47 protein-coding genes and 3 pseudogenes (1 of these 50 running past the window's edge) are annotated in these 57,671 nt (G+C 70.6%); 17 read left to right on the top strand and 33 right to left on the bottom strand.

Features of this window, described 5'->3' with window-relative positions; genetic code table 11:
- The 5 genes from AQI88_RS37625 to rpsO all read right to left on the bottom strand — a co-directional run.
- Positions 1-347, bottom strand: the 5' portion of a protein-coding gene (locus AQI88_RS37625; protein WP_067008902.1) for a tetratricopeptide repeat protein. The gene continues 106 nt to the left of window position 1, outside the view; 347 of the gene's 453 nt are visible here — the first part of the coding sequence; its start codon is at positions 345-347; its stop codon lies beyond the left edge, outside the window.
- A gap of 12 nt (positions 348-359) precedes the next feature.
- On the bottom strand, positions 360-1,112 hold the full coding sequence (gene dapB / locus AQI88_RS37620) for a 4-hydroxy-tetrahydrodipicolinate reductase (protein WP_067008899.1): 753 nt from the start codon (positions 1,110-1,112) through the stop codon (positions 360-362).
- A gap of 40 nt (positions 1,113-1,152) precedes the next feature.
- Positions 1,153-2,532 (bottom strand): M16 family metallopeptidase, encoded by a 1,380-nt coding sequence (locus tag AQI88_RS37615; protein WP_067008897.1) that lies wholly within the window; start codon positions 2,530-2,532, stop codon positions 1,153-1,155.
- A complete protein-coding gene (locus AQI88_RS37610; protein ID WP_067008894.1) occupies positions 2,529-4,751 on the bottom strand; it encodes a polyribonucleotide nucleotidyltransferase in 2,223 nt (740 codons plus the stop codon). Before AQI88_RS37610 ends, AQI88_RS37615 begins: the two co-directional genes overlap by 4 nt.
- 344 nt (positions 4,752-5,095) lie before the next feature.
- Complete coding sequence (gene rpsO, locus AQI88_RS37605; protein ID WP_030583699.1) at positions 5,096-5,383, bottom strand: 30S ribosomal protein S15; 288 nt, start codon at positions 5,381-5,383, stop codon at positions 5,096-5,098.
- Between the two features lie 280 nt (positions 5,384-5,663).
- Between rpsO and AQI88_RS37600 the strand changes: the two genes are divergently transcribed.
- On the top strand, positions 5,664-5,957 hold the full coding sequence (locus tag AQI88_RS37600; RefSeq protein WP_067008891.1) for a DUF397 domain-containing protein: 294 nt from the start codon (positions 5,664-5,666) through the stop codon (positions 5,955-5,957).
- Between the two features lie 57 nt (positions 5,958-6,014).
- Here AQI88_RS37600 and eccD read toward each other — a convergent pair whose 3' ends face one another.
- Complete coding sequence (gene eccD, locus AQI88_RS37595; RefSeq protein ID WP_067008932.1) at positions 6,015-7,514, bottom strand: type VII secretion integral membrane protein EccD; 1,500 nt, start codon at positions 7,512-7,514, stop codon at positions 6,015-6,017.
- 337 nt (positions 7,515-7,851) lie between these two features.
- On the opposite strand from eccD, the gene eccCa reads away from it, so the two are divergent.
- From eccCa to AQI88_RS48680, 4 genes and pseudogenes are all read left to right on the top strand, one after another.
- Positions 7,852-11,817: a type VII secretion protein EccCa gene (eccCa, locus tag AQI88_RS37590; protein ID WP_079058060.1), complete on the top strand. Its 3,966-nt coding sequence runs from the start codon at positions 7,852-7,854 to the stop codon at positions 11,815-11,817.
- A 71-nt stretch (positions 11,818-11,888) separates the two neighbouring features.
- Positions 11,889-12,161 (top strand): annotated as a pseudogene (locus tag AQI88_RS49285) (hypothetical protein); the annotation flags it as partial.
- Positions 12,141-12,542: pseudogene (locus AQI88_RS37585) on the top strand (hypothetical protein); the annotation flags it as partial. The pseudogenes AQI88_RS49285 and AQI88_RS37585, both read left to right, overlap by 21 nt.
- An 86-nt stretch (positions 12,543-12,628) precedes the next feature.
- Positions 12,629-12,751, top strand: a complete 123-nt coding sequence (locus AQI88_RS48680) for a hypothetical protein (RefSeq protein ID WP_279616594.1) — start codon at positions 12,629-12,631, stop codon at positions 12,749-12,751.
- A gap of 376 nt (positions 12,752-13,127) precedes the next feature.
- Here AQI88_RS48680 and AQI88_RS37580 read toward each other — a convergent pair whose 3' ends face one another.
- From AQI88_RS37580 to AQI88_RS37545, 8 genes are all read right to left on the bottom strand, one after another.
- Positions 13,128-15,218, bottom strand: a complete 2,091-nt coding sequence (locus AQI88_RS37580; protein WP_067008882.1) for a protein kinase domain-containing protein — start codon at positions 15,216-15,218, stop codon at positions 13,128-13,130.
- A gap of 34 nt (positions 15,219-15,252) precedes the next feature.
- Positions 15,253-17,493, bottom strand: a complete 2,241-nt coding sequence (locus tag AQI88_RS37575) for a protein kinase domain-containing protein (protein WP_079058059.1) — start codon at positions 17,491-17,493, stop codon at positions 15,253-15,255.
- An 8-nt stretch (positions 17,494-17,501) separates the two neighbouring features.
- Positions 17,502-18,467 carry a protein kinase family protein gene (locus AQI88_RS37570; protein ID WP_067008879.1) on the bottom strand — a complete coding sequence of 322 codons (966 nt, stop codon included), beginning with the start codon at positions 18,465-18,467 and terminating at the stop codon, positions 17,502-17,504.
- Between the two features lie 120 nt (positions 18,468-18,587).
- Positions 18,588-18,890, bottom strand: a complete 303-nt coding sequence (locus AQI88_RS37565; protein ID WP_067008876.1) for a WXG100 family type VII secretion target — start codon at positions 18,888-18,890, stop codon at positions 18,588-18,590.
- A 38-nt stretch (positions 18,891-18,928) separates the two neighbouring features.
- Positions 18,929-19,270 carry a WXG100 family type VII secretion target gene (locus AQI88_RS37560; RefSeq protein ID WP_067008873.1) on the bottom strand — a complete coding sequence of 114 codons (342 nt, stop codon included), beginning with the start codon at positions 19,268-19,270 and terminating at the stop codon, positions 18,929-18,931.
- Positions 19,271-19,383: 113 nt separating this feature from the next.
- Positions 19,384-20,586, bottom strand: coding sequence for a S8 family serine peptidase (locus AQI88_RS37555; protein ID WP_067008870.1), 1,203 nt, complete (start codon positions 20,584-20,586; stop codon positions 19,384-19,386).
- 99 nt (positions 20,587-20,685) lie between these two features.
- Positions 20,686-22,464, bottom strand: a complete 1,779-nt coding sequence (locus AQI88_RS37550; protein ID WP_067008867.1) for a WXG100 family type VII secretion target — start codon at positions 22,462-22,464, stop codon at positions 20,686-20,688.
- On the bottom strand, positions 22,461-22,913 hold the full coding sequence (locus AQI88_RS37545) for a hypothetical protein (RefSeq protein WP_107118779.1): 453 nt from the start codon (positions 22,911-22,913) through the stop codon (positions 22,461-22,463). The genes AQI88_RS37550 and AQI88_RS37545 overlap by 4 nt, the downstream gene beginning before the upstream one ends.
- Positions 22,914-23,464: 551 nt before the next feature.
- Between AQI88_RS37545 and AQI88_RS37540 the strand changes: the two genes are divergently transcribed.
- From AQI88_RS37540 to AQI88_RS46275, 3 genes are all read left to right on the top strand, one after another.
- Positions 23,465-23,938: a hypothetical protein gene (locus tag AQI88_RS37540; protein WP_067008864.1), complete on the top strand. Its 474-nt coding sequence runs from the start codon at positions 23,465-23,467 to the stop codon at positions 23,936-23,938.
- 11 nt (positions 23,939-23,949) lie between these two features.
- Positions 23,950-26,211: a DUF6571 family protein gene (locus tag AQI88_RS37535; protein WP_067008861.1), complete on the top strand. Its 2,262-nt coding sequence runs from the start codon at positions 23,950-23,952 to the stop codon at positions 26,209-26,211.
- A 63-nt stretch (positions 26,212-26,274) separates the two neighbouring features.
- A complete protein-coding gene (locus AQI88_RS46275; protein ID WP_159050491.1) occupies positions 26,275-26,847 on the top strand; it encodes a hypothetical protein in 573 nt (190 codons plus the stop codon).
- A 379-nt stretch (positions 26,848-27,226) separates the two neighbouring features.
- On the opposite strand, the gene mycP is transcribed toward AQI88_RS46275, so the two are convergent.
- Together mycP and eccB are read right to left on the bottom strand one after the other, a co-directional pair.
- Entirely contained in the window at positions 27,227-28,471 is a 1,245-nt protein-coding gene (gene mycP, locus AQI88_RS37525) for a type VII secretion-associated serine protease mycosin (protein ID WP_067008855.1), read from the bottom strand.
- An 11-nt stretch (positions 28,472-28,482) separates the two neighbouring features.
- Entirely contained in the window at positions 28,483-30,012 is a 1,530-nt protein-coding gene (gene eccB, locus AQI88_RS37520; protein WP_067008852.1) for a type VII secretion protein EccB, read from the bottom strand.
- Positions 30,013-30,208: 196 nt separating this feature from the next.
- On the opposite strand from eccB, the gene eccE reads away from it, so the two are divergent.
- The 3 genes from eccE to AQI88_RS37505 all read left to right on the top strand — a co-directional run bounded on the left by eccE (position 30,209) and on the right by AQI88_RS37505 (position 35,955).
- The gene (eccE, locus tag AQI88_RS37515; protein WP_079058058.1) at positions 30,209-31,546 is read left to right on the top strand and encodes a type VII secretion protein EccE; all 1,338 of its coding nucleotides are present in this window, start codon (positions 30,209-30,211) and stop codon (positions 31,544-31,546) included.
- 14 nt (positions 31,547-31,560) lie between these two features.
- On the top strand, positions 31,561-32,337 hold the full coding sequence (locus AQI88_RS37510; RefSeq protein ID WP_067008923.1) for a hypothetical protein: 777 nt from the start codon (positions 31,561-31,563) through the stop codon (positions 32,335-32,337).
- Between the two features lie 312 nt (positions 32,338-32,649).
- On the top strand, positions 32,650-35,955 hold the full coding sequence (locus AQI88_RS37505) for an SCO5717 family growth-regulating ATPase (protein ID WP_079058057.1): 3,306 nt from the start codon (positions 32,650-32,652) through the stop codon (positions 35,953-35,955).
- A 67-nt stretch (positions 35,956-36,022) separates the two neighbouring features.
- On the opposite strand, the gene AQI88_RS37500 is transcribed toward AQI88_RS37505, so the two are convergent.
- The 9 genes from AQI88_RS37500 to rimP all read right to left on the bottom strand — a co-directional run bounded on the left by AQI88_RS37500 (position 36,023) and on the right by rimP (position 48,185).
- Positions 36,023-36,970, bottom strand: a complete 948-nt coding sequence (locus tag AQI88_RS37500) for a bifunctional riboflavin kinase/FAD synthetase (protein WP_067008846.1) — start codon at positions 36,968-36,970, stop codon at positions 36,023-36,025.
- 130 nt (positions 36,971-37,100) lie between these two features.
- Positions 37,101-40,859, bottom strand: a complete 3,759-nt coding sequence (locus AQI88_RS37495; protein ID WP_244184510.1) for a trypsin-like peptidase domain-containing protein — start codon at positions 40,857-40,859, stop codon at positions 37,101-37,103.
- 268 nt (positions 40,860-41,127) lie between these two features.
- Positions 41,128-42,033 (bottom strand): tRNA pseudouridine(55) synthase TruB, encoded by a 906-nt coding sequence (gene truB, locus AQI88_RS37490; RefSeq protein ID WP_067008843.1) that lies wholly within the window; start codon positions 42,031-42,033, stop codon positions 41,128-41,130.
- Positions 42,030-42,500, bottom strand: a complete 471-nt coding sequence (gene rbfA / locus AQI88_RS37485) for a 30S ribosome-binding factor RbfA (RefSeq protein ID WP_067008840.1) — start codon at positions 42,498-42,500, stop codon at positions 42,030-42,032. Before rbfA ends, truB begins: the two co-directional genes overlap by 4 nt.
- 40 nt (positions 42,501-42,540) lie before the next feature.
- A complete protein-coding gene (locus AQI88_RS37480) occupies positions 42,541-42,834 on the bottom strand; it encodes a DUF503 domain-containing protein (RefSeq protein WP_067008837.1) in 294 nt (97 codons plus the stop codon).
- A 218-nt stretch (positions 42,835-43,052) separates the two neighbouring features.
- Positions 43,053-46,127: a translation initiation factor IF-2 gene (gene infB, locus AQI88_RS44125; RefSeq protein ID WP_079058056.1), complete on the bottom strand. Its 3,075-nt coding sequence runs from the start codon at positions 46,125-46,127 to the stop codon at positions 43,053-43,055.
- Positions 46,128-46,291: 164 nt separating this feature from the next.
- Positions 46,292-46,573 carry a YlxR family protein gene (locus AQI88_RS44120; protein ID WP_079058055.1) on the bottom strand — a complete coding sequence of 94 codons (282 nt, stop codon included), beginning with the start codon at positions 46,571-46,573 and terminating at the stop codon, positions 46,292-46,294.
- 101 nt (positions 46,574-46,674) lie between these two features.
- The gene (gene nusA, locus AQI88_RS37465) at positions 46,675-47,673 is read right to left on the bottom strand and encodes a transcription termination factor NusA (protein ID WP_067008828.1); all 999 of its coding nucleotides are present in this window, start codon (positions 47,671-47,673) and stop codon (positions 46,675-46,677) included.
- Between the two features lie 2 nt (positions 47,674-47,675).
- Positions 47,676-48,185: a ribosome maturation factor RimP gene (rimP, locus tag AQI88_RS37460; protein ID WP_067008825.1), complete on the bottom strand. Its 510-nt coding sequence runs from the start codon at positions 48,183-48,185 to the stop codon at positions 47,676-47,678.
- A 205-nt stretch (positions 48,186-48,390) separates the two neighbouring features.
- On the opposite strand from rimP, the gene AQI88_RS37455 reads away from it, so the two are divergent.
- From AQI88_RS37455 to AQI88_RS37445, 3 genes are read left to right on the top strand one after another with little or no spacing between them, the layout of a single operon-like run.
- The gene (locus tag AQI88_RS37455) at positions 48,391-48,912 is read left to right on the top strand and encodes a hypothetical protein (RefSeq protein ID WP_067008822.1); all 522 of its coding nucleotides are present in this window, start codon (positions 48,391-48,393) and stop codon (positions 48,910-48,912) included.
- Positions 48,909-49,394 carry a ferritin-like domain-containing protein gene (locus AQI88_RS37450; protein WP_067008819.1) on the top strand — a complete coding sequence of 162 codons (486 nt, stop codon included), beginning with the start codon at positions 48,909-48,911 and terminating at the stop codon, positions 49,392-49,394. Before AQI88_RS37455 ends, AQI88_RS37450 begins: the two co-directional genes overlap by 4 nt.
- A 49-nt stretch (positions 49,395-49,443) precedes the next feature.
- On the top strand, positions 49,444-50,361 hold the full coding sequence (locus AQI88_RS37445; protein ID WP_067008815.1) for an aminoglycoside phosphotransferase family protein: 918 nt from the start codon (positions 49,444-49,446) through the stop codon (positions 50,359-50,361).
- A gap of 132 nt (positions 50,362-50,493) precedes the next feature.
- Here the strand turns inward: AQI88_RS37445 and AQI88_RS48135 are convergent.
- From AQI88_RS48135 to AQI88_RS37425, 6 genes and pseudogenes are all read right to left on the bottom strand, one after another.
- Positions 50,494-50,559, bottom strand: a pseudogene (locus AQI88_RS48135) (ferredoxin); the annotation flags it as partial.
- A 1-nt stretch (position 50,560) separates the two neighbouring features.
- Positions 50,561-50,737, bottom strand: a complete 177-nt coding sequence (locus AQI88_RS48130; RefSeq protein WP_244184508.1) for a hypothetical protein — start codon at positions 50,735-50,737, stop codon at positions 50,561-50,563.
- A 180-nt stretch (positions 50,738-50,917) separates the two neighbouring features.
- Complete coding sequence (locus AQI88_RS48125; RefSeq protein ID WP_067008812.1) at positions 50,918-51,301, bottom strand: hypothetical protein; 384 nt, start codon at positions 51,299-51,301, stop codon at positions 50,918-50,920.
- Between the two features lie 274 nt (positions 51,302-51,575).
- Positions 51,576-51,761 carry a hypothetical protein gene (locus tag AQI88_RS46270; protein WP_067008809.1) on the bottom strand — a complete coding sequence of 62 codons (186 nt, stop codon included), beginning with the start codon at positions 51,759-51,761 and terminating at the stop codon, positions 51,576-51,578.
- 117 nt (positions 51,762-51,878) lie between these two features.
- On the bottom strand, positions 51,879-53,585 hold the full coding sequence (locus AQI88_RS37430) for a proline--tRNA ligase (protein WP_067008806.1): 1,707 nt from the start codon (positions 53,583-53,585) through the stop codon (positions 51,879-51,881).
- 73 nt (positions 53,586-53,658) lie between these two features.
- Positions 53,659-54,189 carry a GNAT family N-acetyltransferase gene (locus tag AQI88_RS37425; protein WP_067008803.1) on the bottom strand — a complete coding sequence of 177 codons (531 nt, stop codon included), beginning with the start codon at positions 54,187-54,189 and terminating at the stop codon, positions 53,659-53,661.
- 206 nt (positions 54,190-54,395) lie between these two features.
- On the opposite strand from AQI88_RS37425, the gene AQI88_RS37420 reads away from it, so the two are divergent.
- The 3 genes from AQI88_RS37420 to AQI88_RS37410 all read left to right on the top strand — a co-directional run bounded on the left by AQI88_RS37420 (position 54,396) and on the right by AQI88_RS37410 (position 56,159).
- Positions 54,396-54,743, top strand: a complete 348-nt coding sequence (locus AQI88_RS37420) for a hypothetical protein (protein ID WP_067008799.1) — start codon at positions 54,396-54,398, stop codon at positions 54,741-54,743.
- Between the two features lie 77 nt (positions 54,744-54,820).
- A complete protein-coding gene (locus tag AQI88_RS37415) occupies positions 54,821-55,609 on the top strand; it encodes an ArsR/SmtB family transcription factor (protein WP_067008796.1) in 789 nt (262 codons plus the stop codon).
- Positions 55,610-55,640: 31 nt separating this feature from the next.
- Positions 55,641-56,159 (top strand): hypothetical protein, encoded by a 519-nt coding sequence (locus AQI88_RS37410; RefSeq protein WP_067008792.1) that lies wholly within the window; start codon positions 55,641-55,643, stop codon positions 56,157-56,159.
- Here AQI88_RS37410 and AQI88_RS37405 read toward each other — a convergent pair.
- Complete coding sequence (locus AQI88_RS37405) at positions 56,156-57,004, bottom strand: GNAT family N-acetyltransferase (RefSeq protein WP_067008789.1); 849 nt, start codon at positions 57,002-57,004, stop codon at positions 56,156-56,158. The two genes, AQI88_RS37410 and AQI88_RS37405, sit on opposite strands and share 4 nt — an antisense overlap.
- A gap of 156 nt (positions 57,005-57,160) precedes the next feature.
- Positions 57,161-57,671, bottom strand: a 511-nt coding sequence (locus tag AQI88_RS37400; RefSeq protein ID WP_159050490.1) for a flavodoxin-dependent (E)-4-hydroxy-3-methylbut-2-enyl-diphosphate synthase, incomplete at its 5' end; no start/stop codon positions are given.

The raw sequence follows: 57,671 nt of genomic DNA, 5'->3' as shown, positions 1-57,671 counted from the left end.
CAGCTGCGCCAGTCGTCCGGAGCCGCCTCCGTCTCGGCCTTGCGCTGGGCGAACACCTCATCGGCCGAGTCGCGGTCGATACGGCCGCCCGCGGTGCGCTTCAGCTCGTCGACGGGCAGGCCGCCCTCGGCGTCGAGTTCGGCGGCGAGCTGGTTGGCCTTGCGGACGAACTGGGTGTTCTTCCACAGGAACCACAGGCCGATGACCGGCAGGATGAGCACCGCGATCCCGAAGGTGACGGTGAGGACCGTGCCGGACTGGATGAGCATGACGCCGCGGCTGCCGACCAGGACGAAGTAGAACAGCAGGACGGCGGCCGTGACTAGGTAGGTGATCTTCGCGCGCATGACGTCTTCGGCTCAGCTCAGGTCCAGGAAGTGCTCCAGGCCGAAGGTCAGGCCCGGAGTCGAGACCACGCGGCGGGCGCCGAGCAGGATGCCCGGCATGAAGCTGCTGTGGTGCAGGGAGTCGTGGCGGATGGTGAGGGTCTCGCCCTCGGCGCCGAGCAGCACCTCCTGGTGGGCCAGGAGGCCGCGCAGGCGTACGGCGTGCACGGGGACGCCGTCCACGTCCGCCCCGCGGGCGCCGTCCAGGGCGGTGACCGTGGCGTCCGGTGCCGGGGCCGTACCGGCCTGGCGGCGGGCCTCGGCGATGAGCTGGGCCGTGCGCGTGGCGGTCCCGGAGGGGGCGTCGACCTTGTTCGGGTGGTGCAGCTCGACCACCTCGACCGACTCGAAGTACGGCGCGGCGATCTGGGAGAACTTCATGGTCAGGACGGCGCCGATGGAGAAGTTCGGCGCGATGAGCACGCCCGTCTCCGGGGACTGGGCGAGCCAGCCCGTCAGCTGCGCGAGGCGCTCGTCGGTCCAGCCCGTCGTACCGACGACCGCGTGGATGCCGTGGCGCACGCAGAAGTCGAGGTTGCCCATCACGGAGGCGGGGGTGGTCAGCTCGACGGCGACCTGGGCGCCGGTCTCCGCCAGCGTCTCCAGCCTGTCGCCCCGGCCGAGGGCGGCCACCAGCTCCATGTCCTCGGCGGCCTCGACCGCCCGTACCGCCTCGGACCCGATCCGGCCCTTGGCACCGAGGACCGCCACGCGCAGCTTGCTCATCTGTTGCTTCCTTACCGGAGGGGTTTCTTACCGGAGGTGATCAGGCGACGGCGTCGTGCAGCCGTGCGGCCTGCTTGTCCTTCAGCGGGCCGATGACCGACAGCGACGGGCGCTGTCCCAGGATGTCGCGGGCGACCGAGCGGACCTCGTCCGGGGTGACCGCCGCTATCCGGGTCAGCATGTCGTCGACGGACATCTGCTCGCCCCAGCACAGCTCGCTCTTGCCGATACGGTTCATCAGCGCGCCGGTGTCCTCAAGACCGAGGACGGTGGAGCCCTGGAGCTGGCCTATGGCGCGGCCGATCTCGTCGTCGGTGAGGCCGTTCGCGGCGACGTGGTCGAGTTCGTCGCGGCAGATCTTCAGCACGTCGTGCACCTGGCTCGGGCGGCAGCCGGCGTACACGCCGAACAGGCCGCAGTCGGCGAAGCCGGAGGTGTACGAGTACACGCTGTAGGCCAGGCCGCGCTTCTCCCGGACCTCCTGGAAGAGGCGGGACGACATGCCGCCGCCGAGGGCGGTGTTGAGCACGCCCATGGCCCAGCGGCGCTCGTCGGTGCGGGCCAGGCCCGGCATACCGAGGACGACGTGCGCCTGCTCGGTCTTGCGGGCGAGCAGCTCCACCTTGCCGGTCGTGCGGATCGTGCGGCTGCCGTCGCGCGGGGCGATGGGCTGCGCTTCGAGGCTCTTGAAGGCGCCCGCCTTCTCGAAGGCCGCGCGGACCTGTCGTACGACCTTGTTGTGGTCGATGTTGCCGGCGCAGGCGACCACCAGGTGGGTGGGGTCGTAGTGCTTCTTGTAGAAGCGGCGGATGCGGTCGGCGGTGAGGGCGTTGACCGTGTCGACGGTGCCGAGGACGGGGCGGCCGAGGGCGTTGTCGCCGAACATCGTGTGCGCGAACAGGTCGTGCACACAGTCGCCCGGGTCGTCCTCGGTCATCGCGATCTCTTCGAGGATCGCGCCGCGCTCGACGTCGACGTCCTCTTCGAGGATGAGCGAGCCGGTCAGCATGTCGCAGACGACGTCGATGGCGAGCGGCAGGTCGGTGTCGAGCACGCGCGCGTAGTAGCACGTGTACTCCTTCGCCGTGAACGCGTTCATCTCGCCGCCGACCGCGTCGATGGCGGAGGAGATGTCCAGGGCGGACCTGCGGCCGGTGCCCTTGAAGAGCAGGTGCTCCAGGTAGTGCGTGGCGCCGTTCAGGGACGGCGTCTCGTCGCGGGAGCCGACGTGCGCCCAGATACCGAAGGTCGCCGAGCGCACGGAGGGCAGGGTCTCGGTGACGATGCGCAGGCCACCCGGGAGGGTGGTCTTGCGGACCGTACCGATGCCGTTCGTGCCCTTGATGAGGGTTTGGGTACGGGCGACGGCCCGCGCCTCCGAAGAGGTGCGGGCCGTCGCCTTGGAGCTACGGGACGTCACTGGTCGGCGTCGTCCTTCTTCGTCTCGTCGGAGCCTTCCTCGCCCTCGATCACGGGGATGAGGGAGAGCTTCCCGCGGGAGTCGATCTCGGCGATCTCGACCTGGACCTTCTGGCCCACGCCGACGACGTCCTCGACGTTCTCCACGCGCTTGCCGCCGGCGAGCTTGCGGATCTGCGAGATGTGCAGCAGACCGTCCTTGCCGGGCAGCAGGGAGACGAACGCACCGAAGGTGGTCGTCTTCACGACCGTACCGAGGTAGCGCTCGCCGACCTCGGGCATCGTCGGGTTGGCGATGCCGTTGATCGTGGCGCGGGCGGCCTCGGCGGACGGGCCGTCGGCGGCACCGATGTAGATCGTGCCGTCGTCCTCGATGGTGATCTCGGCGCCCGTGTCCTCCTGGATCTGGTTGATCATCTTGCCCTTGGGGCCGATGACCTCACCGATCTTGTCGACCGGGATCTTGACGGTGATGATCCGCGGAGCGTTCGGGGACATCTCGTCGGGCCGGTCGATGGCCTCCATCATCACGTCGAGGATGTGGAGACGCGCGTCGCGGGCCTGCTTGAGGGCCGCGGCCAGGACGGAGGCGGGGATGCCGTCCAGCTTGGTGTCGAGCTGGAGGGCGGTCACGAACTCCTTGGTGCCGGCGACCTTGAAGTCCATGTCGCCGAAGGCGTCCTCCGCACCGAGGATGTCGGTGAGGGTGACGTAGTGCGTCTCGCCGTCGATCTCCTGGGAGATCAGACCCATGGCGATACCGGCGACGGGGGCCTTCAGCGGCACACCGGCGTTCAGCAGCGACATGGTGGAGGCGCAGACCGAGCCCATGGACGTCGAGCCGTTGGAGCTCAGCGCCTCGGAGACCTGGCGGATCGCGTAGGGGAACTCCTCGCGCGCCGGCAGGACCGGCACGAGGGCGCGCTCGGCGAGGGCGCCGTGGCCGATCTCGCGGCGCTTCGGGGAGCCGACGCGGCCGGTCTCACCGGTGGAGTACGGCGGGAAGTTGTAGTTGTGCATGTAGCGCTTGCGGGTCACCGGGGAGAGGGTGTCCAACTGCTGCTCCATGCGGAGCATGTTGAGGGTGGTGACGCCCAGGATCTGGGTCTCGCCACGCTCGAACACCGCGGAACCGTGCACCCGCGGGATGGCCTCGACCTCGGCGGCCAGCGTGCGGATGTCGGTGACACCGCGGCCGTCGATGCGCTTCTTCTCCTTGATCACGCGCTCACGGACCAGCTGCTTGGTGAGCGAGCGGTACGCGGCGGAGATCTCCTTCTCGCGGCCTTCGAACTCCGGCAGGAGCTTCTCGGCGGCCAGGCCCTTGACCCGGTCCAGCTCGGCCTCGCGCTCCTGCTTGCCGGCGATGGTGAGCGCCTGCGCCAGCTCGGGGCGGACGGCGGCCGCGAGGGCCTCCAGGACGTCGTCCTGGTAGTCCAGGAAGATCGGGAACTCGCCGGTCGGCTTGGCGGCCTTGGAGGCGAGGTCGGCCTGGGCCCGGCAGAGGACCTTGATGAACGGCTTCGCGGCCTCAAGACCGGCGGCGACGACCTCCTCGGTCGGCGCCTCGGAGCCGCCCTCGACCAGCTTGATGGTCTTCTCGGTGGCCTCGGCCTCGACCATCATGATCGCGACGTCGCCGTCCTCCAGGGCGCGGCCGGCGACCACCATGTCGAAGACTGCGTCCTCGAGCTCGGTGTGCGTCGGGAACGCGACCCACTGGCCGCGGATCAGCGCGACGCGGACGCCGCCGATCGGGCCGGAGAAGGGCAGACCGGCCAGCTGCGTGGACGCGGACGCGGCGTTGATCGCGACGACGTCGTACAGGTGGTCGGGGTTGAGGGCCATGATCGTCGCGACGACCTGGATCTCGTTGCGCAGGCCCTTCTTGAAGGACGGGCGCAGCGGGCGGTCGATGAGACGGCAGGTGAGGATCGCGTCCTCGGAGGGCCGGCCCTCACGGCGGAAGAAGCTGCCGGGGATCTTGCCGGCGGCGTACATCCGCTCCTCGACGTCCACCGTCAGCGGGAAGAAGTCGAGCTGGTCCTTGGGGTTCTTGGAGGCGGTGGTGGCCGACAGCACCATGGTGTCGTCGTCCAGGTACGCCACGGCGGAACCGGCGGCCTGCTTGGCCAGGCGGCCCGTCTCGAAACGGATGGTACGGGTGCCGAAGGCGCCATTGTCGATGACGGCCTCGGCGTAGTGGGTCTCGTTCTCCACTAGCGTTTTCTCCTCGTCTTCGTCCCTCGGCTGCCCGTATGGCAGGGGGACGGTGGCGGAGAAGTGCGCCGGGCTGTGCGGGCCGGTCTTCGATCGAAGCACCCGGGGCTCGCTTTCCCCCGGGGGCCACTACCGAGGACCGGCGGCGGCGAGGTGCACTTCTCCTTATCTTTATCGTGCTGTGTCGTCCGTATTGCGTTGTGCTACCACACTACAAAGCGTGAGTGACACTCCGCACGTTTCCGCACGAACGACGGGGGCTTCCGTACGCAGGGCGACGCCCCGCATACGGCAAAGGGAGCGGCCCCCGAGTCCTTCCGGGAACCGCTCCCCTTCACGGCGTCCTACTTGGCGCCCGCCGCACCGCGGCGGATGCCCAGGCGGTCGACCAGCGTACGGAAGCGCTGGATGTCCTTCTTCGCCAGGTACTGCAGCAGGCGACGGCGCTGACCGACCAGGATCAGCAGACCACGGCGGGAGTGGTGGTCGTGCTTGTGGGTCTTGAGGTGCTCCGTCAGGTCGGAGATCCGACGGGAGAGCATGGCGACCTGGACCTCGGGGGAGCCGGTGTCACCCTCCTTGGTACCGAACTCGGCGATGATCTGCTTCTTCGTAGCGGCGTCGAGCGACACGCGTACTCCTCATAGTCTGTGAGTGCCATCGAGTGCCCCCGGTCTACTTCTCGAGGGAGCTTCCGTAACTCGGGAGGCTGGGATCCGCTGGGCGCGGCCTCCAGAACCTGCAGTGCTACCTGCGGGGGCTCCGGGGGTGCGTACACAAACGGCCGTCGACCAGCGTACCAGGCGGCGACGGGCGTCTTCTCCCGCGTTCCGGAACAGCCCGGGCGCGCAGGCGTCGGCCACTAGGGTGGGCGTGCTGATCGTACGTATGTCGGGAAGGGGTCGCTTCGGGATGGCGGAGACGGAAGCGGAGATCAAGGCGCGCAAGGAACGCGAGCGCGACGAGCTGTACGCGCTCGACATCTCGGGCGTCGAGTGGCACTGCGCGCCGGGCACGGAGGAGCACGAGGAGCGGGTCGAGATCGCGTACCTGCCCGAAGGGGCGGTCGCGATGCGGTCCTCCCTCGACCCGGACACCGTGCTGCGGTACACGGAGGCGGAGTGGCGGGCGTTCGTGCTGGGCGCCCGGGACGGGGAGTTCGATCTGAAGCCGATGCCGCACAACGGGGGGCTCGACGCGCAGTGATGGATCGACTGGGCCCCGGCTCCGTATGGAGCCGGGGCCCAGTGTCATACCTGAGAGCTATTTGCTGGTCATCGCGCGCGCGGTCGCGTAGACGTCGAACACGGCCAGGGTCAGCGGGATCAGCGTCAGCAGGACGAAGCCCTCGCAGATCTCCAGGAAGCGGCCCCAGAAGGGGGTCAGGCCGCCGCGCGGCAGGATCAGGCCGAGAGCGGTGACCAGGGCGGTGGCCGCGGCGATGACCGCGATCAGCCAGATGGTCCGGATGTCCAGATCGGTGCGGTTGCCGGTGAGCGCCGCGCGCATCACCGACTGCGGCGGGTTCAGGGCGAGGCCGAGGCCCAGCAGGACCAGGGAGCCGAGGCCCGCGGCCAGGACGGAGGCCACCTGGGCGGTGTAGCGGAAGAGGTGCGCGCGCATCAGCATCGCCACACCGGTCGCGAAGGCGAGCAGCTGGGCCCAGATGCCGTCGGAGAAGCCGAGCACCGCGGCGGCGCCGACGGCGACGAGGGCGCAGCCGCCGACGAGGCCGACGAGGAGTTCGTGGCCGCGCCGGGCCTGGGCCTCGATGCGCTCGGTGTCCACGGGCTCGTGCGCGGCGGCCTCGGTGCCGTAGGCGGGACGGGGCGCGCTGCTCGGGGCCTCGAAGCCGATCGGCAGCCGGGCGAAGCGCATCGACATCCCCGGCAGGAAGGCGAGAGCGCCCACGGCGACCGGGGCGCACAGGCCGGCCATCTCGGTCGGGGACCAATGGACCAGGGTCGCGACGAAGACGACGACCAGGGCGACGGCCGAGGCGAACACGAAGGCCACGAACGGGCCGTCGCCGTGCGGGGAGCTCAGGGTGAGGACCAGGGCGGCGACGAGGACGGCCGCGCACGCCAGCAGGAACTGCAGCCTGCCGATGCCCTGCCCGTCGGTCAGCGCCAGCAGCCCGCTGCCCGCGACGCCGACGTTGGGCAGGGCGCCGAGGCCGAGGGCGACGGCCGAGCCGCGGTCGTCGTAGACGCGCGCCCGTACCGCGGACAGCACGACCAGGAGGATGCCGGTGACGGCGGCGAGGATGCCGGCCAGGCCGTGCATGTCGTGGCGCGGGTCGGCGGTCCAGGCGACGAACGCGAGGAGCGCCGGCAGCACCCCGCCGCCGATGAGGCCCGCGGCCCGGGTCAGTTCGCCGCTCCACAGGGTGTGCTGCTTGGTGACGGCGGACGCGACGGCCTCGGCGACGTCGTCGAAGACGGCCGGCGGCAGGGATTCCGCGAAGGGGCGCAGGGTGAGGAGTTCGCCGTCGAGAATGCGCTGGGCGGCGAACGAGCGGGAACTGTCCAGCACGGTGCCGTCGGTGCGGACCAGGTGGTAGCCGACCGGGGCGCCCGCGTCGGAACTCTGCTGGGACAGCCGGAGGATCTCCGGGTAGAGGTCGGCGACCGGGACGTCGTCGGGCAGTGCCACGTCGATGCGGCTGTCCGGCGCGACGATGGTCACCCGGCAGAAGCCGAGTTCCGTGCCGGACCCGGAAGCCGCTCCCGTCCCGGGTCCGCCGGTGGCGGTGGCCGTCATGCTCACCTGCTGCTCCCCCTCAGTGGTGGTGTTTCTGCTGCGTACTCAGTGGTGGTGGTGCGTCTAGTCCGTGAAGGTCTCGTGCCGGTGCACTCCGCGCCCTCCACAACAGCGGCGACACCGGTGCCGTAGCGCCTGGTTCCGGGGCTGCTCCGCTCCGGCATCAGGTGGGTTGCCCCGTTATGTCCAGCCTGCTCGGCGTGTGCTCACGCGAACATCCGGCACCCTACCGCTCACCGGTGCGCCGTGGACTCAGTAGGATCACGCGGCGGCCTGCGCCCGCCGGACACGGGGCGGTGGGCGGAAAGCCTGGGTCGGGCAAGGGAATTGGTGAGCAGTGAGCCAGATTGTCGTCAAGCGCCCCCCTCGGGCGCTTCCGTCCGAAGTGCCCACGGATGCGGTCGCTGTCCAGCCGCCGCCCGAGCTGCCTCGGGGGCATCAGGAGAGCGTGCTCATGCAGTTGCTGCCCACGCTCGGCATGGGCGGTTCCGTGGTCTTCTTCTTCACGAACGGTCAGCCGTTCATGAAGATCATGGGCATGATCATGATCGCCTCGACGGTGGGGATGTCCATCGCGATGGTGGTCCGCTTCCGCCGCGGCTCCCAGGGGCAGTTGGCCGACCTGCGGCGCGACTACCTCAGCTATCTCTCGCAGGCGCGCAAGTCCGCCGTGGAGACGGCGAAGGCGCAGCGCGACGCCCAGTACTACCTGCACCCCTCCCCCGAGCAGTTGTGGGCGCTGGTCGCCGAGGGCAGCCGGGTGTGGGAACGGCGGCCCGGCGACGAGGACTTCGCACATGTGCGCATCGGCCTCGGCCCGCAGCCGCTCGCGACGTCGCTGGTGCCGCCGGAGACGGGCCCCGTCGAGCAACTGGAGCCGCTGACCGCGGGCGCCATGCAGCGTTTCCTCGCCGCGCACAGCACCCTCAGCGACCTGCCGATGGCGGTCTCGCTGCGCGCCTTCTACCACGTCACGGTCAGCGGTGAGCCGCAGTCGGTACGCGCCTCGGCCCGGGCGCTGGTCGGCTCGCTCGCCTCGCTGCACTCCCCCGAGGACCTGCTCATCGCGGTCGCCGCCGGACGGGAGGCGCTGCCGCACTGGGACTGGGCGAAGTGGCTGCCGCATGTGCAGGCCCCCGGTGTCCTGGACGGCGCGGGCACCCGCCGGCTCATCAGTGCCGACACCCGCGAGCTGGAGGACCTGCTGTCCACCCGGCTGACCGGCCGCCCGCGCTTCCACCCCGGCGCCGCGCCGCTGCTGGACGAACCGCACATCGTGCTCGTCCTGGACGACCTGTCGCTGCTGCCCGACTCCGTGCTCGCCAATCCGGAGGGCCTGCAGGGCGTCACCGTGGTCGAGGTGGTGCCGGGCGAGCTCACGACAGCGGGCGGCGACCTGTCCGTCGTCGTACAGCCGGGCCTGCTGCGCCTGGAGTCCGGGCACGGCGAGGTCTACGAAGGCAGTCCGGACGCCCTGTCGTACGAGTCCGCCGAGGCCCTTGCCCGGCAGCTGGCGCCGCTGCGCATGGCCTCGGGCGGCGACGACGACGAACCGCTGCTCGCCAACCTGGAGTTCACGGACCTGCTCGGCCTCGGGGACGCGGCGTCCGTCGACACCAAGCGGACCTGGCGGCCGCGCGCACTGGCGGAGCGCCTGCGCGTGCCCATCGGGCTCGGCGAGGACGGCCGCCCGGTCATGCTGGACCTGAAGGAGGCCGCCCAGGAGGGCATGGGCCCGCACGGCCTGTGCGTCGGCGCAACCGGTTCCGGCAAGTCGGAGCTGCTGCGCACCCTGGTGCTGGGCCTCGCCGTCACGCACTCCTCGGAGACCCTGAACTTCGTCCTCGCGGACTTCAAGGGCGGTGCCACCTTCGCCGGTATGGCGCAGATGCCGCACGTCGCGGCCGTGATCACCAACCTGGCCGACGACCTGACCCTGGTCGACCGCATGGGTGACTCGATCCGCGGCGAGCTCAACCGGCGCCAGGAGATGCTGCGCGACGCCGGCAACTACGCCAACATCCACGACTACGAGAAGGCGCGCGCGGCGGGTGCGCCCTTGCAGCCGATTCCCTCTTTGGTGTTGGTGATCGACGAGTTCAGCGAGCTGCTCACCGCCAAGCCGGACTTCATCGAGATGTTCGTGCAGATCGGCCGCATCGGCCGTTCGCTCGGCGTCCATCTGCTGCTGGCCTCGCAGCGCCTGGAGGAGGGCCGCCTGCGCGGCCTGGAGACGTACCTGTCGTACCGGATCGGTCTGCGCACCTTCTCCGCGGCCGAGTCGCGCGCCGCCCTGGGCGTCCCCGACGCCTACGAACTGCCCAACGTCCCCGGTTCCGGCTTCCTCAAGTTCGGCACGGACGAGATGGTCCGGTTCAAGGCGGCGTACGTCTCCGGCACGTACCGCACGGGTTCGCAGCGGGCGGCGCTCGGAGGCGGGCCGCTGCCGGTGGACCGGCGGCCCGTGCTGTTCACGGCGGCGGAGGTGCCCGTGCAGTACACCGCCGTGCCGCAGCAGCGCACGGAGTCCGCGCCGGCCGTGGACGACGCCCTGGCCGACACGGTCCTCGACGTGATCGTGCGCCGGCTGGAGGCCCAGGGTCCGGCGGCGCACCAGGTGTGGCTGCCGCCGCTGGAGAGCCCGCCGTCGCTGGACGCGCTGCTGCCCGGCCTCGCTGCGGTGCAGGGCCGCGGCCTGACCCAGCCGAACTACGAGGGCGCCGGCCGTCTGATCGTCCCGGTCGGCCTCGTCGACAAGCCGTACGAGCAGCGTCGCGACCGCCTGATGCTCGACTTCTCCGGCGCGGCGGGCCACATGCAGATCATCGGCGGCCCGCAGTCCGGCAAGTCGACGCTGTTGAGGTCGTTGATCTGTTCCTTCGCCCTCACGCACACGCCGTACGAGGTGCAGTTCTACGGGCTGGACTTCGGTGGCGGCGGTATGGCCGCGGTGCAGGACCTGCCGCACGTGGGCGGCGTCGCCTCCCGCCTGGACCCGGAGCGGGTACGCCGTACGGTCTCCGAGGTCTACGGCGTGATGACGCGCCGCGAGGAGTACTTCCGCTCGACCGGGATCGCGTCCATCGCCGACTTCCGGGCCCGCCGGGCGCGCGGCGACATCTCGGTCACCGACCAGCCCTGGGGTGACGTCTTCCTGGTCGTCGACGGCTGGGGCAACTTCCGCACGGACTACGAGGCGCTGGAGTCGGCCGTCCTGGACATCGCCGCCCGGGGTCTCGGCTACGGCATCCACGTGATCATCACGGCGTCGCGCTCGATGGAGGTCCGGGCGAACCTGAAGGACCACCTGATGAACCGCCTGGAGCTGCGCCTGGGTGACGTCATGGACTCGGAGATCGACCGCAAGGTGGCGGTGAACGTCCCCGCGGGCGTCCCCGGCCGCGGCCTGTCCCCCCAGAAGCTGCACTTCATGGCTGCAGTCCCGCGCATCGACGGCCTGACCTCCGACACCGACCTCGCCGAGGCCACGGCGGCACTGACCACCGAGGTCGGCCGGCACTGGCAGGCGCCAGGCGCGCCGAAGGTGCGGCTGCTGCCGCGCCAGCTGGAGGCCGTCGAACTCCCGCCAGGCGACCGCTTCCCGAAGCGGGGCATCGCCTTCGCGCTGGACGAGGAGAACCTGGAGCCGGTGTTCGTCGACTTTGACCAGGATCCGTTCTTCCTGATCTTCGGCGAGAGCGAGTCCGGCAAGTCCAACCTGCTGCGGCTGCTCATCAAGCAGCTGACGCTGCAGTACGGGGGCGACGAGGCCAAGTTCTTCGTGGTGGACAACCGCCGCTCCCTGCTGGACATCACCCCGGCCTCGCACCTGGCCGAGTACATCCCGATGTCGAGCCAGATGGACCACCACATGGCGGCCCTGGCCGACCTCATGCAGCGCCGCACCCCCACGGCCGACGTCACCGCACAGCAGCTGCGGGAACGCAGCTGGTGGCGGGGCCCGCAGGTCTTCGTGGTCATCGACGACTACGACCTCGTCTCGACGTCCAGCGGCAACCCGCTCAGCGGCCTGACGGAAATGCTGCCCTTCGCCCGTGACGTCGGCGTCCGCTTCATCATCGCCCGCTCGTCGGCGGGCGGCGGCCGGGCGTCGTACGAGCCGTTCATGCAGCGCATGAAGGAACTCGGCGCCCAGGGAATCGTCCTGGCGGGCGACCCGGCGGAGGGCGACATCCTCGGCGGGGTACGGCCGCGGCCGATGCCTGCGGGACGGGGTGTCTTCGTGTCCCGGAAGCGGGGGAAGCCGTTGGTTCAGACGGGGTTGGTGGATGTGGAGTACTGAGGTCGCATCAACAGCTGGTGGCTTGACGAGTGTCCCGCCTCTGGGCGGGACAACGGGGAGGAAGCACACGCATTGCATGGGACGAGTGGGAACAGCTGAAGGCAGAGGCCGCAAAGGGTCAGTCGACACACATGCAGTCGAATCAACTGCCTGCGGACAGCGGAGGTGGGGGAAACTCATGCGGTGACCTCACCGTCCACCAGAAAGACCTCGCGGCGATCGGAGGGCTGAAGAGCGAGCGCTTCGCCCTCGGGGCAGCCCTCGATCATGTCGCCGAGCACTGAGTCGACCAGGTGCAGACCCTGCTCGATGCCTGCGCGCACATCTCCAATCACCTGCGCCACGGCAATTTCTCGCAGCTTGGTGAGGCCATCACCGACTGGGAGGAGATGACCAAGAAGCTCGCGACCCTGAAAGAGGACGCCCAGAACCACCTCAAATCCCGGGCCGACAAGGCCAACTGGGCTGGCGTCAACGCTCAGGTGAGCCGCGAGTTCATCGACAAGACCGCCCGTGAGTTCGCGGACGCGCATACGCAGGCGGACTCCATCACGAAGATCCTCAAGGACACCCGCGGCGAACTCGTCGATTACCGGACCCAGCTGACCGAGGCCATCGCTCGAGCCGAGAACAAGAACCTCACCGTCGTCGACACCGGCCATGGCACCTTCACCGTCATGGGCAACACCCGTCCCGACTGGAACTCCGACCCCAGCGGCAAGACGCGCGCAGGCTCCCCGAGCACGACGCCTCCCAGCCCTACGCGGTCATCGGTGAGACCCGGGTCTATGGACGCGCCAAGGCCACGGGCGTGCCGTTGCGCCAGGCCCTGACCGACTTCGCCTATCAACTCACCCAGCACGCCTACAAACTGGCCGAGTGCAAGGATTCCCGCGGCTTTCCCAAGGAGCTTCCCCGCTACAAGGACGGCTGACGAAGTACCGGGAGATCGTCGCGCGTTTCGACGGTCGTGATCGTATCCACCTGCGGTTCGGCAACGTCGATACGGAGAAATCCCCCACCATTTTGTAGTCATCGACGACCGGGCCGTGCATGCAGCGCATGAAGGAACTCGGCGCCCAGGGGCTGATCCTTGCAGGCGATCCCGCGGAAGGGGATGTCATGCGTGGGGTACGGCTGCCTCCGATGCCAGCGGGGCAAGGGGTCTTCGTTTCCCGGAAGAGGCGAAAGCCGTCGGTTCAGACCGGGTTGGTGGATGTGGAGTACTGACGTTCTCACTCAGAGTCCGTGCATACGGCGAATCCGGTGGTCTGATCGACCGCCGGATTCGGTGCTTTGGATGGGCGTGGTCAGAAGACTGGGAACGCGATCAGGGAACCGTTGGCCGTGGCGAAGGCTCGATTGCCGCCGACCGCCAGGTTGACCGCGACCTTGAGACCCAAGAACGAGAGGAAGCTGTAGTTCCAGATCTCCGAGCCGTCCTTGATGCTGTAGGTGCGTACCGTGATGCCGTTGCCATCGTCGTTGAGCACCCATACACCGCTACCCTGAACCAGGACCGGACCGGGGCTGGCCTGGTAAGCCGTCCACCGCTCGGTGCCCTTGCGGATGTCGAACCGCTCGGCCATGCCGCCGATGGTCGAATAAACGGAGTCACCGAACGGTTGGGCAGGACCCCATTCCGGCGGGTCCGCGTATTTGTTCGTCACCTGCCAGAGTTCCTTGCCATCCGAGGTTCTCCGAGCAGTAAGTGCCTTTCCGTTGAGGTAGACCACACCGCTCCGAGCCGACGGCACGAGCTGCCTTTTCCTCGCCTGGTTGTACAACACCCACAAAGTGCTGCCAGTTTTCGTGCTGACCGCCACGGCGTGTCCACTGGTGGTCGTCACGACCAGTGTTCCGCTGTCCGCCGCGCCTTGGGGGTAGACGCTGGTCCTGAACTGCTCCGGTATCGACGCGGTCCAGCGAATCTTCGCATCGGATTGCCCCACCGAGCGGAGCCGGTGGTCCTTTGTCAGCACGTACACCGCCTCCTCGTCTGCGGCCAGCAGCGCCTTGGCGTCGGCCTTCGCCGTCCACTTGGGTTCACCTGTGGACGGGACGAAGGTGTGCAGCGTGCCTTCTTTGTCGGCTGCCACGAGCAGGCGGTCGGAGAGTGAGAGACAGCGGCTCGTCATCACCATGTCCGGGGCTTGCCAGCGGCGTTTGCCGTCGACGACGTTGAACGCCGCGATCCCGCCGGACATGGTTCCGGCGATGATGACGTCCCGGATCGACAGGGGAGCCGGCGAATCGGTTCCCACCGCCCCTTTTCTCTCCCAGAGCGGCTTCACCGCCTCACCGACGATGTAGTCGCCTTCGTCGGCGGAAAGGATGCGTGCGGCCGGTGTCTTCACCGCGGGCGGAATGGTGAACAGGTCCTTACGGCTCTGGCCACCGTCACGCAGCAGCCACCACCCCGTGCCACCGCCCGTCACGAGCAGCGCGCCGCTGGCCCCGATCCCGGTGAGCAGTCTTCGCCGACTCGGCTCCGTCCCGGTCTGCGTCGCCAGCAGCGGCGCGGTCAGTTCGCGTATCTCACGCTCCCGCTCCCTGATCGCATCCGCCACCGGCCCACGCTTCCACACTGTGCCGGACTTCTTGGGCAGCGCGAAGGCCCCGGCGATCTGATCGGGCGTGGGCCGCCCTGCCGCTTCCTTCGCGAGACACGGGGCGATCAGGGCATGCTGCTCGGGTGAGAGGCCGTGCCAACGCGGTTCACCATGGACGACCTCGTACTGGACGGCGGCAACGTGTGTGCCTTCGAACGCCCGGTGACCAGTGGCCGCGTACACAAGTACGGCGCCGAGGGAGAAGACGTCTGCAGCCGGGGTGACACGCTGGCCGAGCACCTGCTCGGGGGCGCCGTACCCCGGAGTGACCGGGATCTGCCCGGTGGTGGTGAGCGTCAGACCATGCTCGGGCCGTGCGATGCCGAAGTCGATGACCCTCGGCCCGTCTGAGGTGAGCACGATGTTCGACGGCTTGAGGTCGCGATGAACGAATCCGGCCGCGTGGATGTCGCGCAGGGTACGGGCGATGGAGACGGCCAGGGCGCGCAGTCTCGCGTCGTCCAGCGCGCCGAGCCGGTCCACGATCTGGTCCAGGGTCGGCCCGGCCAGGAACTCGGTGGCGATCCACGGCCGTCCACCCTCGGTCTGCGCACCCCGGACCGCCGCAACCCCGGGACTCCGCACGGCCTGTGCCGCCAGCGCCTCACGTAGGAACCGCTGGGAGAGGCCGGTGTCATGGGCGAGCTCCGGCCGGAGTACCTTCACGGCGGCGACGGTGCCCGTGTGGTCCTGTCCCACGTACACCTTGCCCATCCCGCCCTCGCCCAGCACACCGAGCAGCCGGTACGGGCCGAGCCGGATCGGATCACCGGTCCCCAGGGGTCTCATCGCTTGTCGCTTTCTCTTCTCTGCACCGGTCGGCTCAGCGCAGCGGGAAGGCCGCGAGGAAGTGGCCGCCCAGTGCGATGATCTCCCCCGCCTTCTCATGGATCATGAAGCAGTCGCCGGTGGTCCGGTAGGAGTGGGCCGGGGCATGGGAGGACAGATCGGTGGCCCACAGCCGTGACCCTCGCTTGCTGTACGCGTAGTCGGAGCCGACCACCGGCGCGGTCTTCAGGTCCGCTTTCGCTGCCTGGCCGCCCTTTTCCTGCCACTTGATGCGCCCGCTTGCCGGGTCGAACGCGACGAGTCCGAGCCCCTTTTCGACGGCGTACAGGGAGCCGTCCTTGAGCGCCGGAAGGCCGTAGGTACGGCCCGGCCGTTCGGACGTGGAGTCCCAGGCCACGCTGCCGTCACCGAGCCGCAGAGCCCGGAGCGGGCCGGCGCCCACGTACAGGTGCTGCGCGTCGGTGACCAGAGACTGCCGTACCTGGTCCGGAGCGACCCTGTCGAGCTTGCGGTCCCAGCGAACCGTGCCCGTACGGGTGTCGCGTACGACGGCATGCACGCTGCCGTCGTTCGCTTCCTGGAGCGCCACGAGACGGTTCCCCGCGACTCCGGCACCGAGAAAGTACAACTGCGAGGAGTCCTGGCGCCGTCTGGGCAGCGGTGCCGTCCACAGCCGCCTTCCCGTGCTGATGTCAACCGCGAGCACGTACCAGGACTGGGAAGCCAGGAAGCCCTGCGAGAACTTGCCGCGACCGGCAACCAGATAGAGCACCCCGTCCGCGATGCACAGCGCCTGATTCTCCGGGAGGGCATTGAGGTCGGCGAAGTACACGAAAGGCTTCCCCGTCTTGCCGGTCAGGATGTCAACCGAGGCCAGGGCCAGCGGGTTCGCATGGGATGCGTCGTCCTCGACGGAGCGTCCGATGTAGCCGTCGTCCACCTCGGTGACCAGGATGACGCGATCACCGTCGGAAGCGACCTGCCAGGTGTACACCGTGTCGTCCGACTTCCAGTCGACCTCGCCAGTCCGCGCGATGACACCGTTCAGGCTGTCCCCTGCCACCAGCACCACCAGGTTGGCAACAGCGTGCAACTGTGCCGGCAGGAATTCCAAGCCGTCCACGGTGAGGTACGTCTCCGGGTCGGCGACCTGGATCTGCCAGAGGGAGTCCAGTTGTTTCTTCGGCAGCAGACTGTTGCTGGGTGCAGGGGCAGGCTGTGTCTTCGAGCCTCCGCCCAACTCGCTCAAGGCCCATGCCCCCGCCGCCCCGGTGCCAGAGACGGCCAACACCGCGCCTGTGCCGGTGAGCAGGAGGCGACGACGGGACCACCGTACGGGGCCCGCGGTCGCAGCCGTGACCGGTTCATCGGCCGGAGCGGGCAGCCGCTGCGGCGTGATCTGCCACACTTCGGTGGCCCGCCGTGCGATGTCGGCCAGGAGCGCGTCCGGCAGATGATCGGCAAACTCGCCTCCTCCGTCGTGCAATTGGGAGGCGAGCCAACCGGTCGTCGGACGCCGGAACGGGTTCTTGTCCAGACACTGCGCGAGGACCGGCACCAGGTCGTCGGGCACACCACGCAAGTCAGCCTCGGTGTACTGCACCCGGTACAGCAGATCCGCCGCCTGACCGTGCCCGAAGGGCGGACGCCCGGTGGCGGCGAAGACGAGCAGCCCGGCGAGCGCGAAGACGTCACCCGCGGCCGTGTGTTCCTGCCCGCTCGCCTGTTCCGGCGACATGAAGGCGGGGGTGCCGACGGCGACCCCGACCCGGGTGAGGTGGTCGTCCCCGGCCGCGCGCGCGATACCGAAGTCGATCACCTTCGGCCCATACGCGGTGATCAGGATGTTGGACGGCTTGAGGTCGCGATGGACGACGTCGGACGCGTGCAGCTGCCCCAGCGCCCCGCACAGTGCCGCCCCCAGCGCCCGTACGGACGCCTCGGGCAGCGGACCGCACACCTCCACGGCCTCGTCGAGGGGCGGCCCGAGCACGTACTCGGTGGCGAACCACGGCGTCTCCGCCCGCGGATCCGCGTCCACGACCCCGGCGCCGAATCGCGCCCCCACCACCCGCGCCGCGTCCGTCTCAAGCCGGAACCGGGTACGGAAGGCCGGGTCGGAGGCGATGCGAGCGTGCATCGTCTTCAGTGCGACGGTACGGCCGCCGGCGGTACGTGCGAGGTAGACGGTGCCCATGCCGCCGCTGCCGAGGCGGGCGATCGGGTGGTACGGGCCGAGCGCTTGAGGGTCGTCGTGGGTGAGAGGGGAGGGCATGGCCGTCGTCAGTCCGGGTGAGGGAGGAGGCTGGTGGGCGGTGCGGGCGTCGCCTCGAAGGAGATCTCCGCGGTGAGGACGGCGGCTGACTGATGGGCGAGGGCGGCAATCACACGGCCGGGGAGCCAGCCGGGGGTGAGGAGAACGGCGGAACCGTCTCCGGCGCCGGTCTCGACACCCGTGTCGGCGGACAACGCATCGATCAACTCCGCCAGTTGTGGGCGGGCGCTCGGGTCGCGCGACAGGCAGCGGGCGATGACCGTGCGGAAGGCGGCGGGAAGTTCGTCCCGTTCGGGCGTCGTATGGCCGGTGGCTGCGTAGGCGAGCGTCGCGCCGAGGGCGTAGACGTCCCCGAGGGGACGCGGGCGTCCGCCGGACGCCTGTTCCGGCGGCAGACTGCCCGCCTCCAGCCCCGGCAACCCGGAGCGGGACGTACCGTCCGGGGCGGCCGCACGCACCGCGCCGAAACAGGAGAGACGGGGCCTGTCGGCGGCGAGGAGGACGGACGCCGGTGACACACCGGCAAAGGTCAGTCCCTGCCCGTGCAGGATGGCCAGCGTCTCGGCGAGAGCCACGCCGAGCGCGCGTACGGTCCGCTCGGGCAGCGGCCCGCCGTGGACGGCGAGGGCGGTCGGCAGCGGCAGGACGGGCAGGTACGGGCCGACGTACCAGGCGGGCTCGCCCGGACCGGCGAGCGCGGTAGCTGGGGCGGCGCAGGGGCCGAGGAGGTAGCGGGAGGCCTCGGCTTCGGCGAGGAAACGCTGGGGGTCCCCTCCGGGCTGTGGGAGGGAGAGCAGGACGGTGTGCTGTCCATCGGCGCTGCGGGCGATGTACCGCCGCTCGGGGACGGGGACCTTGGTACGTGGGTCGTCCAAGGCGGTGATGAGGGTGTACGGACCGACGTGCCGAGATCTACCGGCCCGGTCCTGCCCTCCTGTACCCACCACACCTGTGGCACCACCCGTGGCGTGCACGATTCCCTGTCCTGTTCCTCAGTTCTTCTGCATCGGTTCCGAGCATGGCAGGGGGGTGGGCACCTCCCGTGCGTGCCCACCCCGGTACTGCTTCCTGCCCGTCGGCTCTGCTTGCGAGCCTTACATGAAGTAGCTGGCGGCCTTCTTGTCGCCGCCCTGGTAGTCACCGCCGGCCGCGTGCACGACCTTGCCGATGGCCATCAGGGCCTCGTGGATGCCGTGGGCCTCACGGTCCCAGGCTGCCTGCTGCTCGGTGTACGCGGTGTGGGCCTCGCCCTCCCACATGCTGGCAACGCCGGCGACCTTCTGCTTGATGGCCTCGAGGCTCTCCTCGAGACGCTTGGCGTGGTTCGCGAGCTGCGTGGCGGTCTCGTCGAGACCGGAGTAAGTGACTTCGAGCTCGCCGCTGTTGTTGACGCCCATGATTGCTCCGTTGCTGAGAAGTTGTAGCCTGGCCGGGATCAGTAGCTGGACAGCGCGGAGTGCGAGCCGCCGAGGTTCACGTCGATGCCCTGGACCTGGGAGCGGACCTCGTCTTCGGTGCCGTCCTTGATCTTCCGGGTGCTGCTCATGGCCTCGATGAACTTGGCGAGGATGTTGCCGATCCGGACCATGCGCTCGTTGATCTCGGTCTGCTTGGTGTTGAACGCGCCGGCGCCGATGCCCTTCCAGTGCCCTTCGAGGCTGTCGATGATGGCCTGCAGTTCCTTCAGCTGGCCCTTGATGCCCTCGAAGCGGTGCAGAAGCTCCTTTTCAAGGACGATAATGTCCTTGTCACTTACCTTCTGACGCCCTGTCGCCATTTCGATGCCTTTCTTTGTGAACTGACCTTGCCGTGCGCTGATTTCTGGCGTCAGCACTGACGGCAAGCGGACTTCTGCTCACTCGGCGAGTGAGCAGGTGTGCGGGAGACCACTCAGGCGTTACGACGTGCCCGCAGCACGCCGAAACCGGCGCCTCCGATGACGAGTACGGCCGCAACGGCGCCGATGATCACCCAGGTTGTCGTGTTGCTCCCGGAGCCGGAGTCCTTCGCGGCGGCGGAGGTGGCACCGCTGGTGGAACCGGAGTCCTTGGCCGTCGCCCCGGAAGAGGGCGCGACCGACAGGCTCGGAGTGGCGGTGACGTCTTCGTTCGGGTCCGTTCCGTTCTCGGCGTAGAGGGGATCCCTGTTGGCCGGGCCCGGATCGATGTTCTTGTTGATGAGCACTCGACGCGGGCGGATGGCGCCATAGCCGAGGTACGTGCTGGGCTTGTCCTTCGGCCAGGAACGCCCCGCGGTGTCGAGGAGCGTCCGGAGGACCTGGTTGGCCGTCCAGTCGGGGTGAACCGACCAGACCAGGGCGGCGGAGGCGGAGGCGAGGGCGGTGGCGGGGCTGGTTCCGTCGGTGTCGCAGTACTCGGTGAACTTGCCATCACACCAGCCGGGGACACTGACCCCCGGGGCCGCGAAGTCCACATAGTTGCTCTTCGTGGAGAACTTGGCGACCGTCCCGGACTTGTCGATGGCGGAGACACCGACGACGTACGGGTAAACGGCCGGATATTCAGCCTTTCCCTTTTCTCCATCATTACCGATGGAAGCGAACATCAACTTACCCTTGGAGGCGGCATACTTGATGGCGTCTTCCTCGGTGGAATCGGGGTACGGCCCACCGAAAGACATATTGATGATCTTGACGTCGGTGTCAGCTGCAGCCCGGATCACGTCGGCAAGACTCGCAAACTTCCCATCGTCGTCTTTTCGATCCGTCGTCTGCTGGACATGGTAGGGAATGATTTTCGCTCCCGGTGCCAGGCCCTTGACACCGCCGCCCGCTCCCGTACCGGCGATAATCTCGGCCATTCCCGTGCCATGACCGTCATTATCCTCAGCCGCCTTGTACGCGACAGACTTCGGCACTTGATTGACCAGCACCTGACCCTTGAGCGTTGAGGTCGCTGGATTCACACCCGAGTCAATAACGGCGACCTTAACCCCCTTACCGGTGCTGTACTTCCATATCTCATCGGCACCCATGGAATTCAGATACCACTGCTTAGACTGAATATCCTCTGCCGCAGCTCCGGGAGCCAGCCCGGCCGACGCGATGAGCAATGTGCCCAGTGCCGAACACATTGCTGCCAGACGTCTCACATTGCGCCTCTTCGGGAGGGCAATACTTCTGCCACGTCGACCGGTCCCTGGCTTCATGCCTGTGTACGTCCTCGCTTGTGTTCAGTCACGCTTCTGGGGCGCATCACGCCGCTGCTTCTGCGACGGGCCGCGCTGTTGCTTCCCAGCAGGGCCGCCATCGCGATCGGTCTCACCATTCGCGCTCTGGCGGTTGCCGACCGCGCCTCGGCCGAGTCCTGCGCCACGGGCGCCGGCCTCGGATTCTTGGAGTTTTGAGCCGGCGGCGTTTCGGGGCGCACCGATCACGCCCTCGGGGTTGCTTGCCGAACGCAGCGCCGACTGGCCTGTGCCGGTGTCCGCCTTCGCTGCAGGCGCGCCGACGACTCCTCGCTGCCCGAGAGCACCCTTCGGCTGCGTCGAGGAGACCGGCTCCTCGGCGCCGACGACCATACCCCGCGGGACACGAGGATTGGACGCCGATCCCGGCGTACGACCCGTGACAGGCTTGCCACCCACGACACCATTGCGCGCTGCGCTGGTGGGCCCGGTGACTCCGGCACGCCCACCAGGTGTGTTGGCCGTCCTCGGTGTTCCACCGGTGATGCTTCGCCCCAGAGGGGAGCGTCCGGCCTGTTGAGTGGAGCCGCGCACAGCTGACTGGCCCGCCGGAGTCGACGTACGCCCCGTGGCGCGAGCAGCCTGCCCCATCGGCCCCTGCTGCACACGGCCGCCGGTAGCGGAGCGACCCGCTTGCCCTTCTGGCTCCTGCGGCACTCGCCCCCTTGCGGTGCCCGAAGGACCGGTGCGGCCCTGAGGCGAAATCGGGAGCCGACCGCCTGGGCCATAGCCCGGGGTGCGCCCGACGGTCGGCGCGATCGGAGGCGCCATCGGTCCGGTGGGCAGCGGAGGCGTGTGACCTGCACCGCCGGTGGTCGGAAGGGTAGGCGTGGAAGGTCCAGGCTGTGTGGTGTGTGCCGGAGGAGGCAGCGTGCCGACGGTGTTGATTTCCGTGCCGACATCGTGGCCCGGATGCCCGCTGGGCTCGTGAACTTCCTTGAGAGGCGGTACGCCCCCGCCCGTCTCAGTTCCATGGACCACAGGCGCCGTGCCATGGCCTTCCGCCACGCTTCGCCGGACCGCAGCTGTAGGCGTCGACGTCTCGGGGCTGTACGCGTGCCGCCGCTGTTCGTCGCGCACGGCATAATACCGAGGCACCCCGAGATCCGGCATCTCATGGATCTCCCCCACGGACGGCGCCTGCTGCGCCTTCAACACCCCTGAGGCCACGGAGTAGTAGGACCCCAACCGGTTCACCTGGTTGATGGCCTCTTGCCGGTTCTTCTCGACGTGCTGTGCGGCCACGTAGTCGGGGTTGCTCTCCACCTGCTTGGCCTTGGGCAAGTGCCAGGGCCGCGTCTGCTCACCCGCGGGCCGGGTGTCCCGCTCGCGCGGCATGGACTTGTGCACGGAGGCCAGGCCGGTGGCGGCGGTGGTGATCTCGGTACCGACACTATGAGCGAAGTCCTCGAACGCCTTGGCCCAGTCGAGGAGGGATTTGGCGTACTTGTGGAAGTACGTGGCGCCCTCACCCTCCCAGTCGACCTGATCGACGTACTTACGCAGGTCCTTGGCGGCGTCACTGATGGCGTCGCGGGCATCCCACATGGCCTTGCCGGCCATCTCTAGATGCTCAGGGTTGGCCTGCTCGACCAGGTCGATCATGTCGTTGAGATCGCGGTCGTCGAACTGGGTCCTGCCGCCGAACGGCATGCTCCTGAAGAAGTTCTCCACCACACTGAGCGTGTTGGCCGCACCGGACTGCTGGTGCACCTGCTCGAAGCCGCGCTTGTACTGGGGCTCCTCCTGCCAGTTGTCGCTCAACTGGAGCTCACCCCCGAGGCCTTGTCGTCGGTGTGCTGCCTCGTGTCCTTCCGCGGCTGCTCGTGCTCCTTCGGGTGCATCTTCTGGTACTCCTCGTCAATCTGGGTCTTGATCTCCCAGAACCGACGCCGCACCTCGTCCTCCGAGCCGTTGTACGTGGCATCGGCCGCCTGCGCCGCCAACTGCAGAGCCTCGATGTGCAGGCCCAAGGTCTGCGACATGTGCATGAGGCTGTCATGCACCCGCCCGTACTGCCCCTGCAGGTCGTCCGCTTCCGAGAACGGAATCCCCGTACCACTGAACGACGGACGACCAAGCGCGTGGCGCCCAAGACTGGACTCGCTCCCAGCGGATTCCTTGAACGACGTCAGCGCGCTGGTCAACCCATCGCTGAACTTCGACAGCGCTTCGGCGCCGCGCCTCAGACTCGAGCCGCCACCGTCACTCACCGCGACCCCTCCCCCGTTTCCCCGTTCGTACAGCTCTCAACAGACCGGGCAGCGGGCTACCCCACCCCCGGATCTATCCCTGACCACTGTAGTCACTGTGCAATTCCTGGCCAACTGAGCTCTGCGACGGTTCAGTTGCAAAGGTGTCCCGAAGTGACCGAGTCCGGAGCCACCCAAGACCGACAAGGCGGTCAATAACGGCGGAAGTGCACCCCGTATCTGCGCAGAAACTTCACGTGCGTCCAGCGACCCAAGCTTCGCGCACCACCGGGACGGGGTCTTTGCAACCACAAAACCAGCCCATGAAGGACCGGTCGCCGGGTTACCGAACAGTTCGATCGACGACGAGGGGCAGCAGCAGGGAAGGCGCGGATCGGAAGGGCGCGAGTTCCCGCCCGCAACGCGGCGCACCCGTCAACGTCCGTACGCCTACCGCGAATCTTCACAGCAGACAAACAACAGATAACGGACATGACTCAGTCTTTCCCTGGCCATGGTTGCTAACTTGACCCGGCACCGGAGTATCCACGCACGGGGGAAGGGGTCCTTCCATGGCATGGGACGAGTGGGAGCAACTCAAGGCCCGGGCGGTCGAGGGTAAATCGCCCAATATGCGCCTCAACCAGCTACCGGCGGACGGCGGAGGGGGCGGGACCGGAGACCTGGTGGTTCACCAGGACGACCTGGGTGCCGTCGGGCATGAGGCAAACATCCTTTACGACGACGTAAAGAGTCAGGCCGACATCGCTGCCGCCGGAGCCGGCAAGGGCTCGACCGGCTCGACGATGCAGGCCGCGGCGACTCTGAAGTCGCACGGGTTCCAGACGGGCAGCGCCCTGGAGACCACCGTCGAGATGTGGACCTCGCAGGTGAAGTCCGTACTCCAGGCATGCGCCCACATCTCCGACCACCTGGACTACACCCAGAAGTTGCACGCGGAGGACGACGCCAAGATCGGTGCCGTGCTGCGTGGCCGTGACGGCTCAGCCGTGTCCGTGTCGCAGCTCAACGAGTACTTCAAGTAGGAGCACCTCCGATGGCTCTCACATTCACGGATCTCGTTGAGGTCGACCTCGGCAAGCTCGCCACCGCCGTGTCGGACTGGCAGAAGGCCGTCGACGGCCTGAAGAAGTCGGCAGAGAGCGCCCGTACGGCGATGCAGGCCAAGTCGGACTCGGCGAAGTGGGCCGGTGTGAACGCGACGGTGACGCGTGAGTTCGTCGCCAAGACCGCCAAGGAGGTCTCGGATCTCCACACCGAGGCCAACAGCATCTACCAGGTGCTCGAGGACGGGCACACCGAGCTCGAGTCGCTGCAGAAGCAGATGAAGACCGCCGTCCAGGTGGACGCCCCGCAACTCGGTGTCCGTGTCGAGGACATCGGCGACGGAAAGGTCCGCTCCTACTTCCCTCACATTCGCGGCGACAGCGACGAGCGCACCCAGGAACAGCTCGACCAGAAACAGGCGTTGGAGGACCGGATCAACCGGATCCTCGCCCACGCCGGGGAGATCGACGCCTCGGTCGCCCGGGCGCTGGCGAGGAGCCATGGGAACGATCCCTGCAACGCGGGCCACAGCAAGTACGAGTCCCTGAACGACGCCGAGGTCGAACGGGCCGTGGAGCTGGCGCGCAAGGGCGACAAGATGTCCGACGCCGAGCTGGGCGAGCTCAACGAGCTGTTGCGTTTCAACTCCGGTGAGAAGGATGGCGAGTTCGCCACCGAGTTCTATCAGGGACTCGGAGGGCCGGAGAAGGCGCTGCAGTTCTACGCCGAGGTGTCGATCGACGGCACCAGCGGCGACGCGACCAAGACCCGGCTCAACGAAGTGCAGGACCTGCAGAAGGTCATGGGATACACCCTCGCCAACGCCACGGACCCGGACCACAAGCACCATCTCTCCGACAACTGGGGCGCGGAGTTCCGCCGCCTCGGCACCCAACAGATCGGCTGGGAGAGGGGGCAGTGGAACAAGCCGTACGGCTACCAGGTGCTCGGTGGTCTGCTGCGTTACGGCAACTACGACTCGCGGTTCCTCAACCCCATCGCGGAGCACATCACCCAGCTCCACAAGAAGGACCCGTACTTCTTCCTGTCGAACAAGCCGACAGGCAATCCGGACACCTACGGCTTCAACCCCTCCGGCGAGCTCGGCACCGGCAACGAACCACTCAACAGTGTCCTGGAGGCACTGGGACACAGCCCCGAGGCCTCGGAGAAGTTCTTCAGTCAGCCGCCAACCGCGTACAACGAGGACGGCACGGTCAAGAAGGACGGCAAGCTGGGCTTCGACTCGTATCTCGACCTGCTCACCGACAAGGACTTCGAGTGGACGGCGGATACGAACAGCGCGAATGTTCTCGCCGACGAGGACAAGGCCAAGACGGTCATGGGCTACGGCCCTGACGCCCTCGGCCACGCCTTGGAGGCGGCGACCACCGGCCAGCCCTATGGAAGTGACGCCGTGTCGCCGCCGCACTCCAAGGAGGCAGCCGACATCTTCCACAAACTCGTCGAGCGTTACGGCACCAACGCCGAAGACCTGGATGACTCACCCTTGCGTGACAGCCTTGGAAACATCACCGCCGACTACATGCGGGATGTGCAGGGGGCGTTCATGGGGGACGGGGGCACCGTGGTGGGAACCCATGGGGCCGACGCTCACCTCGGGAACTTCGACGTGAAGACCAACCCCGAGGGTCTTTCGCCCGGTGTGCTCAAGAACTTCCTGGGAGCGGTCGGAAAGGATCCCGATGCCTACGGGGCCATCGTCACTTCTCAGGAGTCGGTGACCACGGACCTCGTCAACGACGCATTCCACAATGCCGATAAATACAAGGAGCTGGCTCCGGAAATCGCCAACCGGGTCAGCCCCGGGGGTGAGATCGCCGGCATCATGGCGGAATCCCGCACGCAGGCAGTCGTTGACGAGAAAATCGCCAAGGACGCGGAATTCAATGAAGGCGTTGCCACGGCCGACAAGTGGGCTGGGCGCATCATCGGGATGGGCATCGGCAAGATTCCGGTGGGCGGTGAGGTGGCCGGTTGGGTGGTGGAGGACATCCAGGAATCGGTCGTAGAAAACTTCACCAAGGATTCCAGTCCTGAAGCCCTGAAGGATCGGGATGTATTCCTGGAACAACAGCGGGCGAGTTCAGCACAGTCGATCTACGACGCCACGTACACGGCCGCCAAGGAAGCTGGCTACAACGAGACCAATGCGAATAGTCAGGCCCTGGCCGCCAAGCGAGAGATCGAAGATTCCTACGGTCTGGGGCGCCAGAGAACAGGGAAGTAGTAGCTCGTGAATGCGACTGAAAAGCGGAGCCCACGATTCACGTTGTGGATCACTCTGGCCGTCATGGGGGTCCTCGCTGGGGCCGGAGTGACGGCCTGGCAGATGTGGCCGTCCGAAGAGGCCACCGTCGCCGTACCGGCGCATGTGTGCGAAAGCGCTCTTCCGGGAGCGGATGTGAAAGCACTCTTGCCAGCGAAGGGAAAGCAGTTCGCGGAATGGCATACCGGCACCTTCAACCCAGAAGGGGGGAGCGCCTCAAAGGTACCCGGAACATGCAAGGTGTACGGCGGGGGGAAGTCGGTAACGATCAAGCACAGCCTCTATGCCGGATCGGACTACACCATGAAGGACGTGGCTCGCGACGCGAGTTCCAAAGGCGCCACTCGGATCGCTCTCGGTGAGGCCAAGGGGTTCCACGAGGGGGACACCACTTACCTCTTTGTCGACTGCTCTTCCGTGCAAGACGAAACAAAGGCGCTGGTAGAAGTCGATATCACCTACCAGAAGACGACAGACCGGGCCGTAATCCAGAAGATGGCTTCGCTCGCAGCCGATACCCTTCGGCTTGAGGCTCAGAAACTGTGGACTTGTGACGGCGCGGACGGCCTACCGAAGGGCAGTCCTCAGGTCGGCTGACCCGCCTCAGACCGCTGTGTCTGTCGAAGCAGACCAAAGCGGGTCCCCAAGTTCAGACCCGTGTACATCATGGGCCTCGGTGAGCAGAGCGATGCTCAGGTTCCGTCACCGTGTCGCTGGCGACTCCTGATGCCTCCCAGGCGCTTCAACGTCGCCGGGCCGGTGAGCGTGGCATCCACGCCCGAGTCAGGGGTGTGGGTGCCCCCGTTTCGGGTGACCTCATCCTCGATCTTCAGGGCGTAATCGCCGTCGAAGTCGGCCGGATCCTCGGGGGCCGAGGGATTGAGGGATTCGCGTCAGGCTCGTACGCGGTCCGCCTTTGCACAGGCCATCAGTATCAGGGCGGCGGACAGGGCGAAGAGCAGGACGGTCATCGACGTCATGTCCGGGCTTCCAGGGCTCGGCGCCTGCGGCGCGCGTCCCGCGCCGCCACCGCTCCCCCGCTCAGTCCCGCCACCAGCACCCCCACGCCCACGGCCACGTACGTGGCGATGCGGGCGGTGCGTTGCTGGGGGGTCTCGCCCAGAGTGAGTTTCGCCGGGGTCGGAGCCTCCGCATGGGTGAGGCCTGCGTCTGAGCGGGGGGACTCGATCGGGTGATCGTCCTCCGTGAGGGCGCGGACCGGGTCCACCACGCCCCAGCCGACCAGGCGGTCGTGGCCGGCGATGGAGCGTTCCGCTGTCTGCTCGATCTGGGCGACGACCTCGCGGGGCGTCCACTTGGGGTGCTTGGCCTTGATGAGTGCGGCCACGCCGGCCACGTACGGCGCGGAGAAGCTGGTGCCGTTGTCGGAGCAGTGGCCGCCCTTGGGGACCGTGGAGATCATGTCGACGCCAGGGGCGGCTACGCCGACGAAATCGCCTGACTGGGAGAAGGCCGCGCGTTCGTTGTTGCGGTCGGAGGCGGCGACGGCGAGGACTCCGTCCCAGGAGGCGGGGTACGTCTTCTTGACGTTGCCGCCCAGGCCGTCGTTGCCGGCCGAGGCGACCACGACGATGCCTGCGTTGAGGGCCTCGTTGACCGCATTGTGCAGGTCGTCGCCCGGTGTCACGGCGTTCGCCGTGTCCTGGGAGATGTTGATGACCTGGGCCTTGACCTTGATCGCGTGCTGGATCGCGTTGGCGAGGGTGGTGGCCGTTCCGTGGCCCTCCGCGTCGTTCTGCTTGATCGGGATGATGGTGGCCTCGGGGGCCAGGCCGACGAAGCCCGTGCCCTTCATGGGGCGGGCGGCGATGATGCCGGCCACGCGGGTGCCGTGGCCGACCGTGTCCGTGGTGGGCTTGGACTTGGCGCCCTCGACCGGCTGGTGCTTGCTGTCCTTCGGGGGCAGGAGGTTCACGCCCAGGGACCCGTTCACCGCGTGGGTGAGCTGTGGGTTGGTCGTGTCGACGCCCGTGTCGATCACGGCCACCTTGACGTTCTTGCCCTTCGACTGGCTCCACAACTCGTCGAGGTTGACGCGCTGGAGAGCCCAGGGCGTGCCCGCGTACTTGTGGTTGGTCTTGGAGAACGTGCACTGGTCGGAGCCGGAGTCCGCGGTGGCCGCCGGCGCCGACAGCACGGTGGCCAGCAGGGTGGCGGCGGTCGTCGCCAGGATGGTGCGGGTGCGGAATGTCGTGGCCATCGGCGCAGCCCTCACGAACCCTGCGGCTGGCGTGCCGCCGCCGTCGACAGGCGGGGGCCCGTCGGCAGGAACTCGGACCAGGCCGCGGGGACGGGGGCGGGGGCCACGTCGGCGTAGCCGAGGCGGGTCTGCGCCAGCTTGGCCTCCTGCTGGAGCTCCTTGCGCTGCTTGGCGGTGAGGCCGATGCCCTTGTCGTCGGTGGCGCTGTCGTCGTTGGACTGCAGGGCGTAGCGCAGGCCGGTGTCGGTGACCAGGAAGAGCGGTCCGTCCTTGGTCGCCGAGCCCTGGAACTGGCGGTAGAGCTGGCCGGAGCCCGCGGTGACGTACGCGCTGGTGGAGCCGGTGGGCAGGACCGCCGGGAAGTCCTTGCCCGCCCAGGTGCTCAGGGTCGTCCGGCCGCTGCCGGAGTCGACGTGTTCCAGGACGTTGCAGACGGTGTTGCGGCTGCCGGTGGTGGTGGAGGCGTCGTTGACCGCGCTGGGCTTCTCGGTGGGCCACTTGTGCGCGGAGGCGAACGGCTGTCCCCGCTCGATGGCGCCTGCGCTGACCTCCTGCGGGTGTCCGGCCTGGCCGAGCTTCACGAGGTCCTTGCTGACGAGGAGCAGCTGGGCGACGAAGTCGGAGACGGGGGCGACCCGCCCGGGCAGTACGACGAAGTACTGCTCTTGGCCGTTGACCGGTGCCTGGAGGACCATGCCGACGCGGTTGGCCTGCCCGTCCAGCTGACCGGGGGCGTTGGCCGGGGCACTCGGGGTGCCGGTGATCGGCGGGAAGTCGATCGGGTCGCCCTGGTGCAGGGTCGCGATCCACTCGTCGGTGACCTGCTGCGGCTTGCGGTCGGCGCCGACGAGGGTCTGCAGCAGCAGGGGGTCGGTGGCCTTCACCTGGTAGGCCCAGCCCTGCGCGTCGACGACGTACTGCTTCTTGTCCGGCGTGGCGACGTAGAGGAGTTCACCGCCGCGCAGCTTCGCGTCGGGACCTTCGGTCTTCTGCTGGTCGCGCTTGGCCAGGACGAAGGCGGCCTTCTGGATGGAGCTGCCGCTGCCGCTCGGGCGTTCACAGACGGCCCACCGCTTGGCCGCGCCGGCCTCCTGGCCGGAGGGCAGCCGGTCGGGGGCGTAGGGGATGCCGATGGTGACGCCGTGCGGGATCTTGCCGTTGTCGAGGATCGACTCGTCCACGGTGACGACGTCGACATCGCTCTGAGTGTTCAGGACGAGCTTGGCCGACGCCATGTTGAGGACCGGGTGGAGCTGGGTCTTGTGGTCCGTCGTCAGCACCACGTACCGGGTGGTGGACTTGCTGGCGATGATCACCTTCTGTCCTGGAGTGTCCCAGCCCTGCGGGGCCGTCGGCTTGAACATGCCCCAGGCCCCGAACGCCGCCAGGACGACCACGCCGACGATCGCGCCGGGCAGGACGGCGCGCAGCGGCCGCGGCGCCCCTTCGTCCGAGGCATCCGGTGACGACTGCACGAACGACGCGAGCATGCGGCGCTTCGCGAAGGTGTAGGCGTTGAGTTGGTCCCGCCGAGATGCCATCTGTGCCCGTTTCTCCCCGTGTCTCACGCGGAGTGCGCCCGGGGAACCGCTCCCCCGCCCTCCGTTGTCGGACCCGGCCCCTACTATGCCTGGTACGGGGCGAGTCCTGTGGAGCGGGTAGGGTACCTGGGCCCTCAAGGGTCGTGTGCAGGCGCCTGGTTCCAGCGAGTTGTGAGCAAAACGGGGGGATGGAGTGATGGCTTCCGGAACGCGGACGCGATCGCGCGGCCGTTCGGCGGCACGAGGCCGGGCGGATGCGTCCGCGTCGGCACCGCGCGGGGCGTCCGCTCAGCGCGGCGCGGCGCAGCAGCCGGTCACGCTCGGTCTCAGGCCCCGACCGGGTCAGGCGGGTTCGTTCCGTTTGCAACGGATCGTGCTGGTGGAAATCGCGGCCGCCGTCCTGCTCGTCGGCTGGGCCGTGGGCACGCTCGCGCTGGTGCCTGCCGCGGTCGTCGCCGTAGCCCTGGTCCTGCTGGCCTTCGTCCGGCGCCGGGGCCGTTCGCTCCCGGAGTGGTTCGGCACCGCACGGGAGTTGAAGGCACGCCGGCGCCGGGCCGCGAACACCCCGATACCGCCGGGTACGGAACCGGCCCTGGTACCCGCCCTGGAGTGCGAGCCCGCGCTGCGGACCTACTCCTACGGGGCGCGTGACCGGCGGCCGGCCGGGATCGTCGGGGACGGGACCTTCGTCACCGTCCTGCTCCAGGTGGAGGCCGACGCGACCGCGCTGCGCGCCGAGCGGAGCCGGCAGCCGTTGCCGCTGACGCTGGTGCGGGACGCGCTCGAGGTGGACGGGATCCGGCTGGAGTCCGCACAGATCGTGCTGCACACGCAGCCGGCGCCGGCGCTGCATCTGCCTCAGCAGTCCGTGGCCGTCGCCAACTATGTGCCGCTCCAGGAGCAGACGGGCGCCCCGGCGGTACGCATCACCTGGATAGCGCTGAAGCTCGACCCGGAGCTGTGCGCCGAGGCCGTGGCCGCGCGCGGGGGCGGGCTGCTCGGGGCACAGAAGTGTGTCGTGCGGGCTGCCGACCATCTCGCGAGCCGGCTGACCGGGGCGGGGTTCCGGGCCCGGGTGCTCGACGAGGAGGAGCTGATCGCCGCGCTCGCCACCTCGGCCTGCGCCAACCCGCTGGTCACCGCCGAGGCGGGGCGCAGCGAGGCGCGGGAGCGGCGGACCGAGGAGTCCGGACGCAGCTGGCGGTGCGACAACCGGCGGCATACGACGTACTGGGTCAGGCGGTGGCCCCAACTGGGCGGCGGCCGCGGTGAGTCGCTGCCGCAGTTCGTCGCCCGGGTGACGGCCATACCGGCGCTGGCCACCACCTTCAGCCTCACCCTCGCGCGCGGTGAGCGTCAGGAGGTGTCGCTGTGCGGGCACCTGCGGGTGACCGGGCGCAGTGACGACGAACTCGTGGCCGCGCGCCGCGCCTTGGAGGGCGCGGCGCGGCAGGCCGGGGCCGGGCTCGCCCGGCTCGACCGTGAGCAGCTGCCCGGCATGCTGGCCACGCTGCCGCTTGGAGGTGTGCGGTGACGACGATCCCGACGATGGCGACGGCTCCTTCCGGGGCTCCGGGCACGGCAGAGGTCTCGTCGGCCTCCGGGCTGCGAGGGGTGGGTGAGCGACTGCGGCACGGGCTCGGGCTGATCGGGCCCCGCCACGGACGGCACTCGCTGCCGGTGCAGCAACTGGAGGCGCTCGCCCTGCCCATCGGGGACGACGGGGTGGTGGCCGGTGTCGATGCCGAGGGGCAGCCGGCCGTGCTGGGGATCAACCGCCCCACGCCCTACGACGTCGTGCTGATCGGCGGTCTGTGGACGGCGCAGGTGCTGGCGCTGCGTACGGCGGCGACGGGTGCCCGGGTTGCCGTGGAGACCGGTCGGCCGCAGGCCTGGATACAGATGGTGCACGCCATGGGCGGCGGGCAGAACGGGCTCGCCGTGTACGACGTGGGGCGGGTGCCGCCGCAGGGCGCGTCGGCCGGGACGCCGGTGCTGGTGGTGCGGGACTGCGGTATGCGGCCGCCGCGCGGGCGCACGGTGTCGGGGCCCTGGCAGTCCGTGCTGACCCTGCTGCCGTATCTCAGCCCGGTCGCCCCCCGGCTGCTGCGGCAGGCGCGGCTCGCCGGTATCCAGCGGGTCTCGCCTGACGAGGCAGCGGAACTGGGGCGCACCATGGGGCTGTCCCGGACCGAGGTGGAGTCGCTGCCCGCGCTGCCCGACGGCGTGACGCTGTGGTGCACCGACCGCGACCGGCAGTATGTGATGACCCAACCCACCGATGCCGAGATCGGATTGTTGGGCACACCGCGCCGGATGGACTGAACTGACCTTTATCGTCCCATTTGTTCAACGCTTGCTCGTTGCTCGTGCGTGGTTTCTTCGTGGTTTCTTCGTGGTTTGTACGCGGCTTGTGCCGATGCGCGTGTGCTGAGAGGTGGGCGGGCCTGCCGAGGTGTGCCTCGTGGTGATTAGGCTGGGAGCGGGCGCGATGCCAGAAGCCCGTGGACCAGGCGTCGTCGGCCCAGGGGGAGGGCCGGTGGATCGGACTGCCTCGAACGACCACGGACGACGTGAACGACACGACATGGTCGCCCCGGCACGGCATGAGGGTGCTCGACCACACCAGGAGGAACTGTGAGCAGCGATCGGGACGGGATCCGCGGGGGCTGGGCCACACCCGGCGATGACCAGCCCGACGCGGAGTCGGCCTTCGAGACCACCGGCGAGTTCACCATCGACTACGCCCCGCCCGCCTGGTACACGCAGAACGCGTCCGGGACCTCGGGAGGCGCCGGCATCGCGGGCGGTTCGGCTGCGGGCGGCTCCGCCGGTCCGGGCGAAGCGGGTGGTGCCGACGGTTCGATCGGTTCCGGCACCTCGGGTGCTCCGGGTACTCCGGGTACTCCGGGTACTCCAGGTGCTCTGGGTGGTGCGGGTGGTCCGGGTGGTTCCGGGGCTTCGCAGCCTCCGCCGTTCCCTCCGGCAGCGCCCCTTCCGGGGCTGACTCCGCCGCCGCAGGCGACTCCGTCGGCCGGGACGGCGGCACCCGGGGCGCCGTTCGCCTCGCCGGCCCCGCCGGCTCCCCCCGCACCCGCGCCGGGTGCGCCCTACGCTCCGCCCGCTCCCCCTGCACCCGCGCCGGGTGCGCCCTACCCGCCGCCGGCTCCGGTCGCGGGTCCCGGGGCGCCGTATGCTCCGCCCGCGCCGCCGGCCGGGGATCCGGTTCCGGTGCCGAAGCTGCCCGCCGGGTTCGAGCTGCAGCAGCCGCAGCCGCAGGCCGAGCCGTCCCAGCCGGCGGCTCCGGCTCCGTTCACCGCGGTCGTTCCGGAACCGGAGCCGGACAACGGGGACCTGGAAAGCGGGGCGACCATGCGGTTCTCCGCCGTCGCCCTGAAGCGTGAGATGGCCGAGATCGCGGAACGTGCGGCTGCCGAGGCCCAGACCGCCGGGTCCGGGAACGAGGCTCCCGCGGAGGGTGCCGAACCGGTCACCGCGGACGCCACGGGCGTCGACGGTGCCGAGGCTGAGGCAGCGGAGGCAGGGACCGAGCCGGAGGCGTCCGCGACGGGCGACTCCGCTGCGGCAGCCTCCGAGCACGGTGCCGAGAAGGACAGCGCGGAGGGTGCGGCCACCGCGGCTCCGGATGCCGGGGGGGCGGACGCCGATACGGCGGTGCCCTCCGAGTCCGCCGAGGAGTCCGTGCCCGAGACCGAGACCGGGGCCCAGCCCACGGCCGAGGGCGAGGACGCCCCCGAGGCTGCCGAGGCTGCGGCTGCCGCGCCGTCCCAGGGCAGCACGGCCGCAGACGCCGAGCCCGAGACGCCGGAGCCCACGGACGCCGTGGCGCAGAACGTCGCGCCTCAGGACAGCGCACCCCAGAACGCGGCTCCGGCGGCCCCCGCCGTCCCCCAGGACACACCGCCCGCCTGGGCTCCCCCGCCGGCGCCGCAGAGCGGCATGCCCCCGCTGCCGCCGTCGTACCAGCCCGCCGCCCCCGCCCCGGCGGCCCAGTGGCCCGCGCAGGCCGCGCCGCAGCAGCCGGGCCCGATGCCCGGTCAGCCGCAGTCGGCTGCCGCCCAGGGTCCCGCGGGCGTGCCCGGACAGCAGCCGCCGTTCCAGCCGCAGGCACCGCAGCCCGCGCCCGCCGCCTGGAACCAGCCCGGTGCCCCCACCCCGCCGTCTCCCGCGCAGCCGGTGCCGCAGCACGGCCAGCCCTATGCCCCGGGGGCCCCCGGCGTCCCCGGCCCCACGGCCGACCAGCCCCCGGCACCGGCACCTCAGCCGACCCCGCCGAGCGGTTACGGCTTCCCGCAGCCCCCGGCGCCCCAGCCGACCCCCAACGGGCCCACCCCGCCGTCCGGCTACGGCTTCCCGCAGCCCGGCACCCCCAACCCCCAGGCCCAGCCCGGCGGTTACGGCTTCCCCCAGCCGGGACCGCAGCCGACCCCCAACGGGCCCACTCCGCAGTCCGGCTACGGCTTCCCCCAGCCGGGACAGCAGACCCAGCCCCCGCAGAACCCCGAGTCCGCCCAGGCCGCCCAGGCCCCGCTGCCGCCCGCCGACCCCCGTACCGGTGCCGCCTGGCCGCAGCCGATTCAGCACGACCAGCGGCAGCCGACCAACCCGGGTGCCGCGCCGCTGGGTTACACCGCGGCCGTGGAGCTGTCCTCGGACCGGCTGCTCAACAACAAGAAGCAGAAGGCGAAGAGCGGCCGGCCCGCTGCCGCCGCGTCCCGCTTCAAGCTGGGTGCGAAGAAGGAGGAGGCCGAGCGGCAGCGGAAGCTCGAACTGATCCGCACGCCGGTGCTGTCCTGCTACCGCATAGCGGTCATCAGCCTCAAGGGCGGCGTCGGCAAGACGACCACGACCACCGCCCTCGGCTCCACGCTCGCCTCCGAGCGCCAGGACAAGATCCTCGCCATCGACGCCAACCCGGACGCCGGTACGCTCGGGCGGCGCGTGCGCCGGGAGACGGGGGCCACCATCCGTGACCTCGTCCAGGCGATCCCGTACCTCAACTCGTACATGGACATCCGGCGGTTCACCTCGCAGGCGGCCTCCGGCCTGGAGATCATCGCCAACGACGTGGACCCGGCGGTGTCCACCACGTTCAACGACGAGGACTACCGGCGCGCCATCGACGTGCTCGGCAAGCAGTACCCGGTCATCCTCACCGACTCGGGCACGGGCCTGCTCTACAGCGCCATGCGCGGGGTGCTCGACCTCGCCGACCAGCTCATCATCGTCTCGACGCCGTCCGTGGACGGGGCGAGCAGCGCGAGTACGACCCTGGACTGGCTGTCCGCGCACGGGTACGCCGACCTGGTGTCGCGGTCGCTCACCGTCATCTCCGGGGTCCGCGAGACCGGCAAGATGATCAAGGTCGAGGACATCGTGTCGCACTTCGAGACCCGCTGCCGCGGTGTGGTCGTGGTGCCCTTCGACGAGCATCTGGCCGCCGGTGCCGAGGTCGACCTCGACATGATGCGGCCGAAGGTGCGCGAGGCGTACTTCCACCTCGCCGCCATGGTCGCCGAGGACTTCGTACGGCACCAGCAGATGCACGGGCTGTGGACCAGCGACGGCAACCCGCCGCCGGTGGCAGCCCCGCCGATGCCCGGACAAGCGATGCCCGGACAGCCGATGCCGGGCCAGCCCTATCCGCAGGGGCAGCCGTACCCGCAAGGGCAGCAGCCGTACCCGCAGGGGCAGCAGCCGTATCCGCCTCAGCAGGGCCAGCCGTACCCGCAGGCCCCCGGCCAGGAGCTGTACACCGGTCCGCCGCAGCCCTATCCGGCGCAGCCGGCCCAGCCGCAGCAGCAGCCGCACCCGCAGGCGGCCCCGGGCCAGCCCTACCCGCCGCAGGCCCCCGGTCAGCCCTACCCGCCGCAGCAGGGCCACCCGCAGCCTCCGCAGGAGCAGCAGCCGCCCCAGCAGTAGGACGGCATGACGAAGGGCGGCCGGTGCGTGTTCCGCACCGGCCGCCCTTTCGCTGTGCGAAGAGGACTTACTCCTCCGCCGCCACGATCTCGCGGCACCGCTTCACGTCCTCGGCCATCTGCTCCAGCAGGGCCTCCAGCGACTCGAACTTCGCCTGGCCGCGTACGTACGCGAGGAAGTCGACGGCGACGTGCAGCCCGTACAGGTCGAGGCCGACGCGGTCGATGGCGTACGCCTCCACCGTGCGCTCGGTGCCGTCGAACTGCGGGTTGGTGCCGACGGAGATCGCGGCCGGCATGACCTCGCCCTGCGCGTGCAGGTAGCCGGCGTACACGCCGTCGGCGGGGATCGCGGTGTGCGGGAGCGTCTCGACGTTGGCCGTGGGGAAGCCCAGCTCGCGGCCGCGCTGGGCGCCGCGCACGACCACGCCCTCCACCCGGTGCGGGCGGCCCAGGATCTCGCGGGCGCCGGCCACGTCGCCCTCGGCGACCAGGCGCCGGGTCAGGGTCGAGGAGAACGGCTCGCCGTTGCCCGCCTCACCGGTGACGTACAGGTCCACGATCTCCACCTCGAAGTCGTAGATCTTGCCCTGCCCGACGAGGAACTCCACGTTGCCGGCGGCCTTGTGGCCGAAGCGGAAGTTCGGGCCCTCGACGACCGCCTTGGCGTGCAGCTTGTCGACCAGGACCTTGACGACGAAGTCGGCGGGCGACAGCTTCGAGAACTCGGTGGTGAAGGGGAGGATGAGCACCGCGTCGACGCCCAGCTCCGCCATCAGCTCAGCGCGGCGGTGGTGCGGGGCGAGCAGGGGCGGGTGGCTGCCGGGGCGGACGACCTCGCTGGGGTGCGGGTCGAAGGTGACGACGACGGCCGGGACGCCCAGCTCACGGGCGCGGTCGACGGCGTGCTTGATGATCAGCTGGTGGCCGCGGTGGACGCCGTCGTAGGAACCGATGGTGACGACGCTGCGCCCCCAGTCCTGGGGGATGTCCTCCAAGCCACGCCAGCGCTGCACTGTGACCGCTCCTCGAACCCGTGTCCGTGTCTACCGTTGACCTCTTGTGCAGGTCTAAGGGTGCCATGCCGGGTGCCCGGGGCCCGCATCGGCATGGGGGCTGTGACCGGGCGCACGTTCGCGGCCCGGCTCAGGCCGGTACCTGCACCCCCGCCAGGTTCTCGATCATGCGGCGAGCGCTGGGGCCCACCACCACGGCCCAGTCGTCCGGGGTCTCGCCCAGCCAACGGGCCATCCGCGCGGCGAAGCCGGGCACCCGCCGGGCCAGGACGACCAGGCCCCAGTCGAAGCGGGTCGCGCCGTCCGGGGTGCGGACGAGGAGCAGGCCGGTGCGGTGGACCAGTGCACGCAGCTCCGCGTCCCGGCCGTCGCCGTGCGGGGCCGCCGCGTGCAGGAGGGCGTCCAGGACGACCGGGTGCCGCTCATGGGCGAGGAGGAAGTCCAGCAGCTCACGGCGCAGGGGGCGGGAGGCGGGGGCGCCGGGGGCGGCGAGCACGGTGGCGAGGGCCGCCCGGACCTGTTCGGGCCCGCCGTCGAGGAGACCGGTGACCAGGGGCAGCAGGACGGAGCGGGCGGCGGGTCCCTGGTCCAGGCAGCGGTCCACGTACGTGGCCACATGCTCGGCGGTCCCCGGCCGCACCCCCACCGCCTCCCGGACGAGGGCGGCGACCCGGCGGGCGAGGGCCGGGGTGGTGACGTCGGCGAGTGTGCGGAGCGCCTCCCCGGCGTCCGGGCCGCGGCGCAGGCGGGCGCGGAAGGCCTCCAGGACGGGTTCGGTGTGGGTGGTCAGGGCCGGGACCAGGGCGCCGGGCGGGAGCTGCGGGTCGCCGTCGGCGAAGTGGCGCAGGGCCTCGGTGAGATGGCGGTCGCGGGTGTGCGGGTCGCGGACCAGGAGGGCGAGGGCACCGCCGTGCAGCGTGCAGTCGGCGGGGCGGGCGAGCAGGGCGAGGGCGGCGTAGCGCAGCAGTTCGCGGTCGGCCGCCGAGTGGACGTGGGGGACGGCACGCAGCGCGAACGCCACTGCCGCCACCCGGCGGGCGGGACGTTCGTCGTGCGCCCAGCGGTCGACGGCCCGGCAGACCGCCGAGGGCTCGTCCTCGGCGAGGACGGTGAGCAACTCGTCGGCCCTGCGGTGCGCGCTCTGGACGAGCACCTCGGTGAGGTCGTCCAGGGCGCCGTGCCGGTGCGTGTGCAGCAGGGCCTGCGCGGCCGTCGCCACGGTGGCGTGCGGGGTCGCGGGCAGCGGCCGCTCGTCGTCGAACCAGCCGACGAGGTGCGGCTGTACGGCGGCGGGGTCGGCGGCGAGCAGCCGCGCCACGGCGTCCAGGTACCGCTCCGCCACAGCCACGCCCTCGGACACGCCTACAGGCGCACCTGCGGCGCCGGGCTCCTCCGCGCCCACGCGCTCACCGACGCCGACTGACTCACCGGCGTCGGCGAACGCACCCATGCCCCCACGCTCGCCCAAGCCCACGCCATCGCCATCGCCATCGCCCTTGCCCATGGCCATGCCCTCCCCCTCGCCGCCCCCCTGCTCCGACGGTGCCCCGTCCGCCAGGACCAGCTGCCGCAGCAGTGCGAAGCGTTCGGTGTCGGGGAGAGGCAGGGCGAGCCAGAAGGCGGGGCCGAACTCGGCCGGTACGGGCCGCCGGCCGCGGCGCCAGGCGACGATGCGGTCGGCGAGGAGGCGCAGCGCCTCGGTGTACGGCGTCGCGTCCGGGACCTGGAGCAGGGTCCGGGTGAGCAGCCGGGCCGCCCACCAGGAGGTGGGTTCCAGGTCCAGCGCGTCCGTCAACTCCCGCAGCCGGAAGGAGAGTTGGCGGGGCCCGTACTGACGGCCGAGCAGGAGTATGGCCTGGACGACCGGGCCGACGCGGTGGTGCGGGACGGGAAGCGGGTGGGCTCCGCGGGGGGTGCGGGGGCGGTGCACCAGGGCGTGCAGAGCCTCGTCCAGGTCGAGGTGCATGCCCTGGATCCAGTCGGCCAGCTCCTCGTGCGCGAAGCGGTAGCCGGCCCCGGCCGGGACCAGAAGGCCTTCGGTGAGGACGGCGGAGGCCCAGCCGGCGCCGCCGCCGAGCCGGGCCGGGGCGGGCCCCCAGGGGAACACCGCCTCGAAGGAGGCGCGGTCCAGCTCGCCTTGGCCCGGGCCGAGGCTGCGCCGGGCGGCCTCATGCACCTGCCCGGCCACCCTGGCGGCGAGCCGCCGTACGGCCGTACCCCGCAGCCCGTTCTCGGCGGCGAGGCGGACCGCGATGCGCAGGCACATCAGGTCGAGGTGGGCGGCGAAGACGTCGTGCCGGTCGACGGGCCGGGCGGGCGGGGTGTCCGGGAGGGCGGTGCGGACCTCGGAGAAGAGGCGCAGTGTGAGCGGGTGCCGGGCGTCGCGGCCGGTGAGGGCGTCGTCGGGGATGCCGTAGCGGGAGCGGGCCCGGCGGGCCTCGTCCTCGGTGAGGTCCGCGAGCCGCACGCACGGCGGAAGGCCGGTTTCAGCGCCCGTCGGCAGGTGGCGCAGGTCCGCCGGGAACTCCGCCCCGGCACGCTCCCAGTACTCCTCCCGGCAGGCCACCACCAGCCGGGCCCCGGTCTCCCGCAGCCACTCGGCCGTCCCCTCGGTCCACTCGGACAGCCGGTGGGCGAGGACGGGCGGCATCTCCTCGGGGCCGTCGAGGAGGAGCAGCAGGGGGCGGCCGGCCCGCCCGGCGAAGCGGGCCAGGCGCTCGGGGGTGAGGTCGCCGAGGTCGGCGGGGCGCACGGAGCGGGAGGCGGCGACGATCCGGACGGCGCGCTCCAGGGTGCGACGGGCCGCGTCCGCCACCGAGCCGTCGGCGTCCTTCAGGTCGGCGCCGCGCAGCCACAGGGTGGGAGCGGGCCGCTCGCTCCGGCTGCGCCGGGCGGCGAGGGCCGCGAGTTCGGTCGTACGACCGCTGCCCGGGGCGCCGACGAGGCCGAGTACGGCACGGTCGCCGTCGGTGAAGGCGGCCAACTCCCTTACCACGTTGGCGCGTTGGACCGGCTGCACCGCACCGGGACCGGCGGCCGCGCCGACCTGCCCGGCCAGGGCGTCCGGCGGGCCGTCCTGGCCCACCGAGGTGGCGGTCAGCTCCAGGACGCCGGCCAGGTTGAGGTCGGCGCCGTACGCGGGCACGGTGACGGCGTTGCAGGCCAGCAGCTCGGCCAGCGGGCCGTCGGCCGGCCGCAGGGGCACCGCGAAGCCGGTGTCGCGCTGGGCGGAGTGCAGGGCGGTGCCGAGGATGCCGAGCACCGCGCCGGTGGCCGCGTCGAGCACCGGGCCCCCGGCCGCGCCGCCGCCGAGCCGCAGCGCGTCCCGGCCGGCCGTGCCGATGGCCAGCTCCAGGGCGTCTTCGAGGATGTGGAAGCGGTCCGTGGCGGTGTACGTCACCTGGGTGGCGGCCAGCACCCGTGCCTCGCGCCAGCAGCCCGCTGCGATCCGGACGTAGGTGCCGGCCTCGATGCGTTCCCGGACGGTCAGCGCAAGGGGATCCACCCCGAGGCCCTCGGTGCGGACCAGGGCCAGATCGAGTGCGGGCAGCGGGATGACGGCGTCGGCGTCGACCACGCAGGTGCGGTTCCCCGCGGCCCGCAGCACCAGCCGGGGCAGGCCGTCGACGGCCTCGTGGCTGGTGAGGAGGGTGCCGTGATGGTCGGCGAGGAACCCGACGCCGCGGGTACGGCCGGCCAGGTCGCGGATCTGGACGAGGACGTCTGCGCCGGTCGGCCCGCCGGTCCGGCCCGTGCCGTCCGCACGGATGTCGGCCCGGTGCTCTTCCCGGTGCTCGGCCCGGTGCTCTTCTCTGTGCTCGGCCCGGTGCTCTTCCCGGGCCCGGTCGAAGACGCCGGTACGGTTCGCATCTCCGCCCCGACCCGCCATGGCCGTACCTCCCCGCCCGTACACACGTGCCCTCGCCTTCGACGGTAGGCGTGTGGTGATCAGCGGGACAGCTCGCGGGGCGAAAGCGCCCCCTTCCGCTCCCCCGCTTCACTCCGAGCGCCTGCCCGGTCGGGTGAATAGGCGGGTACGGCTGGATACACCCTAGGGGTGGGGGAACCGAGGGGGGACCGTGGAGCGGCGGCAGTGGCAGGACCCCGTGGCCGCCGCTCCACGGGCAGACACCCGTGCGGACCGGTGCGGATTCCGGTCAGCCGAAGACGGCCAGGCTCTTCGCCTTGCCCTTGTGCTGCTCGACCAGCGCGAGGAAGCTGCCCTCGGGGTCGAACACGGCGACGGGCCCGGCGCCCGCGTACTCGTCGGGCATCTCCAGCCGGACGCCGTTCAGGAGCAGCTTCCCGCGCTTGGCGTCCACGTCCCAGCGCGGGAACGCGGCAGCCGCGGCCTCGGCGATCGGCATGACGGTCAGCTCCGCCTGGAGCTGGTCCAGCGTCTTCGCGGAGTCGATCTTGTACGGCCCGACGCGGGTGCGGCGCAGCGCGGTGAGGTGGCCGCCGACGCCCAGGTCGGCGCCCAGGTCGCGGGCGAGGGCACGGATGTAGGTGCCGGAGGAGCAGACCACCGAGACCACCAGGTCGAGCACGGCGGTGCCGTCCTCGGCCACGGCGTCCCGGACGTCGTACACGGTGAAGGAGGAGACCGTCACCGGCCGGGCGGGGATCTCGAACTCCTCGCCCTCACGGGCCCGCTTGTACGACCGTACGCCGTCGATCTTGATGGCGCTGACCTTGGACGGCACCTGCATGATGTCGCCGGTGAGCTTGGCGATGCCGGCGTCGATGGCGTCCCGGGTCACCTTGGACGCGTCGGTGGAGGAGGTGATGTCCCCCTCGGCGTCGTCGGTGACGGTGTTCTGCCCGAGCCGGATGGTGCCCAGGTATTCCTTCTCGGTGAGGGCGAGGTGCCCGAGGAGCTTGGTGGCGCGCTCCACACCGAGGACGAGGACGCCGGTCGCCATCGGGTCGAGGGTGCCGGCGTGGCCGACGCGGCGCGTGCGCGCGATGCCGCGCATCTTGGCGACCACGTCGTGCGAAGTGAAGCCCGACGGCTTGTCGACGATGACAAGGCCGTCGGGCGTGGTGTGCTTCTGGGTCATTCCGCGGTGTCGCCGCCCGTCTCGGTCGTGTCTGCCGCCTCTTCGTCGGACGGCTTGCGGTACGGGTCGGCGCCGGCCGCGTACGACGCGCCCGCGGAAGCCTCGCGGACCTTCGCGTCGGACTGCCGTGCCTTGTCGAGGAGGTCGTCGATGGTCCGGGCGGTGTCCGGGAGGGCGTCGGCGACGAAGGTGAGGGTCGGTGTGAACTTCACGCCGGCCGCGCGGCCGACCTCGGAGCGCAGGATGCCCTTGGCGCTCTCCAGGCCGGCGGCCACGGCCTGCCGCTCCTCGTCGTCCCCGTAGACCGTGTAGAAGACGGTCGCCTCCCGCAGGTCACCCGTGACCCGGGTGTCCGTGATGGTGACGTGCGTGCCGAGCCGCGGGTCCTTGATCCCGCGCTGCAGCTTCTGGGCCACCACCTCCCGGATGAGGTCCGCCAGCCTTTTCGCCCGCGCGTTGTCGGCCACTGGTCCGTCTCCCGTTCTTTCTTCTTCTTGCGTTCTGTGGTCAGTCGTCGTCGCCGTGGAAGCGCCGTCGTACGGACAGCAGCTCCACTTCGGGGCGGCCGGCGACCAGCCGTTCGCACCGGTCCAGTACGTCGGTGAGGTGCGCCGCGTCGCCGGAGACCATGGCCAGGCCGATGATCGCTCGCCGGTGGAGGTCCATGTGGTCCACCTCGGCCGCGCTCACGGCGTACTTCCGCTGGAGTTCGGCGACGATCGGGCGGACGACGGAGCGCTTCTCCTTCAGCGAGTGGACGTCGCCGAGGAGGAGGTCGAAGGACAGAGTCCCCACGTACATGTGTGTAGCCGGTTCACCCGCCGGTACGGGATCGATGGCCCCGGGTCCGTATGGCCGGGGACATCAAGAACGGTACCCCGTTCCTGCCGGAGGCTCGACGGGGTTTTACCGCACCCTGGGGTGCAGCGCACATCCGGGGGTCTGGGGGCGGAGCCCCCAGGAACGGCGCGCTGGCCGACGGGACCGAAGTCCCGTCGGCCAGCAGCGAACCGTAGGCATTACGCCCGCGGCTTCTCCCGCATCTCGTACGTCGCGATGACGTCGTCGACCTTGATGTCGTTGAAGTTTCCGAGGTTGATACCACCCTCGTAGCCTTCGCGGATCTCGGTGACGTCGTCCTTGAAGCGACGCAGACCCTCGATGTTGAGGTTCTCCGCGACCACCTTGCCGTCGCGGATGAGGCGCGCCTTGGTGTTGCGCTTGACCTCGCCCGAGCGGATGAGGACACCGGCGATGTTGCCCAGCTTGGACGACTTGAAGACCTCGCGGATCTCCGCCGTACCGAGCTCGACCTCTTCGTACTCCGGCTTGAGCATGCCCTTGAGGGCCGCCTCGATCTCCTCGATCGCCTGGTAGATGACCGAGTAGTACCGGACGTCCACACCCTCGCGCTCGGCCATCTGCGCCGCGCGGCCGGCCGCACGGACGTTGAAGCCGATCACGATGGCGTCGGAGCCCATGGCCAGGTCGATGTCCGACTCCGTGACCGCACCGACACCGCGGTGCAGGACGCGGATGTCGACCTCTTCGCCGACGTCCAGCTGGAGCAGGGAGGACTCGAGAGCCTCGACGGAACCAGAAGCGTCACCCTTGATGATCAGGTTCAGCTGCTGGACCTCGCCGGCCTTGAGCACCTTGTCCAGGTCCTCGAGCGAGACACGGCGCGTGCGCTTGGCGAAGGCCGCGTTCCGCTCGCGGGCGGCGCGCTTCTCGGCGATCTGACGGGCCGTACGGTCCTCGTCGACCACCAGGAAGTTGTCGCCCGCACCCGGGACGTTGGTCAGGCCCAGGACCTGGACCGGCGTCGACGGGCCCGCCTCGGCGACATTGTTGCCGTTGTCGTCGAGCATGGCGCGGACTCGGCCGTAGGCGTCGCCCACGACCATCGTGTCGCCGACCCGCAGCGTGCCTCGCTGGACGAGGACCGTCGCCACGGCACCACGGCCGCGGTCGAGGCGGGACTCGATCGAGATGCCCTGCGCGTCCTGGGCCGGGTTGGCCCGCAGGTCGAGCGAGGCGTCCGCGGTGAGGACCACGGCCTCCAGCAGCGAGTCGATGTGCAGACCCTGCTTGGCGGAGATGTCGACGAACATGGTGTCGCCGCCGTACTCCTCGGCCACCAGGCCGTACTCGGTCAGCTGACCGCGCACCTTGGTCGGGTCGGCGCCCTCGACGTCGATCTTGTTGACCGCGACGACGATCGGGACGTCGGCCGCCTTGGCGTGGTTGAGCGCCTCGACCGTCTGCGGCATGACGCCGTCGTTGGCCGCGACGACCAGGATCGCGATGTCGGTCGACTTCGCACCACGGGCACGCATGGCGGTGAACGCCTCGTGACCCGGGGTGTCGATGAAGGTGATCTTGCGCTCTTCGTCGTTGACCTCGGTCGCGACCTGGTAGGCACCGATGTGCTGGGTGATGCCGCCGGCCTCGCCCGCGATGACGTTCGTCTTGCGGATGGCGTCGAGCAGTCGGGTCTTACCGTGGTCGACGTGACCCATGACGGTGACGACCGGCGGACGGACCACCAGGTCTTCCTCGTCACCCTCGTCCTCGCCGAACTCGATGTCGAAGGACTCGAGCAGCTCGCGGTCCTCCTCCTCGGGGCTGACGATCTGAACCGTGTAGTTCATCTCGCCCGCCAGGAGCTGCAGCGTCTCGTCGGAGACGGACTGCGTGGCCGTGACCATCTCGCCGAGGTTCATCATGACCGCGACGAGGGACGCCGGGTTGGCGTTGATCTTCTCCGCGAAGTCGGTGAGCGACGCGCCGCGGGAGAGACGGATGGTCTCGCCGTTGCCGCGCGGCAGCATCACGCCGCCGACGCTCGGGGCCTGCATGGCCTCGTACTCCTGGCGACGCTGCCGCTTCGACTTGCGACCGCGACGTGCGGGACCACCGGGACGACCGAAGGCGCCCTGCGTGCCACCGCGGCCACCGGGACCACCGGGACGGCCACCGAAGCCGGGACGGCCACCGCCGCCACCGCCGGGACCACCGGGACGGCCGGCGAAGCCGCCACCGCCGCCGGCACCGGGAGCGCCGGGACGGCCTGCGAAGCCGCCACCGCCGCCACCCGGACGACCGGCGAAGCCGCCGCCACCCGGACGACCGCCGCCACCACCGGGACGACCGCCGCCGCCACCGGGACCGCGGCCGCCGGGGCCACCGCCGCCGGGACGCGGGCCGGCAGCGGGACGCTGCGGCATCATGCCGGGGTTCGGACGCGGACCGGCCGGGCCGGGACGCGGACCGCCCTGCGGACGGGGCATGCCGGACGGCGACGGACGGGAACCGCCCGGAGCCTGCGGACGCGGACCTCCACCCTGGGCCCCGGGCGCCTGCGGACGGGGACCGCCGCCGGGAGCACCGGGACCACCCGGACGCGGACCGCCCTGCGGGCGGGGCGCCTGCGGGCGCGCCATGCCGGTGGAGCCACCGGAGGTGAAGGGGTTGTTACCCGGGCGCGGACCGGCCGGACGGGCACCGGGACGCGGAGCCTGACCACCGGGACGCTGGCCACCCTGGCCCGGACGGGCCGCCTGGCCCTGACCGGGACCGGCCGGACGGCCGCCGGGCTTCGGAGCACCCGGACGGGCGCCGGGACGCGGACCCTGGGCGGCCGGAGCCTGCGGGGCCTGCGCGGCCGGAGCGGCCGGCGGAGCGGTGAACTCCGGGGCTGCCGGGGCCGGACGGGGCGCGGGCTTCGGACCCGGAACCGGGCGCGGGCCCGGCGTGGGGGTCAGCGGGGCCGACGGGGTCGCAGGCGCCGCCGGGGCGGCGGGCTGCTGGGCCGTCGGAGGCTTGGGAGCCGGCGGCCTCGGGGCAGCCGGACGAGCCGCCTGCGCCGGAGAGGGCGCGGCGGGCTTGGGGGCGGCCTTGCGCGGGGCGGACTTGCCGGCGGACTTGCCGGAGCCACCCTGGAAGGCGTCGGTCAGCTTGCGTACTACGGGCGCTTCGATGGTCGAAGACGCCGAACGGACGAATTCACCGAGTTCCTGGAGCTTGGCCATGACGACCTTGCTCTCGACACCGAACTCCTTGGCGAGTTCGTAGACCCGGACCTTAGCCACTTCGCTCCTCTGAGGTCCGGGGAAGCCGGACCGTCGCTAGTTCATGGGCGTACTCATCGCGTACTCATCGAGTGCTCATCGCAATCTCGACCTGCTTTCGACTCGCGAGGTACCAGGCCGTACGGCGGGTTCCGTACGGCTCGCTTTCTTGCTGTGCTGCCTGCTCAGCCACTGTCCGTCTGCTCGACGTACTGACGCAACGCCTTTATGTCGAGCGGTCCCGGGACACGCAGCGCCCGTGGGAACGCCCGGCGGCGTACCGCCTGGTCGAGACAGACCGAGTCGGGGTGTACATAGGCACCCCGGCCGGGCAGCGTACCGCGAGGATCGGGAACGCACTGCTCCCGGTCCGCCACGGTGCGCAGCAGATCGTCCTTGGCCGCTCGCTGCCTGCACCCCACACAGGTGCGTTCAGGGCATGCGCGGGCTCGCGTCCGGCCAGACACTCCTTAGTCTACCTCCCCGTACCGACCTCACCCCTCCGGGGGAAAAGTCGAACAGTTGCTTGCTGCAGGCTGTCGCGATCTCAGCGGCGCACGGCCGAGATCTATTCCCCGGCGCGCTCCCCGGGCTGCTCCGTGTCCGGACGGATGTCGATCCGCCAGCCGGTCAGCCGGGCTGCGAGCCGGGCGTTCTGCCCTTCCTTGCCGATCGCCAGCGACAGCTGGTAGTCCGGCACGGTCACCCGGGCGGAGCGGGAGGCCATGTCCACGACCTCCACCTTGCTCACCCGGGCGGGTGACAGCGCGTTCGCCACCATCTCGGCCGGGTCGTCCGACCAGTCGACGATGTCGATCTTCTCGCCGTTCAGCTCGCCCATCACGTTGCGCACCCGGCCGCCCATGGGGCCGATGCAGGCACCCTTGGCGTTCAGGCCCTGGCGGGTGGACCGTACGGCGATCTTGGTGCGGTGGCCGGCCTCGCGGGCGATCGCCGCGATCTCGACCGAACCGTCGGCGATCTCCGGCACCTCCAGGGCGAAGAGCTTCTTCACCAGGTTGGGGTGCGTACGGGAGAGGGTCACGGATGGGCCGCGCACGCCCTTGGCGACCCGGACGACGTACGACCTCAGGCGCATGCCGTGCGGGTACGACTCGCCCGGCACCTGCTCCTGCACCGGCAGGATGGCCTCCAGCTTGCCGATGTCCACGAGCACGTTCTTCGGGTCGCGGCCCTGCTGGACCACGCCGGTGACGATGTCGCCCTCACGGCCGGCGTACTCGCCGAGCGTCGCGTCGTCCTCGGCGTCGCGCAGCCGCTGCAGGATGACCTGCTTGGCGGTGGTGGCGGCGATACGGCCGAAGTCGGACGGGGTGTCGTCGAACTCCCGGGGCTCCTGGCCCTCTTCGAGGTCCTCGGGGTCTTCCTTCGCCCACACGACCACGTGCCCGGACTCCCGGTCGAGCTTCACGCGCGCGTGGCGGTGGCTTCCCTCGGTGCGGTGGTAGGCGATGAGGAGGGCCGACTCGATCGCCTCGACCAACAGGTCGAAGGAGATCTCCTTCTCCCGAACCAAGCCCCGCAGGGCGCTCATGTCGATGTCCACGGCTACGCCTCCTCCTCTTCCTTCATGTCCTTCTTGTCCTTGCGGTTGAACTCGACCTGCACGCGCGCCTTGGCGATCTCCGGGAAGCCGAGTCTGCGGGCGGTCGCCTTGCGGCCCTTGACCCCGGGCACCTCGACGTCGATGCCCTCCTCGTCCACCGTCAGGATCCTGGCGACCAGCTCGCCGTCCTCGGCCAGCTGGAACTTCACGAGCCGGTCGGTGGCACGCACGAAGTGCCGGTGCTCGGTGAGGGGGCGCTCCGCGCCGGGGGTTCCGACCTCCAGGTCGTACGCGTCGTCGCCCATCGCGTTGGTCTCGTCCAGCTTCGCCGAGAGCGCGCGGCTCACATCGGCGATCCGGTCCAGGTCCGCTCCGGTGTCGGAGTCGACGGTCACGCGCAGCACCCGCTTGCGTCCGACGGAGTCCACGACGATCTCTTCGAGATCCAGCCCCTGGGAGGTGACGAGCGGTTCCAGCAGCTCTCGCAGCCTCTCGCTCTGGGTGGTGCTCATCCGGGTGACTCCTCGGCCGCGTGTGCTGTTGTGGGATGGGTCGCGTGTCTGGTCAAAGGGTATCCGGTCGCGGGGAGTGTTGCCGTCCACCTGTGTACGCGCGGTGCCGGTGAGTGGTGTGCGCGGGGCGCGCGGGTACGGTGATCACGGGCGTGCCGCCCGTTGCCGGTCTTCCTTTCGTACGAGTGCCCCGAGGACGTCTGCAGTGCCGTACCCCCCGCCGCCGCGTACCCCCTCGGGGCCGCGCAGAAGATCCCTGCTCGCCTCGGCCGCCGGGGCCGCCCTGCTGGTGGGCTGCTCGGCCGGTCCGGACTCCGCGGACGGTGGCGGCACCCCATCGGTGACCGCACGGGTACGCGCGCGTGCGGCCCGGGACAGCGCGGGGCTGCTGGAGCGGTACGACGCGGTGCTCGCCACCCATCCGGCGCTGGCCGGGCGGCTGCGGCCGCTGCGCGCCACGGTCGCGGCGCACGCGGAGGCGTTCGGCGGCGCCGCGGCCACGAAGTCCCCCTCCCCTACGGCCTCCACGGCGTCTTCGGCGCCCCCGTCGGCGGTGCCCGCCGCCGAGAAGGACGCCCTGGCCGAGCTCGCCGCCGCCGAGCGCACCCTCGCCGACCGGCGGGCGAAGGCCCTGCTGGACGTGGAGGGCGAGCTGGCCCGGCTGATGGCCTCGGTGGCGGCGGCCGGGGCGGCGCACGCGTACCTGCTGACCGAGGGGGCCAAGTGAGCGACGAGGCGAAGAAGGCCGAGCTGACCGCGCTGCAGGCGGCGCTGGCGGCCGAGCACGCGGCGGTGTACGGGTACGGCGTGGTCGGCGGGCGGATCGACGGGCGGCGGCGGGCCGAGGCCCGGGCGGCGTACGACGCCCACCGGGCCCGCCGGGACGCGCTGGTGCGCGAGGTGCGTGACCTGGGCGGCGAGCCGGTCGCCGCGAGTGCCGCCTACGCGCTGCCGTTCCCGGTGCCGGACGCGGCCTCCGCGGTGCGGCTGGCGGCCCAGCTGGAGGAGCGGGTGGCCGGGGTGTACTCGGACCTGGTGCGGGCGGCGGCGGGCGAGCGGCGCGGCTCGGCCGCCGGGGCGTTGCGCGAGGCCGCGGTGCGGGCGGTGCGCTGGAGCGGGGAGAGCGTAGCCTTCCCTGGGCTCGCCGAGCGGGCCGGTGACGAAGCAGGTGCGGCCGGACCCCGTACCTCGGCGTCCCCGACGACGTGACCGCGTAGCCGCCCTACGGCAGGCCCAGGAGGAAGGGAACAACTCGCGCATGGCTTTCGAACCGCCCCAGCGGCTGGTGCGGGCGCTCGGTGAGACGGCACCGGCCGGGGACGACTGGCTGGCGCGGCTGCCCGAGGCGGCCGAGCGGGCGGTCGCCCGGCGCGAGTTGAGCGTGGAACGGCTCCAGGTGCCCGGCGGGCGCAGCAGCCTGGTGGTGCTGGTCCGGCGGGCGGACGGGAGCCCCGCCGTGCTGAAGCTGGCCCCGCCCCGGGCCCGCCCGGAGAGCGAACGGGCGGCGCTGGCGCACTGGGCCGGCCTGGGCGCCGTACAACTGCTGGCAACGGATCCCGGGCACGTCGAGGACGCCGCCGAGGGGGTGCTGCTGCTGGAGCGGCTGCATCCGGACGTGTCGGTGCGGTCGCTGCCGGAGGCGAAGGCCCTGCTGGAGGCCGCGGGGACGCTGCGGCGGCTGTGGGTGGAGCCGCCGGCCGGGCAGGTGTTTGAGACGGTGGCGGAGCGGACCGGGCGCCAGGCGGAGGCGATGCGGGCGAGTGCTCTGGCCGAGCCGGAGGCGGCGCCGTTGGTGGCTGCGGCGCTTGCGGCGCGCGAGGAGTTGTTGGCTTCGCCGCCCGAGCAGAGGTTGCTGCACGGCACGTTCCGGCAGAGCAAGGTGCTGGCCGGGGAGCGGATGCCGTGGCTGGCGGTGGGGCCGGATCCGGTCGTCGGCGAGTGTGCGTTCGATCTGGCACGGCTGGTGCGGGACCGGGTGGAGGATCTGATCGCGACGCCGTCGGGAGCGGCCACCACCCGGCGGCGGATCAAGCGGCTCGCGGAGTCGCTGGACGTGGATCTGGAGCGGCTGCGCGGGTGGACGCTGTTCCGGGCTGTGGAGTCGGGTGTGCGAGCCCTCCGGGTCGGGCGGCCGAAGGATGCGGAGCTGTTGCTGGAGTTCGCGAGCTGGCTCTAGGAAGCGGTGAGCTTGAGCGCCGGTACCGGACAGTCCGCCGCCGCCCTGCGGGCCCGTTTCACCGTGCGGGGCCGGCAGCGGGTCGCCGTCGACGAGGGGGTAGCCCCACTCGTCCAGGGTCATGTGCTCGGGGAGCAGTTCGGCGCACAGGCCGTGGCCCTGGCAGGCGGTCCAGTCGATGTGGATGCGCTCGTCCATGTCAGCGCGTCTCCTCGGGTACGGGCAGCAGGGGCCTGGCGTCGGTCGCCGTGCACAACCCCTGTGTGTGGGCGTCGAGTTGGGCGGTGAAGACGGTCAGCGCGCTGCGGACGAGGCGGACCGTGCCGTCGGGTGGTGGCAGGCGCCGCGCCCCGCCACCAGGCGTAGCGCAGGACACGGGCCGTTTCGGCGAGGCCGCAGCGATCGACAGGGAGAGCGGCAAGCACGCGGGAGTTGGGCCGCCGTTGCGGACGGGATCCAGGTGCCGTGGTAGCCGCCGACGAGGACGGCCGCCGTGCCCTCCAACGGCAGCAGCCGGCCGAGCGGCATCCCGAACGGGGCCTCCACGACCCTGACTTCACGCCCCGGCACGTGCAGTGTGCACAGCGCGCTGCCCGGCGCGGAACCAGTCGGCCCCGTAGCGGGCGATCAGGGCGAGGCGGGCCAGGGTCTCGACGTTCCGGACCAGGGTCGGCGCCCGGCGCACTCCGCGCTCGCGGACCGGCGGGTCGGGGTGCATGGGCAGGGCGGGGCCGCCGGAGACGTACCGAGCCAGGGCCGAGGCCTGCCCGGCGAGGAACCTGCGGGGCAGTCGTACGACGGTCACGGGCAGCGGGTGGTGCCGCTGGGCGAGCGCGGTCTCCAGCCAGGAGGTGCCGTCCTCGACCGCGAGGAAGGCCTCGCCCGCGCCGATGGCGGCGGCCGCCGCCTGGAGCCCGTCCAGGACGAGATGGGGGGACACCTGAGCCAGGTGCGGTCCTTGCGGCCCGCGGGCTCGCCCTGTCGAGGGCCGTCGGCTCGGAGTCGGTGCGGAAGCGGCTGCACGCCGCGTCGGCCTCGGCGAGGTGGCGGGCCAGGAGCAGGGTGCAGGAGTCCAGCAGGGCCGGGTCGGTGACGACCAGGCGGACGGTGGTGCCAGGGCGCGCCAAAGCGGCGGCGGTCCTCACGACGACCCCGAGGTGGCGTCGGCGGAGCCGCCGGAGGAGGACGTGAGACCGTCCGAGGACTGGAGGCTCTCAGTGGAGTCGCCCCGTACTGGTACCGGTGCCGGTGCTCGCCGTCGTGTCGGCACCCGAGTGCACCGTGCCGATCAGGGCGAACATCCCGGCGGCCGCCGACAGCGTGACCGCCGGCGCGACGGCCGCTGTCCGCCGGGCCCCGCTGCGGACCGCTGCCGCGGCACCCCGCTCCCTGGTGTGCATGACCGTTCCCCTCCCGTAGTGATCGTGACGCCGTGTCACGTCCTACGGTCGGGGGACGGCCTGAGAGAACCCTGTGAGGCAGCTTCAGGCCCCGGGAGAATTCTCTGAGGGTTTCCTTTACTGCGCCGTCAGGCGGGCGATGGCCTCCTCGACCGTCAGCTCCTCGCGCTCACCGGTCTTGCGGTCCTTCAGCTCCAGCACACCCTCGCCGGAGCGGCGGCCGGCGACCAGGATCTGCGGCACGCCGATCAGCTCGGCGTCGGTGAACTTCACGCCCGGGGAGACACCGGCCCGGTCGTCGACGAGGACGCGGACGCCCGCGGCGGCCAGCTTCCCGGCGACGTCGAGCGCCAGCTCGGTCTGCAGCGCCTTGCCGGCCGCGACGACGTGCACGTCGGCCGGGGCGACCTCCTTGGGCCAGCACAGGCCCTGCTCGTCGGCGGTCTGCTCGGCGATCGCGGCGACGGCACGGGAGACGCCGACGCCGTAGGAGCCCATGGTGACGCGGACCGGCTTGCCGTTCTGGCCGAGCACGTCGAGCTTGAGGGCGTCGGCGTACTTGCGGCCCAGCTGGAAGATGTGGCCGATCTCGATGGCGCGGTCCAGCTTGAGGCCGGTGCCGCACTTCGGGCAGGGGTCGCCGTCCTGCACGACCACGACGTCCACGTACTCGCCGACTTCGAAGTCACGGCCGGCGACGACGTTCTTGGTGTGCGTGTTCTCCTTGTTGGCGCCGGTGATCCAGGCGGTGCCGGGGGCCACGCGCGGGTCGGCGATGTACTTGACCTTCTCGCCCAGGCCCTGCGGGCCGACGTAGCCGCGGACCAGGTCGGGGCGGCCGACGAAGTCCTCGGCGGTGACCAGCTCGACGGCGGCCGGGGCGAAGTGCGCCTCGACCTTGCCCAGGTCGACCTCGCGGTCGCCGGGTACGCCGACGGCGATGATCTCGCCGTCCACCTTGACCAGCAGGTTCTTCAGCGTGGCGGAGGCCGGGACGCCGAGGTGGGCAGCCAGGGTCTCGATGGTCGGGGTGTCCGGGGTGGGGATGTCCTCGGCGGCCGGCACGGCGGAGCCGTCCACCGGCTTCAGCTCGTAGCCGATCGCCTCGGTGTTGGCGGCGAAGTCGCAGTTCGGGCAGTCCGCGAAGAGGTCCTCGCCGGCCTCGGCCGGGGCGAGGAACTCCTCGGACTTGGAGCCGCCCATCGCGCCGGCGGTGGCCGCGCAGATGCGGTAGTCGAGGCCGAGGCGGTCGAAGATGTTCTGGTACGCCTGGCGGTGCAGCGCGTAGGACTTGGCCAGGCCCTCGTCCTCCAGGTCGAAGGAGTACGAGTCCTTCATCAGGAACTCGCGGCCGCGCAGGATGCCGGCCCGGGGGCGGGCCTCGTCGCGGAACTTGTTCTGGATCTGGTAGAGGATCACGGGCAGGTCCTTGTAGGACGTGCACTGGTCCTTGACCAGGAGGGTGAAGATCTCCTCGTGGGTGGGGCCGAGGAGGTAGTCGCCGCCCTTGCGGTCCTTCAGCCGGAAGAGTTCCTGGCCGTACTCGTCCCAGCGGCCGGTCGCGTCGTACGGCTCACGCGGGAGCAGGGCGGGGAGCGAGACCTGCTGGGCGCCGATGGCGTCCATCTCCTCGCGGACGATCCGCTCCACGTTGCCGAGGACCTTCATGCCGAGCGGCAGCCAGGACCAGATGCCGGCCGCGGTACGGCGGACGTAGCCGGCCCGGACGAGGAGCTTGTGGCTGAGGACCTCGGCGTCCGCCGGGTCGTCGCGCAGCGTCTTCGCCATCAACTGGGACATGCGCTGGACCGGTGCGTTCGCCATGGTTCTCGTACTCCTGCCGGGTAAGGGTGGTGGCTAGGAGGTTAGCCGGGCTGGCTGTGCCGGTGGAAATCGGTTATCTCCGGCGCAGCGGCAGGGGGGCGCCCATCACGGCGTACGGCCTGGGGGCGCTCGGGAAGTGGACCTGGCGGGCGAGGTCGACGTAGCCGAGGGAGTGGTAGAGGCCGCGGGCCGGGCTGTCGGTGTCGATCGCGGAGAGGATCGAGCGGGGTTCGGTGGCGCCGTCGGTGATCGTGGTGATCAGGCGGCGGCCGATGCCGCGGTTCTGGTGGCCGGGGTGGACGTGCAGCTCGGTGATGACGAAGGAGTCGTCCAGCCAGAAGTCGTTGTCCCGGGCGCGCAGGTAGGGCTCCACGACCGTGGACCACCAGTGGGTGCGGGAGTTGGGCATGCCGTACACGAACCCCACGAGGAGCCCTGCGCTGGTCGCGCCGAGGGCGCGCGCACCCGGGTACTGCATGTGGCGCTGGACGATCTGGCGGCGTACGGCCACCTCGTCGGGGCCGAGTCCGAAGGCGAGGGCCTGGACCGCCAAGGCCTCGTCCACGTGGGCTGATAGGTCCAGGGGGCCGATCACGACGTCCATGCGGGGGAGCGTACAGGGGAGGCGGCGGTCACAGACCGGGCACCGGGACCGGTATGACCACGGTCCAGGGCCCTGCCTACGGGCACGGCTCGACCCGGGGCCCGCTCGTCAGACCCCGGGGCGCAGGGCGCTCGGGGATCCGCGCCCGCTCGGGTGCTTCGCGCGCGAGGTGCGGGAGCGGGCTGGCGTGCGGTGCCGGAGACGGGGTGGCCGCGGCCGGTGCCACCCACGGAGTGATCCGCACCGGTCACGGGGTCCGAGCCCGGCCGGCCCACGTGGACGGGCCCCGGCCGGCCGAGTCCGCACAGGCCCTCGACCACTGGGCAGCGCGCCGGCAGCAGGTCGCGTTCACCCCGGCCTCCGGAGTTGCCGATCCCGCCGCCGCCCTTGCCGGGGTTCACCGGGTCCCCGGTCGGAGCGTGGGCATCGACACCGGCTCGGCTGCCCGGGATGCCGGACCGGCCCGCCGGGTCGGCCGCACTCCGGCCCGCCGCGTGGGCGGTCGGCGTGGCCGTGACCGCGGCCTGCTGCCCGGCACGGGGGCGAGCTCGTGAGCAGCAGGGAACGTACCGTTTGACATTATGCAGGTAACTGCCTGCATAATCGGAGTGTGAGCCACGAAGCAAGAGCGATGGACTCGGTCTTCAAGGCGCTGGCCGACCCCACCCGGCGCCTCCTGCTCGACCGTCTGCGCGAGCACAACGGCCAGACGCTGCGCGAGCTGTGCGAACGCCTGGCCATGACACGCCAGTCGGCGACACAGCATCTCGACCTTCTCGAGCAGGCCAACCTCGTGACCGTCGTACGGCGCGGACGGGAGCGGCTCCACTACCTCAACCCGGCGCCCATCCACGAGATCGAGGAGCGCTGGATCTCGGAGTTCGACAAGCCCCGCCTGCAAGCGCTCAGTGCCATCAGGAACCAGGCAGAGGAGTACGCCATGGCCGACGCACCCACATCCGTACCGACCTACGTCTACGTCACCTACATCCGCGCAAGCGCCGAGCAGGTGTGGCAGGCCCTGACGGACGCGGACCTGACGGCGCGCTACTGGGGACACGCCAACGTCTCGGACTGGCAGCCGGGCTCGTCCTGGGAGCACCGGCGCGTCGACGGATCAGGCGCCGTCGACGTCGTCGGCCGTGTACTCGAGGCCGAACCCCCGACGCGCCTGGTCATCACCTTCGAAGACGCACCCGACGCCGAACGGCCCAGGGAACCGTCGGTCGTCACCTTCCTCGTCGAGCCGCACCACGACATCGTCCGCCTCACCGTCACCCACGAGAACCTCGCCAACCAGGCGATGTTCAACGGGATTTCGCAGGGCTGGCCGGCCGTGCTGGCCAACCTCAAGTCACTGCTGGAGACCGGCGAGGTCCTCCCGCAGGCGCCCTGGGAGATGTACCGCGCGCACGGCTGAAACGGCAGAACGGCAGAAAGAAGAAGACGTCATGGACACCACCCCGCTCCGGAACGCCTACCGCGCCCTGCTGGACGCCGCCGCCACGGTGGCCGACTCCGGCGACCCGAGCCCGGCCCCGCCGCCCGGCGAGTGGAACGCCGACCAGATCCTCGCGCACGTCGCCCTCGTCAACGCCGCCACCCTCGCCGCGGTCTCCTCCGTCACCGCCGGGGCGAAGACCACGTACGACAACCGCATCGCGCTCGACACCTGGACCATCGAACGCGCCATCGCGCTCGCCGGCGGCAACGCGGGGCTCCGGGACCGCATCAGTATCCAGGCGGACGCCCTGTGCGCACTCGGCGGGCCGATGCTGAGCGAGGCCGAACTCGACACGCTGGTCCCCAGCCTGCTCCTGTCCCACGACACGCTCCTGGTCGACCAGCCCATGCCGCTCAGGGACCTCATCACGGGCCTCGCGGAAGTGGAGCTGCCCGGCCACACGAAGCAGCTCCTGAGCCTCCTGCCGGCCACCACCGAGGAAACGGGCCGCCCCCGGAGCTCCTAGAAGAGGATGCTCATGAACGCGCCGACCTCCTGGAACCCCACCCGCCGGTACGTCCTGCGCGCCGCCGTGTTGAAGTCGTTCACGTAGAGGCTGACCACCGGGGCGACATCCGCCAGGGCGTAGCGCAGGACCGCTGCCATGCCGGGCGCCGCCAGACCCCTCCCCCGGTACTCGGGGGCGACCCACACGCCCTGGATCTGGCAGGCCTGGGCCGTCGCCGCGCCGATCTCCGCCTTGAAGACGACCTTGCCGTGTTCGTCGATGCGGGCAAAGGAGCGGCCGGAGCCCACGAGCTCGGCGACGCGGGCCTGGTAGAGCAGGCCGCCGTCCCCGGCCATCGGGGAGACGCCGACCTCCTCGGTGAACATCGCCACGCACGCCGGCATGATCGTCTCCATCTCGTCCTTGCGGATGCGGCGGACGTAGGGATCCGGGGCGATGTCGGCGGGCATGCGGTCGGTGACCATCAGAGGCTGGTGAGCGCGGACCTCGCGGGCCGGTCCCCAGTGCGGTTCCAGCAGGCGCCACAGCGCCGTGGTGGGTTCGGCGGGGCCGACGATGGAGGAGCAGCGGCGGCCGGCCCTGCGGGCCCGGTCGGCGAAGGCGCGGACGGCCCGCGGGGTGGCGCAGATGGGGACGAGGTTGGCGCCCGCGTAGCACAGGGACGTGAGCATGCCGTCCTCGTACCAGCCCCACATCTCGCCGCCGAGGCGCCACGGGTCGAGGCCCGCGATCTGGACCCGGGAGGTCACGAAGGCGTTCGCGACCGGCTCGCGGTCGAGGACGGCGAGCGCGGCGTCAAGGTCGCTCGGATCGAGCACCCGTGAGGTGGTCTGGGTCAACACGTGCGGGGCCTCACCCTGGGGTTCTGCTGATCCCCGCACTATAGCTGCGCTGCTTTGGCGGTGCGCTTCCTAGCTCGGGGGGCTGTGGTTCGTCGGCGAGTGCCGGTCCGTTGTGGCTGCTCGCGCAGTTCCCCGCGCCCCTTGGGGCGCTACAGCTCAGCCCGCCACCGAAACCGAGGGCTCGCCGGAGGTGATGCCCTCGGACTCCATCTGCTCGGCGAGCTTCATGGCTTCCTCGATGAGGGTCTCCACGATCTTGGACTCGGGGACGGTCTTGATGACCTCGCCCTTGACGAAGATCTGGCCCTTGCCGTTGCCGGAGGCGACGCCGAGGTCGGCCTCGCGGGCCTCGCCGGGGCCGTTGACGACGCAGCCCATGACGGCGACGCGCAGCGGAACCTCCATGCCGGTCAGGCCGGCGGTGACCTCTTCGGCGAGCTTGTAGACGTCGACCTGGGCGCGGCCGCAGGACGGGCAGGAGACGATCTCCAGGCCGCGCTGCTTGAGGTTCAGCGACTCCAGGATCTGGAGGCCGACCTTGACCTCCTCGGCGGGGGGCGCCGACAGGGAGACGCGGATGGTGTCGCCGATGCCCTGGGAGAGCAGGGCGCCGAAGGCGACGGCCGACTTGATGGTGCCCTGGAAGGCCGGGCCCGCCTCGGTGACG

This window comes from Streptomyces cellostaticus (genome assembly GCF_001513965.1).
Taxonomy (GTDB): Bacteria; Actinomycetota; Actinomycetes; order Streptomycetales; family Streptomycetaceae; genus Streptomyces; species Streptomyces cellostaticus.
Note: the sequence above shows the minus strand (reverse complement) of the source record. Positions and strands in the feature narration are given on the sequence as shown.

Excerpts from the sequence above, each read along its gene's own strand:
- dapB (WP_067008899.1), bottom strand. The coding sequence starts at position 1,112 with ATGAGCAAGCTGCGCGTGGCGGTCCTCGGTGCCAAGGGCCGGATCGGG.
- AQI88_RS37600 (WP_067008891.1), top strand. The coding sequence starts at position 5,664 with ATGGCGGAGACGGAAGCGGAGATCAAGGCGCGCAAGGAACGCGAGCGC.
- eccD (WP_067008932.1), bottom strand. The coding sequence starts at position 7,514 with ATGACGGCCACCGCCACCGGCGGACCCGGGACGGGAGCGGCTTCCGGG.
- AQI88_RS37580 (WP_067008882.1), bottom strand. The coding sequence starts at position 15,218 with ATGAGACCCCTGGGGACCGGTGATCCGATCCGGCTCGGCCCGTACCGG.
- AQI88_RS37575 (WP_079058059.1), bottom strand. The coding sequence starts at position 17,493 with ATGCCCTCCCCTCTCACCCACGACGACCCTCAAGCGCTCGGCCCGTAC.
- AQI88_RS37565 (WP_067008876.1), bottom strand. The coding sequence starts at position 18,890 with ATGGGCGTCAACAACAGCGGCGAGCTCGAAGTCACTTACTCCGGTCTC.
- AQI88_RS37560 (WP_067008873.1), bottom strand. The coding sequence starts at position 19,270 with ATGGCGACAGGGCGTCAGAAGGTAAGTGACAAGGACATTATCGTCCTT.
- AQI88_RS37555 (WP_067008870.1), bottom strand. The coding sequence starts at position 20,586 with ATGTGTTCGGCACTGGGCACATTGCTCATCGCGTCGGCCGGGCTGGCT.
- AQI88_RS37540 (WP_067008864.1), top strand. The coding sequence starts at position 23,465 with ATGGCATGGGACGAGTGGGAGCAACTCAAGGCCCGGGCGGTCGAGGGT.
- AQI88_RS37535 (WP_067008861.1), top strand. The coding sequence starts at position 23,950 with ATGGCTCTCACATTCACGGATCTCGTTGAGGTCGACCTCGGCAAGCTC.
- AQI88_RS46275 (WP_159050491.1), top strand. The coding sequence starts at position 26,275 with ATGGGGGTCCTCGCTGGGGCCGGAGTGACGGCCTGGCAGATGTGGCCG.
- mycP (WP_067008855.1), bottom strand. The coding sequence starts at position 28,471 with ATGGCCACGACATTCCGCACCCGCACCATCCTGGCGACGACCGCCGCC.
- eccB (WP_067008852.1), bottom strand. The coding sequence starts at position 30,012 with ATGGCATCTCGGCGGGACCAACTCAACGCCTACACCTTCGCGAAGCGC.
- eccE (WP_079058058.1), top strand. The coding sequence starts at position 30,209 with ATGGCTTCCGGAACGCGGACGCGATCGCGCGGCCGTTCGGCGGCACGA.
- AQI88_RS37510 (WP_067008923.1), top strand. The coding sequence starts at position 31,561 with ATGGCGACGGCTCCTTCCGGGGCTCCGGGCACGGCAGAGGTCTCGTCG.
- AQI88_RS37495 (WP_244184510.1), bottom strand. The coding sequence starts at position 40,859 with ATGGCGGGTCGGGGCGGAGATGCGAACCGTACCGGCGTCTTCGACCGG.
- truB (WP_067008843.1), bottom strand. The coding sequence starts at position 42,033 with ATGACCCAGAAGCACACCACGCCCGACGGCCTTGTCATCGTCGACAAG.
- AQI88_RS37480 (WP_067008837.1), bottom strand. The coding sequence starts at position 42,834 with ATGTACGTGGGGACTCTGTCCTTCGACCTCCTCCTCGGCGACGTCCAC.
- rimP (WP_067008825.1), bottom strand. The coding sequence starts at position 48,185 with ATGAGCACCACCCAGAGCGAGAGGCTGCGAGAGCTGCTGGAACCGCTC.
- AQI88_RS37445 (WP_067008815.1), top strand. The coding sequence starts at position 49,444 with ATGGCTTTCGAACCGCCCCAGCGGCTGGTGCGGGCGCTCGGTGAGACG.
- AQI88_RS46270 (WP_067008809.1), bottom strand. The coding sequence starts at position 51,761 with ATGCACACCAGGGAGCGGGGTGCCGCGGCAGCGGTCCGCAGCGGGGCC.
- AQI88_RS37430 (WP_067008806.1), bottom strand. The coding sequence starts at position 53,585 with ATGGCGAACGCACCGGTCCAGCGCATGTCCCAGTTGATGGCGAAGACG.
- AQI88_RS37425 (WP_067008803.1), bottom strand. The coding sequence starts at position 54,189 with ATGGACGTCGTGATCGGCCCCCTGGACCTATCAGCCCACGTGGACGAG.
- AQI88_RS37415 (WP_067008796.1), top strand. The coding sequence starts at position 54,821 with ATGGACTCGGTCTTCAAGGCGCTGGCCGACCCCACCCGGCGCCTCCTG.
- AQI88_RS37410 (WP_067008792.1), top strand. The coding sequence starts at position 55,641 with ATGGACACCACCCCGCTCCGGAACGCCTACCGCGCCCTGCTGGACGCC.